Origin of the sequence: Paraburkholderia sp. DHOC27 (assembly GCF_003429005.1) — a bacterium.
Classification (GTDB): Bacteria; Pseudomonadota; Gammaproteobacteria; order Burkholderiales; family Burkholderiaceae; genus Paraburkholderia.
Window position 1 is genome coordinate 514687 of the sequence record NZ_QVQV01000003.1, and the last position, 57671, is coordinate 572357.

At 59.5% G+C, this 57671-nt stretch carries 52 protein-coding genes and 2 tRNA genes (2 of these 54 only partly in view); 27 read left to right on the forward strand and 27 right to left on the reverse strand.

Annotated features, from left to right (window positions below):
- The 4 genes from htpX to def all read right to left on the reverse strand — a co-directional run.
- Positions 1-723, reverse strand: the 5' portion of a protein-coding gene (htpX, locus tag D0B32_RS14345) for a zinc metalloprotease HtpX (RefSeq protein WP_117334621.1). Its footprint begins 135 nt before the window's first position; 723 of the gene's 858 nt are visible here — the first part of the coding sequence; its start codon is at positions 721-723; its stop codon lies off the left edge, out of view.
- 135 nt (positions 724-858) lie between these two features.
- Entirely contained in the window at positions 859-1500 is a 642-nt protein-coding gene (locus D0B32_RS14350) for a LysE family translocator (protein ID WP_117334622.1), read from the reverse strand.
- Positions 1501-1602: 102 nt separating this feature from the next.
- Positions 1603-2586 carry a methionyl-tRNA formyltransferase gene (gene fmt, locus D0B32_RS14355; protein ID WP_117334623.1) on the reverse strand — a complete coding sequence of 328 codons (984 nt, stop codon included), beginning with the start codon at positions 2584-2586 and terminating at the stop codon, positions 1603-1605.
- 31 nt (positions 2587-2617) lie between these two features.
- Positions 2618-3121, reverse strand: coding sequence for a peptide deformylase (gene def, locus D0B32_RS14360; RefSeq protein ID WP_117334624.1), 504 nt, complete (start codon positions 3119-3121; stop codon positions 2618-2620).
- 246 nt (positions 3122-3367) lie between these two features.
- Here def and dprA point away from each other — a divergent pair, with 246 nt between their 5' ends.
- From dprA to D0B32_RS14375, 3 genes are all read left to right on the forward strand, one after another.
- A complete protein-coding gene (dprA, locus tag D0B32_RS14365; RefSeq protein WP_117334868.1) occupies positions 3368-4618 on the forward strand; it encodes a DNA-processing protein DprA in 1251 nt (416 codons plus the stop codon).
- 78 nt (positions 4619-4696) lie between these two features.
- Positions 4697-5074: a thioredoxin family protein gene (locus D0B32_RS14370; RefSeq protein ID WP_117334625.1), complete on the forward strand. Its 378-nt coding sequence runs from the start codon at positions 4697-4699 to the stop codon at positions 5072-5074.
- A 229-nt stretch (positions 5075-5303) separates the two neighbouring features.
- Positions 5304-7982: a DNA topoisomerase III gene (locus D0B32_RS14375; protein WP_117334626.1), complete on the forward strand. Its 2679-nt coding sequence runs from the start codon at positions 5304-5306 to the stop codon at positions 7980-7982.
- Positions 7983-8320: 338 nt separating this feature from the next.
- Here D0B32_RS14375 and D0B32_RS14380 read toward each other — a convergent pair whose 3' ends face one another.
- Positions 8321-9406, reverse strand: a complete 1086-nt coding sequence (locus D0B32_RS14380; protein WP_117334627.1) for a LysR family transcriptional regulator — start codon at positions 9404-9406, stop codon at positions 8321-8323.
- Positions 9407-9759: 353 nt separating this feature from the next.
- Positions 9760-11616, reverse strand: a complete 1857-nt coding sequence (locus tag D0B32_RS14385; protein WP_117334628.1) for a phosphoenolpyruvate carboxykinase (GTP) — start codon at positions 11614-11616, stop codon at positions 9760-9762.
- A 405-nt stretch (positions 11617-12021) separates the two neighbouring features.
- Between D0B32_RS14385 and D0B32_RS14390 the strand changes: the two genes are divergently transcribed.
- Positions 12022-13035 (forward strand): D-2-hydroxyacid dehydrogenase family protein, encoded by a 1014-nt coding sequence (locus D0B32_RS14390; RefSeq protein WP_117334869.1) that lies wholly within the window; start codon positions 12022-12024, stop codon positions 13033-13035.
- 115 nt (positions 13036-13150) lie between these two features.
- Here the strand turns inward: D0B32_RS14390 and D0B32_RS14395 are convergent, their stop codons facing one another.
- Positions 13151-14017 carry a patatin-like phospholipase family protein gene (locus tag D0B32_RS14395; protein ID WP_117334629.1) on the reverse strand — a complete coding sequence of 289 codons (867 nt, stop codon included), beginning with the start codon at positions 14015-14017 and terminating at the stop codon, positions 13151-13153.
- 99 nt (positions 14018-14116) lie between these two features.
- Complete coding sequence (locus D0B32_RS14400) at positions 14117-14521, reverse strand: PaaI family thioesterase (RefSeq protein WP_117334630.1); 405 nt, start codon at positions 14519-14521, stop codon at positions 14117-14119.
- Positions 14522-14755: 234 nt separating this feature from the next.
- Between D0B32_RS14400 and D0B32_RS14405 the strand changes: the two genes are divergently transcribed.
- The 3 genes from D0B32_RS14405 (at position 14756) to D0B32_RS14415 (ending at position 16999) form a co-directional block, all read left to right on the forward strand.
- Positions 14756-14831, forward strand: a tRNA-Lys gene (locus tag D0B32_RS14405).
- Between the two features lie 316 nt (positions 14832-15147).
- A complete protein-coding gene (locus tag D0B32_RS14410; protein ID WP_147329525.1) occupies positions 15148-15498 on the forward strand; it encodes a hypothetical protein in 351 nt (116 codons plus the stop codon).
- 133 nt (positions 15499-15631) lie between these two features.
- A complete protein-coding gene (locus D0B32_RS14415) occupies positions 15632-16999 on the forward strand; it encodes a hypothetical protein (protein ID WP_117334632.1) in 1368 nt (455 codons plus the stop codon).
- Positions 17000-17151: 152 nt separating this feature from the next.
- Here the strand turns inward: D0B32_RS14415 and D0B32_RS14420 are convergent, their stop codons facing one another.
- From D0B32_RS14420 to D0B32_RS14465, 10 genes are all read right to left on the reverse strand, one after another.
- Positions 17152-18090, reverse strand: a complete 939-nt coding sequence (locus D0B32_RS14420; protein ID WP_117334633.1) for a hypothetical protein — start codon at positions 18088-18090, stop codon at positions 17152-17154.
- Between the two features lie 564 nt (positions 18091-18654).
- On the reverse strand, positions 18655-19332 hold the full coding sequence (locus tag D0B32_RS14425) for a DUF799 domain-containing protein (RefSeq protein WP_117334634.1): 678 nt from the start codon (positions 19330-19332) through the stop codon (positions 18655-18657).
- A gap of 10 nt (positions 19333-19342) precedes the next feature.
- Positions 19343-19699: a DUF4810 domain-containing protein gene (locus D0B32_RS14430; RefSeq protein WP_117334871.1), complete on the reverse strand. Its 357-nt coding sequence runs from the start codon at positions 19697-19699 to the stop codon at positions 19343-19345.
- A 57-nt stretch (positions 19700-19756) separates the two neighbouring features.
- Positions 19757-20563, reverse strand: a complete 807-nt coding sequence (locus D0B32_RS14435; protein WP_259294999.1) for a CsgG/HfaB family protein — start codon at positions 20561-20563, stop codon at positions 19757-19759.
- A gap of 269 nt (positions 20564-20832) precedes the next feature.
- Positions 20833-21627: an ABC transporter substrate-binding protein gene (locus tag D0B32_RS14440; protein WP_117334635.1), complete on the reverse strand. Its 795-nt coding sequence runs from the start codon at positions 21625-21627 to the stop codon at positions 20833-20835.
- A 115-nt stretch (positions 21628-21742) separates the two neighbouring features.
- Positions 21743-22597: a carbon-nitrogen hydrolase family protein gene (locus tag D0B32_RS14445; protein WP_117334636.1), complete on the reverse strand. Its 855-nt coding sequence runs from the start codon at positions 22595-22597 to the stop codon at positions 21743-21745.
- A gap of 10 nt (positions 22598-22607) precedes the next feature.
- Positions 22608-23762, reverse strand: a complete 1155-nt coding sequence (locus D0B32_RS14450; RefSeq protein WP_117334637.1) for a pyridoxal phosphate-dependent aminotransferase — start codon at positions 23760-23762, stop codon at positions 22608-22610.
- A 163-nt stretch (positions 23763-23925) separates the two neighbouring features.
- Positions 23926-25347, reverse strand: coding sequence for an ATP-dependent RNA helicase DbpA (gene dbpA, locus D0B32_RS14455; protein ID WP_117334638.1), 1422 nt, complete (start codon positions 25345-25347; stop codon positions 23926-23928).
- A 20-nt stretch (positions 25348-25367) separates the two neighbouring features.
- Entirely contained in the window at positions 25368-25553 is a 186-nt protein-coding gene (locus tag D0B32_RS14460) for a hypothetical protein (RefSeq protein ID WP_117334639.1), read from the reverse strand.
- A 106-nt stretch (positions 25554-25659) separates the two neighbouring features.
- The gene (locus D0B32_RS14465) at positions 25660-26091 is read right to left on the reverse strand and encodes a Cd(II)/Pb(II)-responsive transcriptional regulator (protein WP_117334640.1); all 432 of its coding nucleotides are present in this window, start codon (positions 26089-26091) and stop codon (positions 25660-25662) included.
- Positions 26092-26472: 381 nt separating this feature from the next.
- Between D0B32_RS14465 and adh the strand changes: the two genes are divergently transcribed.
- A complete protein-coding gene (adh, locus tag D0B32_RS14470; RefSeq protein WP_117334641.1) occupies positions 26473-27993 on the forward strand; it encodes an aldehyde dehydrogenase in 1521 nt (506 codons plus the stop codon).
- A gap of 63 nt (positions 27994-28056) precedes the next feature.
- Positions 28057-28449: a DUF779 domain-containing protein gene (locus tag D0B32_RS14475; protein WP_117334642.1), complete on the forward strand. Its 393-nt coding sequence runs from the start codon at positions 28057-28059 to the stop codon at positions 28447-28449.
- Positions 28450-28486: 37 nt separating this feature from the next.
- Here the strand turns inward: D0B32_RS14475 and eutC are convergent, their stop codons facing one another.
- The gene (eutC, locus tag D0B32_RS14480; RefSeq protein WP_117334643.1) at positions 28487-29290 is read right to left on the reverse strand and encodes an ethanolamine ammonia-lyase subunit EutC; all 804 of its coding nucleotides are present in this window, start codon (positions 29288-29290) and stop codon (positions 28487-28489) included.
- Positions 29287-30681 (reverse strand): ethanolamine ammonia-lyase subunit EutB, encoded by a 1395-nt coding sequence (locus tag D0B32_RS14485; protein ID WP_117334644.1) that lies wholly within the window; start codon positions 30679-30681, stop codon positions 29287-29289. The genes eutC and D0B32_RS14485 overlap by 4 nt, the downstream gene beginning before the upstream one ends.
- Before the next feature lie 373 nt (positions 30682-31054).
- On the opposite strand from D0B32_RS14485, the gene D0B32_RS14490 reads away from it, so the two are divergent.
- Positions 31055-31525, forward strand: a complete 471-nt coding sequence (locus D0B32_RS14490; protein ID WP_117334645.1) for a GyrI-like domain-containing protein — start codon at positions 31055-31057, stop codon at positions 31523-31525.
- A gap of 341 nt (positions 31526-31866) precedes the next feature.
- Here D0B32_RS14490 and D0B32_RS14495 read toward each other — a convergent pair whose 3' ends face one another.
- The gene (locus D0B32_RS14495) at positions 31867-32793 is read right to left on the reverse strand and encodes a LysR family transcriptional regulator (RefSeq protein ID WP_117334646.1); all 927 of its coding nucleotides are present in this window, start codon (positions 32791-32793) and stop codon (positions 31867-31869) included.
- A gap of 99 nt (positions 32794-32892) precedes the next feature.
- Between D0B32_RS14495 and D0B32_RS14500 the strand changes: the two genes are divergently transcribed.
- The 13 genes from D0B32_RS14500 to D0B32_RS14560 all read left to right on the forward strand — a co-directional run bounded on the left by D0B32_RS14500 (position 32893) and on the right by D0B32_RS14560 (position 48318).
- Positions 32893-34197 carry a CitMHS family transporter gene (locus D0B32_RS14500; RefSeq protein WP_117334872.1) on the forward strand — a complete coding sequence of 435 codons (1305 nt, stop codon included), beginning with the start codon at positions 32893-32895 and terminating at the stop codon, positions 34195-34197.
- A 38-nt stretch (positions 34198-34235) separates the two neighbouring features.
- Positions 34236-35594, forward strand: a complete 1359-nt coding sequence (locus tag D0B32_RS14505) for an acyclic terpene utilization AtuA family protein (protein WP_117334647.1) — start codon at positions 34236-34238, stop codon at positions 35592-35594.
- 1 nt (position 35595) lies between these two features.
- A complete protein-coding gene (locus D0B32_RS14510) occupies positions 35596-35913 on the forward strand; it encodes a hypothetical protein (protein WP_117334648.1) in 318 nt (105 codons plus the stop codon).
- A 199-nt stretch (positions 35914-36112) separates the two neighbouring features.
- Complete coding sequence (locus tag D0B32_RS14515) at positions 36113-37549, forward strand: reverse transcriptase domain-containing protein (RefSeq protein ID WP_310591193.1); 1437 nt, start codon at positions 36113-36115, stop codon at positions 37547-37549.
- 172 nt (positions 37550-37721) lie between these two features.
- Complete coding sequence (locus tag D0B32_RS14520) at positions 37722-38078, forward strand: nucleotide pyrophosphohydrolase (RefSeq protein ID WP_117334649.1); 357 nt, start codon at positions 37722-37724, stop codon at positions 38076-38078.
- Between the two features lie 260 nt (positions 38079-38338).
- Positions 38339-38414, forward strand: a tRNA-Ala gene (locus D0B32_RS14525).
- A 175-nt stretch (positions 38415-38589) separates the two neighbouring features.
- On the forward strand, positions 38590-39807 hold the full coding sequence (locus tag D0B32_RS14530) for a phage integrase central domain-containing protein (RefSeq protein ID WP_117334650.1): 1218 nt from the start codon (positions 38590-38592) through the stop codon (positions 39805-39807).
- Between the two features lie 24 nt (positions 39808-39831).
- Positions 39832-40980, forward strand: a complete 1149-nt coding sequence (locus tag D0B32_RS32920; RefSeq protein WP_259295000.1) for an AlpA family transcriptional regulator — start codon at positions 39832-39834, stop codon at positions 40978-40980.
- 6 nt (positions 40981-40986) lie between these two features.
- On the forward strand, positions 40987-41766 hold the full coding sequence (locus D0B32_RS14540) for a hypothetical protein (protein WP_259295001.1): 780 nt from the start codon (positions 40987-40989) through the stop codon (positions 41764-41766).
- 309 nt (positions 41767-42075) lie between these two features.
- On the forward strand, positions 42076-42957 hold the full coding sequence (locus D0B32_RS14545) for a hypothetical protein (protein WP_117334652.1): 882 nt from the start codon (positions 42076-42078) through the stop codon (positions 42955-42957).
- A gap of 254 nt (positions 42958-43211) precedes the next feature.
- Entirely contained in the window at positions 43212-44345 is a 1134-nt protein-coding gene (locus D0B32_RS14550) for a hypothetical protein (protein ID WP_117334653.1), read from the forward strand.
- Positions 44332-46023, forward strand: a complete 1692-nt coding sequence (locus D0B32_RS14555; RefSeq protein ID WP_181969805.1) for a DUF3987 domain-containing protein — start codon at positions 44332-44334, stop codon at positions 46021-46023. Before D0B32_RS14550 ends, D0B32_RS14555 begins: the two co-directional genes overlap by 14 nt.
- 1128 nt (positions 46024-47151) lie before the next feature.
- Positions 47152-48318: a hypothetical protein gene (locus D0B32_RS14560; RefSeq protein WP_117334655.1), complete on the forward strand. Its 1167-nt coding sequence runs from the start codon at positions 47152-47154 to the stop codon at positions 48316-48318.
- A 431-nt stretch (positions 48319-48749) separates the two neighbouring features.
- Here the strand turns inward: D0B32_RS14560 and D0B32_RS14565 are convergent, their stop codons facing one another.
- From D0B32_RS14565 to D0B32_RS14575, 3 genes are all read right to left on the reverse strand, one after another.
- Entirely contained in the window at positions 48750-49667 is a 918-nt protein-coding gene (locus tag D0B32_RS14565) for a hypothetical protein (RefSeq protein ID WP_117334656.1), read from the reverse strand.
- A gap of 251 nt (positions 49668-49918) precedes the next feature.
- Positions 49919-50752 carry an ImmA/IrrE family metallo-endopeptidase gene (locus D0B32_RS14570; protein WP_259295002.1) on the reverse strand — a complete coding sequence of 278 codons (834 nt, stop codon included), beginning with the start codon at positions 50750-50752 and terminating at the stop codon, positions 49919-49921.
- Between the two features lie 28 nt (positions 50753-50780).
- Positions 50781-51104: a helix-turn-helix domain-containing protein gene (locus tag D0B32_RS14575; protein ID WP_117334875.1), complete on the reverse strand. Its 324-nt coding sequence runs from the start codon at positions 51102-51104 to the stop codon at positions 50781-50783.
- A 167-nt stretch (positions 51105-51271) separates the two neighbouring features.
- Between D0B32_RS14575 and D0B32_RS32545 the strand changes: the two genes are divergently transcribed.
- The 3 genes from D0B32_RS32545 to D0B32_RS14590 all read left to right on the forward strand — a co-directional run bounded on the left by D0B32_RS32545 (position 51272) and on the right by D0B32_RS14590 (position 54077).
- Positions 51272-51436: a hypothetical protein gene (locus tag D0B32_RS32545; protein ID WP_181969806.1), complete on the forward strand. Its 165-nt coding sequence runs from the start codon at positions 51272-51274 to the stop codon at positions 51434-51436.
- 23 nt (positions 51437-51459) lie between these two features.
- On the forward strand, positions 51460-52773 hold the full coding sequence (locus D0B32_RS14580; protein ID WP_259295003.1) for a nucleotidyltransferase: 1314 nt from the start codon (positions 51460-51462) through the stop codon (positions 52771-52773).
- A 539-nt stretch (positions 52774-53312) separates the two neighbouring features.
- The gene (locus tag D0B32_RS14590) at positions 53313-54077 is read left to right on the forward strand and encodes a hypothetical protein (RefSeq protein ID WP_117334877.1); all 765 of its coding nucleotides are present in this window, start codon (positions 53313-53315) and stop codon (positions 54075-54077) included.
- A gap of 124 nt (positions 54078-54201) precedes the next feature.
- Here the strand turns inward: D0B32_RS14590 and D0B32_RS32275 are convergent, their stop codons facing one another.
- From D0B32_RS32275 to D0B32_RS14605, 3 genes are all read right to left on the reverse strand, one after another.
- Positions 54202-54633: a hypothetical protein gene (locus D0B32_RS32275; protein ID WP_147329526.1), complete on the reverse strand. Its 432-nt coding sequence runs from the start codon at positions 54631-54633 to the stop codon at positions 54202-54204.
- Between the two features lie 79 nt (positions 54634-54712).
- Positions 54713-56554, reverse strand: a complete 1842-nt coding sequence (locus D0B32_RS14600) for a cell wall anchor protein (protein WP_259295004.1) — start codon at positions 56552-56554, stop codon at positions 54713-54715.
- 216 nt (positions 56555-56770) lie between these two features.
- Complete coding sequence (locus D0B32_RS14605; RefSeq protein WP_147329527.1) at positions 56771-57436, reverse strand: hypothetical protein; 666 nt, start codon at positions 57434-57436, stop codon at positions 56771-56773.
- A 100-nt stretch (positions 57437-57536) separates the two neighbouring features.
- Here D0B32_RS14605 and D0B32_RS14610 point away from each other — a divergent pair, with 100 nt between their 5' ends.
- Positions 57537-57671, forward strand: partial view of a helix-turn-helix domain-containing protein gene (locus tag D0B32_RS14610; protein WP_117334662.1) — the start only. It continues 213 nt past the right edge of the window; 135 of the gene's 348 nt are visible here — the first part of the coding sequence; it begins with the start codon at positions 57537-57539; its stop codon lies off the right edge, out of view.

Here is a 57671-nt window from a genome sequence, read left to right on the forward strand (position 1 = left end):
ATGCGCCTCAGCCGTGGGAAACGGAATACCGCTCGCGTAACGGTGAATCTTGTCGAGCGCCGAGGCAAGCGCTTGCGGGTCGCCGGAGATTTGCGCGCCGCCGCGGTCTGCCTCGAATTCGCGCGCACGTGAAATCGCCATCTGGATCAACGCACCGGCAATCGGTGCGAGCATCGCCACCGCAATTGCCGCGATCGGATTCGAGCGTCGGCCGTCCTCATCACGCCCGCCAAAGAACATCGCGAAGTTCGCCAGAGCGGAGATCGCCCCGGCCATCGTGGCGGAGATGGTCGAGATCAGGATGTCGCGGTGCTTCACGTGCGCGAGTTCGTGCGCCATCACTCCGCGCATCTCACGCTCGGAAAGCACGCGCAGAATGCCGGTCGTGGCCGCCACCGCCGCATGCTCAGGGTTACGGCCCGTCGCGAACGCATTCGGGGCGTCTTCATTGATGAGATAGACGCGCGGCATGGGCAGCCCAGCGCGCGTGGCGAGGTCGCGCACCATGCGGTAGAACTGCGGCGCGCTGGTTTCGTCGACTTCCTGCGCGTTGTACATGCGCAGGACCATCTTGTCCGAGAACCAGTACGAGAAGAAATTCATGCCGAGGGCGATGACGAGCGCGATCATCATGCCGCGCGACCCACCAATCACCCCGCCGATCACGATGAACAGGGCCGTGATGGCGGCCATCAACATCGCGGTTTTGACCCAGTTGAACATGCTGATTGCTCCTTGCCCCGCTGACGGGTTCATATCCAGTGCCGCTACCTGCACGCGTGTGCAGCCGCTTGCAGCCAGTTTGCGGCGGTCGACTGTAAACGTTTTGTTAGATATGGGTGCGCAGAGAAAATTCAATCATCGCGATGCTGTGGCGAGCTTGATACCGAGTCCGACAAACGCGCTGCCGACTCCGCGATCCAGCCAGCGCTTCACAGCCGGTTTGCCCGAGAAGCGCTGCGTGACGCTGCCCGCAATCCACGCCACAAAGCCGTTCCAGACCGTGCTCATCAACACGAACACCACGCCGAGCGACAGGAATGCCAGTGCCTTGTGATCGCTGCCGGTGGTCACGAACTGCGGAAAGAAGGACACGAAAAACAGCACGACTTTCGGGTTCAGCACGTTAGTCCAGAAGCCCTGCAAAAACAGTTGCCGTAGCGATTTGGGGGCACCGGCCGAACGCGCGGGGCTCGCCGCCTCATTTTCGGCCGGTCGCGTGAAAATCAGACGCACGCCGAGATAGATCAGATAAAGGGCGCCGACGAATTTGATCACGGTGAACGCCGTGGCCGAGGCCGCAAGCAGCGCAGTCAAGCCGAACGCGCAAGCGAGCGAATGCACGCAGCAGCCCGCGGAGATGCCCAGCGCCGACATCAGCCCCGCGCCGCGCCCCTGTGCAACGCTGCGCCCAACGATGTACGCCGTGTCTGGTCCAGGCGTCACGTTCAGCAGAAAAACGGCGACGACGAAAAAACCAAAATGGGTGATGCCAAACATGAAGACCTCAGAGCCGCACAAGTTGCAAAGCCAATTCTAACGCGCCGCAGGCACGCGAAGGGAGTCGGCCAAACGGCCAATGGTGAGGACGCCGAGCGCCTGTTAGTCTGCTTCCGGCAACTGGAACTGCTGCCCGGCAGCCAGCGTCGCGCCGGCGAGAAATTCGCGTACCGGCAGGCGCTTGCCACCCGGCTTCTGCAACTGCGTGAGGATCAGCGCGCCTTCACCGCACGCCACCACGACGCCTTCCGGCGAAACCTCGACGATCGTGCCCGGCGCAGCGTTGCCACGTGTCTCACCCGGCACAGCGCCCCAGATCTTGATGGCCGTGCCATCGAGTGTCGCCACGCCGCCGGGGAACGGGTCGAACGCGCGCACCTGGCGCGCCAGCACGGCAGCGGGGCGGCGCCAGTCGAGTGCGGCTTCGTGCTTGCCGATCTTGTCCGCGTAGGTGAAGCCTTCCGCTGGCTGCGGCGTCAACGCGAGCTTGCCGCTGCGCTCCAGTTCCGCCAGCGCGTCTACGATCAGATGCGCGCCGGCGTGCGCGAGCCGGTCGTGCAGCGTTGCCGTCGTGTCCGTGTCGTGAATGGGTGTGCGCGCTTCGGAGATCATCGCGCCGGTATCCAGACCCACGTCCATCTGCATCAGCGTGATGCCAGTTTCCGTGTCGCCGGCCTCGATCGCGCGGTGGATCGGCGCGGCGCCGCGCCAGCGCGGCAACAACGAAGCGTGAATGTTGATGCAGCCGTGCGGCGGAATATCGAGCACTTCCTGCGGCAGCAACAGCCCATAAGCGGCCACCACCATCACGTCGTGCGGAGTGGCGCGTAGCTGGTCTAGCGCCGCGGCGGCCTCTGTGGGGTACTTACCCGTGCGCCGCAATGACGGCGGCTGGGCGACGCTGAGCCCGTGCTCCTCGGCATATCGTTTCACCGGGCTCGCCTGCAACTTCATGCCCCGTCCAGCAGGACGGTCAGGCTGAGTCAACACGAGCGGTACGGGAAACCCGGCCTCGTGGATGGCGGCAAGCGCCGCCGCCGCAAACTCCGGCGTACCGGCAAACACAACGCGCAGCGAATGGCTCATGAACGGGGGCAGTAGGCGAAATGGTCGGGCATTACATTGCGTGAGCGAGTTTCTTCATCTTGCTCTTGATGCGGGTCTGCTTGAGCGACGACAGATATTCCACGAACACGCGGCCCATCAGATGATCCATTTCGTGCTGAATGCACACCGCGAGCAGGCCTTCGCAATCCAGTTCGAAGGTCTCACCCTTTTCGTTGAGCGCGCGCACGCGAACGCGCTCGGCGCGCTCCACGTTGTCGTAGACGCCCGGCACCGATAGACAGCCTTCCTCGTTGATCTTCTTTTCGTCACTCGACCAGATGATCTCCGGGTTGATGAACGCGTGCAGTTCGTCGTGCGTGTCCGACACGTCGATCACGATGACGCGCTCGTGCACGTCCACCTGAGTCGCCGCAAGCCCCACGCCAGGAGCCGCATACATGGTCTCGGCCATATCCGCGACCAGCTTGCGGATGCGGTCGTTGACCTGTTCGACCGGCTTGGCAATCTTGTGCAGCCGTTTGTCCGGGTAATTGAGAATGTTCAGTAAAGCCATGATTTTGAGAGTGATTTGAGCGCCGCTCAGGGGCGCAAGGTCGCGCCGTTAGCCATCTGGCCAGCTTGTGGGACCGTCGCGATACGCAGAGGATAGGTGGTGTCGAACCGGTTCGATTCAACACGCCACCGGTGCGCAAACGACGAGCCCGCGCGGGTGGGCGCGGCGCTTTTCATTATTTCGGATGATGAAAATTTTAGCATGGCGCCCGCCTGCCCGCTGGCCATGCAGAAGGACGGACACGCAATGCACACGCTTCCCACGACTGAACACGAACTCGCCGCCTGGCTGCGGCTCTCCACGGCACCCGGACTGCGCCCCGGCGCGCTGCGCGCGTTGCTCAACGCTTTCGGGCTGCCGCACGCCATCCTCGAGCAGCCGTTTGCGCTGCTCGCCGCGGCAACCGACGAAGCCTCCGCTCGCGCCGCGCTGACCGTACCGGGCGCCGATTTCGCACCCTATCTCGACGCCGTGCTGGCCTGGCGAGAGCTGGAAGGCAACCATATCGTCACGCTGGACGACCCGGTTTATCCGCCCGCCTTGCTGACCATGCCCGACCCGCCGGCACTGCTATATGTAAAGGGCCGGCTGGACCTGCTGCATGCCAAGGGTGTCGCCGTCGTGGGCAGCCGCAGCGCGACGCCGCAAGGTGTGGAGGACGCCGAGCGCTTCTCGCGGGCGTTATCGCGGGCTGGGCTGGTGGTGGTGTCCGGGCTCGCCTTGGGTATCGACGGCGCCGCGCATCGCGGCGCGTTAAGCGAGCGCGGCAGCACGATCGCAGTGATCGGCACCGGGGCGGATCTCGTGTACCCCGCCGCGCACCAGCCGCTTGCCCGGCAGATCGCGGCGGCGGGAGCGATCATCTCGGAGTGGCCGCTTGGCACGCCCGCGCGCGCCGCCAACTTTCCCCAACGCAACCGCCTGATCGCCGGCCTCGTGGGCGGCGTGCTGGTGGTCGAGGCGGCGATGCGCTCCGGTTCGTTGATTACCGCCCGGCTCGCCAATGAAATGGGGCGCGACGTATTTGCACTGCCCGGTTCGATCCACGCGCCGCTTTCGCGAGGCTGCCACCGCATGCTCAAGCAGGGCGCCAAGCTGGTTGAGACACCGGACGAAATTCTCGAGGAACTGGGTTTTGCCGCACCGCCCAAGGGAGCCGGCACCGCTGCGATGCTGTGGAACGGTATTCCGCCGGCGCCTTTCTCCGTGCATGGCGAGGCTACGCCTGCTGGTGCGTCCGGCGCGTCGCTGGGCACTTCAGCCGCTTTAGCCCAGCCGAAGGCTGCAACCGCAGCCACACAGAGCGAATCTGCGCTCGGCCCAGACGCAGAGGCGTTGCTGGCCGCGCTCGGCCATGCCCCGGCGACGCTTGAAATTCTTGCCGCCCGCACCGACATGGGCGACTCGACCTTACAAAGCACGCTATTGCAGCTGGAACTGGCCGGCCATCTCACCGTTTTACCGGGCGGACGCTTTGCCCGGGCAAGCCACGCGTGAGCGCAATCGACCACGACGGAATCCGCGCCATGCTACATTCGCGCCAAAGCACCTGAATAAGTACGCAAGGAATCTGTCATGCCCGCGCTGAATCTCGACACCGACCAAGACCGGATCGCCGAGCGCGTCAACGACCGCGAGACGCTGTTCGTTGCGTGCCTGTGCGCGCAATGGTGCGGAACGTGTCGTGACTACCAGGCGGCGTTCGACCGGTTGGCCGACAAGCACCCGGATATCTGTTTCGCATGGATCGACATTGAAACCCACGCGGATCGTTTCGACGACCTGGACGTAGAAAATTTTCCTACGATTCTCATTGAGGACAGTGTGACCACCCGCTTTTTCGGGACCGTGCTGCCGCAAATGGCAATCGTCGACCGGATGCTGGCCGATCTCACCACCTTGCCGGGCGTGACCGGCGCACCCAAGCTGCGGCCGGCTCTCGCGGTCGCCTGAAACACGCAGTATTTGACCGCCCGGCTCGCGGGACGGGCGTTGCAAGCATGCTGCAACGCGGCTGCCGTCCCTTGCCCGACGTGCAGGCACGCAATTATGATGGGCCGCTTTCTAATCGCATGCGACACGCCCTTTCAGCCGCGTGTGCTATAAAGCGGTCGTTAATGGGTCGCAAACCTGGGGCGTCAACCCGAGGCCCACACCCGGATCCACCAACTCATATCCAGTCATGTCCAAAGCACTGATCATCGCCGAAAAGCCTTCCGTCGCGAACGACATCGCGCGGGCTTTGGGCGGTTTTACCAAGCATGACGAATACTATGAAAGCGACGATTACGTCCTTTCGTCGGCGGTCGGCCACCTGCTGGAAATCGCCGCGCCGGAAGAATACGAGGTCAAGCGCGGCAAGTGGAGTTTCGCCAATCTCCCCGTCATCCCCCCGCATTTCGACCTCAATCCGATCGCAAAAAGCGAGTCGCGGCTGAAGGTGCTGAACAAGCTGCTCAAGCGCAAGGACGTCGACCGTCTGATCAACGCATGTGACGCGGGGCGCGAGGGCGAGCTGATTTTCCGCCTGATCGCGCAGCACGCCAAAGCGAAACAGCCGGTGCAACGGCTGTGGCTGCAGTCCATGACGCCCGCCGCGATCCGCGACGGCTTTGCCCGTCTGCGGAGCGACGAGGAAATGCAACCGCTCGCCGACGCTGCACGCTGCCGCTCGGAAGCCGACTGGCTGGTCGGCATCAACGGCACGCGCGCCATGACGGCCTTCAACAGCAAGGGTGGCGGCTTCTTTCTGACCACCGTTGGGCGCGTGCAAACGCCAACCCTTTCGATCGTCGTGGAGCGCGAAGAGAAGATTCGCCGTTTCGTGCCGCGCGACTACTGGGAAGTGAAGGCGGAGTTCGTCTGCGCAGCGGGCTTCTACGAAGGCCGCTGGTTCGACCCGAAGTTCAAGCGTGACGAGTTCGATCCGGAAAAGCGCGACTCGCGCTTGTGGGCACTGCCCGCCGCCGAAACGATCGTGGCGGCTTGCCGTGGCCAGATCGGCACGGTTACGGAAGAATCGAAGCCCACCACGCAGCTCTCGCCGGCGCTGTTCGATCTGACGAGCTTGCAGCGTGAGGCCAACGGCCGCTTCGGCTTCTCGGCGAAGAACACGCTGGGCCTCGCCCAGGCGCTGTACGAGAAACACAAAGTCCTGACCTATCCCCGTACCGACGCGCGCGCGCTGCCGGAAGACTATATGGATACGGTCAAGGAAACCTTGGGCATGCTCAAGGAGAGCAACAACTATCTGCCGTTCGCCAAGCAGGTGCTCGACAAGGGCTGGGTGAAACCGAACAAGCGCATCTTCGACAACTCGAAGATCAGCGACCACTTCGCCATTATCCCCACGCTGCAAGCGCCGAAGAATCTGTCGGAGCCGGAACAGAAGCTCTACGATCTCGTCGTGAAGCGCTTCCTGTCGGTGTTCTTCCCGGCGGCCGAATACCGGGTGACCACGCGGATCACGGAAGTGGTCGGTCATCACTTCAAGACCGAAGGCAAGGTGCTGGTCGAGCCGGGCTGGCTGCAGATCTACGGCCGCGAGATCAGTGGCGAAGATGCCAACCTCGTGCCGGTGCAGAAGGACGAGAAGGTCAAGACCGACAAGATCGCTGCGCAGCAACTGGTCACCAAGCCGCCTGCACGCTACAACGAAGCGACCTTGCTGTCCGCAATGGAAGGCGCGGGCAAGCTGGTTGAAGACGACGAACTGCGCGAAGCGATGGCGGCCAAGGGTCTCGGCACGCCGGCCACGCGCGCGGCAATTATCGAAGGTCTGCTTGGTGAGAAGTATTTGATCCGCGAGGGCCGCGATCTGATCCCGACCGCCAAGGCGTTCCAGCTCATGACGCTGTTGCGCGGCCTCGGCGTCAAGGAACTGACTGCGCCTGAACTGACCGGCGAGTGGGAGTACAAGCTCTCGCAGATGGAGCGCGGCAACCTCCCGCGTGATGCGTTCATGCAGGAAATTGCCCGCATGACGCAGACCATCGTCAAGCGCGCGAAGGAATACGACTCGGACACCATCCCCGGCGACTATGCAACGCTGGAAACGCCGTGTCCGAATTGCGGTGGTCAGGTGAAGGAAAACTACCGTCGCTTCGCATGTTCGAAGTGCGAGTTCTCCATCTCGAAGATTCCGGGTGGACGGCAGTTCGAGATCGAGGAAGTCGAAGAACTGCTGAAGAACAAGACCATTGGTCCGCTGTCGGGCTTCCGCAGCAAGATGGGGCGACCGTTCTCGGCGATCCTGAAGCTGTCTCTGGACGACGAGATCAAGAACTACAAGCTCGAGTTCGATTTCGGCCAGGATTCGGGCGGCGAGGACGGCGAGGCGCCAGATTTCTCCGAACAACAACCGGTGGGCGCATGTCCGAAGTGCAAGGCTCGGGTGTACGAGCACGGCATGAGTTACGTGTGCGAAAACTCGGTGGCCAACCCGAAGACCTGCGACTTCCGTTCAGGCAAGGTGATCCTGCAGCAGGAGATCACGCGTGAACAGATGGCCAAGCTGCTGGAAGAGGGCCGCACGGACCTGCTGACGAACTTCAAGTCGTCGCGCACGGGTCGTAACTTCAAGGCGTTCCTCGTCAAGCAGAGCGACGGCAAGATCGGTTTCGAGTTCGAGAAGAAGGAGCCGTCGGCCAAAACCGCCGCAAAGACGGCAGCCAAGACAGCGGCTGCCGCCAAAACTGCGGCAACTGCCGGTGCTGGCGCCGATTCGGACGACGAAGAGGTAACGACCGAGAAGGCCGCGCCGGCTCGCAAGGTTGCCGCGAAGAAAGCTCCGGCAACCAAGACGGCTGCGGCCAAGAAAGCGCCTGCGAAGAAGACGGCAGCGCGCAAGACGGGTTCGTAGTTTTACGGGGGGGCGAAAGCCTCAGGGGCGGCTGCCGCGGTTAATGCGGCAGTTATCTCTGGCGGCAGATAACTCTGCCAGCCACTTTAAACGCAGCACGGCCCAGACGAAAAAAGGCGCGACCACATTGATGTGCTCGCGCCTTTTGTTTTTCGTCTCAATCTCACCATTGCCGCAGCTTCAGCGAACCGCTGCACTCGCTTCGCGGCCTGTTCACGCACCGTTAAAAAGGCGCGACCACCTCAAATGGCCGCGCCTTTCGTTTCCATCTCAAGCTTGCCGTCACGGCTAACGCTAGCGATCCGCTGCATTCACCGAGTCGCGCAGCCCGCCATCAATCAGATCGGTGTCAACGCAGCGGGCCGGCCACGCGATGCGGGTTTCGCAGGCAGCTTGGGCGCAATTTCGCTATCCAATAATCGCGACAGGGGCTCGGCGCCATCGAAAGCTTCCGGCGGCATGATGGCCGACGACGGCGCATTTGCCGGACGGCCTTCGCCATCCTTGATCCATTGCTCGCCGAGCAGGCTGTTCGGGGTCTGGCTGAAATGCTCGACCAGGTGGTCGATGAACGTCCGGACCTTGGCCGGCAAGTGACGCCGGCTCGGGTACGCGATGTTGATCTCGACCTGCGGCAAGCGATAGTCGCCCAGCAGACGCACCAGCTTGCCGCGCGTCATGTCACGCCCAATCAGATAGCTCGGCAAAATGGCGATGCCCATGCCCAGCAGCGCAAACTGCCGCAGCATCTCGGTATTGTTGGCGACGATCACATTGGTGGGACGCACGCGAACTTCGCCGTCCGGGCCCGTGAACACACGCTCGTCGCCCCAATATTCCGCGGGCAGCGACAGGCAAGGATGCTCCAGCAGATGCTCGGGACGCGTAGGCATGCCCTGCCGTTCCAGGTAGGCCGGCGTCGCGCACACGGTCATGCAGCCGGTGGTCAGACGCCGCGTGACGATGCTCGCGCTGCGCATCTGCCGCGCAATCACCACGCCAACGTCGAAACCTTCTTCGACCAGATCCACCTGGCGGTCAACCAGCGTGACGTCGGGAATCACTTTGGGATAGCGCTCGGCGTAGGTCTGCAGGACCGGCGCGAGGTTGTGCAGACCGAACACCACCGGCGCCACGATGCGCAGACTGCCAACGGGCTCATGGTTGCGCGCCACCACCATCTGCTCGACGTCTTCGAGCTCATCGAGGATCTGGCGGGCACGTTCCAGATAGACCTGGCCGGATTCGGTGAGCGACAGGCTCCGGGTGGTACGGTTGAGCAGACGGGTGCCGAGACGGCCTTCGAGATCGGCAACGTGACGTGTGGCCACTGCGTTGGAAATATCCATCGCGCTGGCCGCGCGGGCGAAACTGCCGAGATCCGCCACCTTGACGAAAACTCGCATCGACTGCAAATGATCCATAAGACAACTCCTGCCTGTTACAGCTTCCCGACAAAACAGTTTTAGCCAGCGAAGCGAACTTGGAATTCTCCTACGACTCGCGAATCCGTGCAGAAGTTGCCCAAATACGTGGAATTTCGTTAGTTTTCTCATCAACGTGCCGCATAGTAGGCCCTAGCGCGTGCGATTGTTCCTATCTCGGAAACAATATGCTGCATTGCACCCTGCACTATCTTTGCTGCTCGAACAGCGACGCGTGCAACTTTTGCACGAATGCAATCGCGGAAAACCCTTCCACAAAACGCATAAATGAGAAGACCGCCCGAAGGCGGTCTGCTGAAGCTCAAAAAATCTCGAAGTGAACACTCACAAAGTCAGGTGCCAAGTCGTCCCTCGAAGGCTGCCCTTGTTTCGGACAACGCCGGCGGCAAATTCTGACGCAGCGTGTCGAATAGCTCCGCATGTAGCTTGAGTTCGGTGCGCCAGGCTGCATCGTCGACGGAAATGACCTGGTCGAATTGCGCCTCGCTAAACTCGAGACCGCGCCAATCGATGTCCTTGTAGTGCGGCGAGACTCCGAAGGCGTGCTCCTCGCCCTGAGCGCCGCCTTCGATCCGCCCCACCATCCAGCCCAGCACCCGCATGTTTTCGCCGAAACCCGGCCACACAAACTTGCCGTCCGCGCGCTTGCGGAACCAGTTCACGCAAAAGATTTTGGGCAGCGTGGCGCCGAGTTGCGCCAGCCGCTCGCCGGTCTTGAGCCAGTGACCGAAGTAATCGCTCATGTTGTAGCCGCAAAACGGCAGCATCGCGAACGGATCACGCCGCACCACGCCCTGCTGACCCGCAGCAGCGGCCGTCGTCTCGGAGCCCATCGTGGCGGCCATGTAGACGCCTTCAACCCAGTTGCGCGCCTCGGTGACGAGCGGCACCGTAGTGGAGCGACGGCCGCCAAAAATGAAGGCGTCAATGGGCACGCCGGCCGGGTTTTCCCAGTCCGCGTCAATGGATGGACACTGCGCAGCCGGCGCCGTGAAGCGCGCGTTGGGGTGCGCCGCCTTGCGTCCGGTCTCTTTCGCGATGGCGGGCGTCCAGTCCTTGCCCTGCCAGTCGATGAGATGCGCGGGCGGCTCGTCAGTCATGCCTTCCCACCAGACGTCGCCATCATCGGTCAGCGCAACATTCGTGAAGATGACGTTCCGCTTCAACGTGGCCATGGCGTTGAAGTTGGTTTTCTCGCTCGTGCCCGGCGCCACGCCGAAGTAGCCCGCTTCGGGATTGATCGCACGCAGGCGGCCGTCCGGCCCCGGTTTGATCCACGCAATATCGTCGCCGATGGTCGAGATGGTCCAGCCGTCGAATCCTTCCGGCGGAATCAGCATGGCAAAGTTGGTCTTGCCGCAGGCCGATGGAAAAGCCGCCGCGACGTGATGCTTGCGCCCTTCCGGCGAGGTGACACCGAGAATCAGCATGTGCTCGGCGAGCCAGCCCTCGTCGCGGCCCATCGTGGAGGCGATGCGCAAGGCGAAGCATTTTTTGCCCAGCAAAGCGTTACCGCCGTAACCCGAGCCGTAGCTCCAGATTTCGCGCTGCTCGGGAAAATGGACGATGTACTTGGTGTCGTTGCAGGGCCACGGCACATCCTGCTCACCCGCGGCGAGCGGCGCGCCCACCGAGTGCACGCACGGCACGAAATCGCCATCGGCGCCCAGCACGTCGTACACCTTGCGCCCCATGCGCGTCATGATGCGCATGTTCGTTACCACGTAGGGGCTGTCGCTCAGTTCGACGCCGATATGCGCGATCGGCGAGCCGAGCGGCCCCATCGAGAATGGCACGACATACAGGGTGCGGCCACGCATGGCGCCGTCGAACAGGCCGTCGAGCGTGGCGCGCATTTCGGACGGCTCGATCCAGTTGTTCGTGGGACCCGCGTCTTCGCGGCGTTGCGAGCAGATGAAGGTGCGATCCTCGACGCGCGCGACGTCCGATGGATCCGACCAGGCAAGATAGGAATTGGGCCGTTTGGCCGGATTGAGTTTCCTCAGGGTGCCGGCCTCGACCATCTCGGCGCAAAGCCGGTCGTATTCCTCTTCGGAGCCGTCGCACCAGACGATCTGATCGGGCTTGGTGAGGGCCGCGACGCGCCCCACCCAGTCAATCAGCTTTTTGTGTTTGACCCACGGCGGGGCCTGAATGGCAGAGAGTCCTGCAAAAGCGGGATGATTCATCGAGCTGTCTCCGTTTCGTTCGTAAGCAAAAAGAAAAACGGTTCGAGCCCAGCCACGCTGCTTGCTTGCGAGAGGCGTCAATCCAGCTGCGCCAGCCTGCGGGCGCGCGATTGTGCAGGTCGTGATGGGCCATCAGCCTGTTGCCATGCCGTCCGCTCACCGCGCGGCCGAATGCTCTTTGCAACGCGCTCTGCAACCGTCTGTAAAGCGGCTTGCGTCGACACGCAACAAACTGTTAAAAACGATGTCAATCTTTGCCCTTGCGTCTGATGCCGTCTGTGCGGCGCTGTTTCACGATAAGGCATCCATCCAAGCCAGCGTGTGGGTTACATCACATGTTGGGACACTCCACTCATTACTCCGTTCCGCACCCAGATGGTGCGCCCGCAAAAAAACACCCAGACTATGAAGATTGCCATCCTCGACGATTACCAGGACGCCGTCCGCAAGCTCGACTGCTTTCAGTTGCTCGCTGATCACGACGTCAAGGTGTTCAACAACACCGTCCGTGGCCTCGGGCAATTGGCAAGCCGGCTGTCGGAAGTCGACGCGCTGGTATTGATCCGCGAACGTACCCGCATCAACTCGCAACTTCTGGATAAACTCCCGCATCTGCGCATGATCAGTCAGACCGGCAAGGTGTCGAGCCATATCGACCTGCCAGCCTGTACGGAGCGCGGCATTGCCGTGCTGGAAGGCAGCGGCTCGCCCATCGCGCCGGCAGAGCTGACCTGGGCTCTCATCATGGCTGCGCAGCGGCGCATTCCACAATACGTAGCAAACCTTAAGCAAGGAGCCTGGCAGCAGTCAGGGCTGAAGACGTCGGCGCTGCCGCCTAACTTTGGCTTGGGCCAGGTGCTGCGCGGTCAGACGCTCGGTATCTGGGGTTACGGCAAGATTGGGCGGATCGTCGCGGGTTACGGCAAGGCGTTTGGCATGAACGTGCTGGTCTGGGGACGCGGCAGCACCCTCGAATCCGCGCGCGCGGATGGCTACGGCGTGGCCGAGAGTCGCGAGGCGCTGTTCGAGCAGAGCGACATCCTGTCGTTGCATCTGCGCCTGCACGACGACACGCGTGGCATCGTCAAGCAGGAGGACCTGTTGCGGATGAAGCCGACTTCGCTGCTCGTGAACACGAGCCGTGCCGAGTTGCTGGAAGAAAACGCGCTGGTGAATGCGCTCGCGCGCAACCGGCCGGGGATGGTGGCCGTGGACGTCTACGAAAGCGAGCCGATCCTGCAGGGTTACAGCCTGCTGCGGATGGAGAACGTGATCTGCACGCCGCACATTGGTTATGTGGAACGGGAAAGCTACGAGCAGTACTTCACCGCGGCGTTCCAGAACATTCTGGCTTTCGATCAGGGAGACACGTCGAGTGTGGCGAATCCCGAAGCGTTGCAAGGCGGGCGGCGACGCTGAGTGTGAGGCTGGCGGCTACGGTCCCGTAGGGCTCGCGCCGCCAGGTTACGCCGGGGGCGCGTTTCGAGCCGCCGGGCATCTGACATTTGCTATCAGACACCTGCGGGTCAGCGCGTCAGCCGTGTGCTGTCGCGCTGACCAACTGCGGCATGTGCTGAAGGAAACTCTCACCGTCCGTACGGCCGAGGTTGTACGCGTGTTCCATCTGTCCAGGGCTCGTGTAGTCCCAGCTCGAGATGGGCACCTTGCGCGACGGTTGCACATAGAGGCGCTGCTGCGCGCCGTGCGGCACCACGAACATCTGCGGACGCGGATAGAGCCGCGTCACCATCACCAGCACATTGCCGGGCGTTTCATCGAGAGCGCCGACCGGCACGTTGTCGACCATTCCACCATCGAGCACCGGCCGGCCATTGCGCCGCATCACTGGCGTGAAGGGTGGCGTGCACGATGACTGCAGGATCAGGTCAGCGAGATCCTCGACGGTGGCGCAGTCTTGCGCACGCACGAACTCCGGGTGAAAGCCGAGTGTCTGCCCCAGCGTGGGATGCAGCGTTTTGCGAACATACTTCTCGATGTTGTACGCAATCAGCCCTGCAGCGACGGCACTGCGCGCACCGAGCCAGCGTGGCAGATGCGACACGCCAATGCGGATTTCGGGTGCTTTCGCCAGCGTGGCGAAACGCTCGCCGTAGATGTCGAGCAGCGCCTTGCGATAGATGCGGTAGTGCGGAAACACCGACTCGCCCTTGAGCAGGTTGCCCCAGTAGGCATTCCGCGTGTTGTGGCGCAATGCCTCCTGGTAGTAGCGCATGACCCAGTCGGAATCGCGCGTGTAGAGCATGCACGCGGTGGCCGCGCCCGCGGAAATACCCGCGATCACGCGCGGACGGATATCCAACTCCGGTTGCACGACATCCCAGAATCCCGCTTGCCACCAGCAGCGATTGCCGCCGCCCGCGAATACAACCTGATCGAACATCGTTCGTTGTTCCTTTTTCCCTGCCATGCGATACGCCGCGCCGCGTGCCGCTCGCGATGAGCGGGGACGCTTTTTTTTGCTGCGACGACGCTGCTGAAGTTACGAAAGCAAAGCGTAGGTGGTCGTGGCGTGGACGGCCATCTTGCCGTCCTCGTCGAACAGTTCGACCTCGCCGAAAACCAGATTGCGGCCCATCCGCAACACGCGGGCGGTGATGAGCACATCGCCCTTGCGAACCGCGCGCATGAAGTTGATGTTGAGCGACACCGTGGTCATGGGCCGGAAGCCGTCGAGGGCCGCCGAGATGGCGACGATCATCGCCGTGTCGGCGGCGGCCATGAACACCTGCCCGGAGATCGCACCGCCCGAATGACGCCACTCTCCCGAGAAGGGCAGCCGCATGGTGGCGCTCTCCTCGTCGACCTTGACGGGTGTCAGCGCAAGGGTGCGCACCCACGGCGCGAGCACGCGGTCCAGCAACTCACTTATCGCCTTGTTGTCCATGTCGTGCCCCGGTGTGTCCCGACTGTGTTCCGTCTGTGTCCCCGTATAAATCACGCGCCATCCTTCACGCGACGTGAGTTGCGACATGATACCGGGCCGCCGCCCTTTGCGCGTTTTTGCGATCCAGGCGCCTAAGGACCGGGGCTAACGGCGGCCGTCACAAATTTTTTTAAGAAATCTGCTAAAGGGGACTAGGCAACTCAAAAAAACTCCTGCATAATTCGCAGTCTGTTGGGGGCGTTAGCTCAGTTGGTAGAGCAGCGGACTCTTAATCCGTAGGTCGAGTGTTCGAGTCACTCACGCCCCACCAAAGAAAATCAGTGAAAAGCCCAGTCCTTGTGACTGGGCTTTTTGCTTTCTAGATTCCGTGTAGGCATTTTGAGGCCGCCTCAATCCATGTCGATCCATCCGCCAGTCGGGATCGTGGGCGCTCAAATTACGTCGCACGCGTTGCTCGCCAGCGCCGCAAAGTCAGGCGTCTGACACCGCTCCACGCGACGTAACACAATCTCACCTTAGCGACGCAATCGGGCGCCTGTGACGAGCTGCCTCGCGTGCTCAAAGTTTGGCAGGCAGCGCCCGGCATATTACTTGACGAGCTGCCGTTGAGTTACGACTCCACTACGATGACGACGATCAAGCAAATCGACGTCCTTTGGCTCCCGAAGCGCTCCATAGTACGCGCGTTCGAAGTCGAACATACGACCTCTGTCTACTCCGGACTGTTGCGGATGGCAGACCTCGTCGCACTGCAGCCGAACATCCATATCAGACTTCACATCGTCGCGCCGGCCGAAAAGCGAGAAAAGGTGCTTCAAGAGATCCGTCGCCCCGTGTTTTCGCTGCTCGAAGGACGAGCGCTAAGCGAGATGTGTACATACCTCTCGTACGATAACGCGAAGGATATCGGCGAGCTTAGACACCTTGCGCGCATGTCTGACGAAGTCATTGAAGATTACGAGGAAGCCGCCGAATAACGCGTTGGATTCTGGCAAACGCGACGATATTATTTACACTGTCTGACTGTCGCCGTTTCACCCTTGATCTCTGTTAACGCTGACTGCACGATGCTTTCGTACATTCACGAGCGAAGACCACGCGAACTCCTGTATGGACTTTTCCGCTTTGCGAGATTTCTTGCGCCCGCTCATCGGCAACATGAAAGATAGCTGCACTCACGGCGAGTTACCGGCATTCTGTGCAGCCTACGGTATGCCGGTTCCTGACGACGAAGGCTCGAAGCGTGACCGGCTGTATGCAAGTTTCGACGCTATGGCGGACGCCGATATCGCAAGGACAGCAGCGCTCCTGATTGAGCGAGGCAAGGTGAGCCTTACAGTCCGAAACCGCCTGCAGGACCTTCTATGGATGGACGATCCCTGCCCCGTGATCCCGTTGCGCTTTCGCCGGGAACTCGCCGGCTCGCTTCAGCAAGTTTCTCTTTATGGCGATGCAAGGCGGTTCAACGACCTCTTAAAGACTCTCTGGATTATTGAACACGACCCGTGGGCGGATCTTGTCGGCCGGCAAGATAACAGCCTTGCCGCCGAGATAGATAGGCATGTGTTCCGAAATCCCGGCGACTGGACGGTTGACTATCTGTTTGATCAAGTGGGCGCCTATGATGCTTCAGACCAGCGGTTTGTCAGATTCATCGAAGGAATGGCAACCGGAGACGTCCAACCCGACGTTACCGACCAGCGGGAATTTGTCGAAAGCGCGAATCGAGTGTTGACGCGCTGCGGCGCGCACCTGAGAGAGACTGGCGTCAAAAACGGTTATCCGGAATATTCTCTGGTGTCGTTATACAGCGCCTCGGGCAACCGGCCCAAGAACATCATCTTCGCATCGTCAAGCAAACCCGATCTGCGCTTTCGCGATGCGATCAACAACGACATCGAGATCGTCACAGACGCGGACAAGGTACTAGTTTATGACCGGCCAATCAGCAATGAAGGCGTTCGCTGGCAGGACCTGCAAGCGTGGTGGAGTGAGTTGCAAGGAATCGAAAATGATGATCAGGCTAAAGCTTCCCTATACAAAAGGCTGAGAAGCTGTCTTCCGAATAACTCACCACCGCAACGTCTATTGTTCGCTTCATTTTTCAAGGCGTTCGGTCAAGCAGTACCTGGCCTTCCCGCGCTGCTTCCCGAAGTGTGGTTGCACTGGGACCCAAAAACAGTGCGCGAGCGGGGCGCGGATGCGCTGCTGCGCTTTCGCATGGATTTCCTGCTTCTACTCCCACACGGCATCCGCGTCGTTATCGAGGTCGATGGCATGCACCACTATGGCAACCCCGATACCCGCAAGGCAGATGCCCACCGGTATGCGCAAATGGCAGCAGGAGATCGGGATCTAAAGCTGGCGGGATACGAGGTCTATCGGTACGGTGCTTCCGAGTTGCTTGCCGATAATGCTCAAGCCAATGTCGTCGCGTTTTTTCACAAGCTCTTTCGCCGATACAACCTGACATTGTAAAGAGCCAGCGTAGCTTATCCGCTGAGGGTCCACTTCGTCAGCGTTAACCTTACGGATGCTCCCGGCCTTAGAGCCGTCAAACGCCGGTTGGCAATGACGATTGATGCGAATGTTGGTTGTCAACGTATTCACCCTATTACCGGTCTTTGGGCTCAGCGGCTTGTCGGTACACTTGCAATCTGTGCTTTCAGCGACAGCGTAAGATTGAGCTTGTATGTTGTCATTTCTGAAAATCGGAACTTCCCGGGCTCTTTCGACGGCCAGCGCTTGCCCGCCTTCGCGCCCCACATGCCAAGCACGACCACCTCCGAGTCCTTTTTGATGTCGTCAAACCAATCCGGGTCCTCAGCCCATACGCTCGCCTCGACGCTGATCCCGTGCGAGGTATCGTCAGCGTCCTCGATGTATTTCGGGATGAGCAGATTGACTACATTCGTCGACCTGCCGTCAATGACGAGGCTCCGCTTCGACTTGACCACGCCGTGAAGCGCTACAGGGTGTTTGACGGTCTGAAGCGACAACGCTCGATACGCCTCCATATAGCGTTGCGTTTCATAGTAGAACGATGCCCAAGGCACAACAGTATTTCCTTCAAAGACCAGCTCGAGGTGTTGCGCAATGTTGTCGTCGTCGCAAGCCGCACGCAGCAAAAGGACCTTCTTCGCCGAGTTGACATACGCCGGTAGGCTACCCGATGTGCGTTGGTATTCCGTCCCGCCATCTTTGCGAAGACTCTTTGTATTTGGGCTCGAAGCTCGCTCCTGCATTGCCTTGAGCGCGTCGGCGACCATCATCAGTCGCAGGCGATACTTACCGTCGTGCAAGGCTTCGATCAGTCCCTCGGAAGGTGCGACGAGCTTCTTGATGTAAGCCTCGACTGCGTGCGGGCAACCGTCCGCGTGGTCACCGTCTTTCAATAACCTGAAATAGGCAGTCACCTTGATACTCTTGCCGTGCCGCTCGCAGGTATAGGCGCTCTGGTGCGTCACCGCGGTCGGGCAATGTGGGCACCGCAATGGCTCGACGCCCTTTCCCTTCGAATAGTGTTCGGCCGCCCATTCTTCGCCTCGCGCGTCAAGCGCAGTAGTCATTTTGATTCCCACCGCATCTCCTTGTCGATCCAACAGAATGTTCAATGTGTCGACGCATCGCCCAGCATGCAGCCAGGCTCCCGTAGCTCGTCTTAGAACGATGTGACGATGCCAAGTTCAAAAGGTACGGACTGCCAGCTTCCTGCAGAAGCGAGCCTATGTGAGACACGTGGAAATCTAGGCAACAAAATTATCGAAGAATACGAAGAGGTAAGACTCGCGGCAACTACCCTTCTACGCGATTTGGTCATCTTCGCTTGCCCCACGCACTACTTTGCTCAACGCCCCTTCGTCAGTGTCTGCACTTCGGGCGTCGGCTTCATTCGAACCGCCCGCCCGTCTCCTTTGGTGAAATAGCCAACGATGTAGCCAGCCCAGTCCTCGTGACTGGCCTTTTGCTTTCAACGATTGCACTACGTGCATGACGTGCACGCATTTCGTTAGCTGTGAGCTGTCTTTCGATCCAGCCCCCGCCAAGAAAGCTCTACTAGACGAAACAACGTGCGAGGCCCCGTCAACTTCCACGACGTTCGCACTGCATCTCTGAACAAGCTCCCGTCTGGTTTAATCCGTACCGTATTTCGGCGAGTACGGGCCGTATAGCAGACCATTGGGTGGTCCAGCGGACAGCATCCGTCGGCTGGTCAGTCCCGCGACGGCCACGCTATCGTCCGACAGACTATGGGCCACCTGCTTGACCGCCGCCTGCACCAACGCGCCAACTAGACCAAAGGCATTCACGTCGACGTTGCCGCCCACTTCATTGCCATTCGCGCTGCCGACGCCGTGCCACAGGACGTCACCCGTTCTCAAGTCCACAAGTTTCGCCGAGGCGGAAACAATCGTGGTGCTGTCGACAACCTGGTAGACCGAACCGTATTTCGTCACCGTCGTGTAGAGTGCCGCGTCTGCTCCAAATATCTGCCGCAGTTTGGCGGGCGCGATGTCCTGCATGTTCGACGCCGTCGTCAGACCGTTTTGCTTAAAGGTTTCGTCCATCAATCCGACGGGAATGACGTAGTAACCCGACTCGGCAAGCGGCTTGGTCATCTGCGAAAGCATGCCGTAACTCGCTTTCACGTCAGGCGTTTCGTTAACGGGCGGCAGCACGAGAATCGAGCGGGGCTGACTCTTCTTGAACGCCGTGTAATCGGTGAGTTGTTGAGCGGGACCGGCGCAGGCCGCTAACATACCTAGCAGGGCGGCGGCCGACAAAAGCCTTAGTGAAGCACGTTTAAACATGGCCTAGCCCTCATTGTTGTCCGGACTTTTTCGTCAGAAAGTCCATATAGGTTGACGACTCGGGGAATGCCTGCTTTTCCGCCTCAAATTCCTGCAGTGCCTGCTGCTCTTTGCCTACACTTGCATAGAGCATCCCGAGCTGGGCATGGAAGCCAGGCGGCAAGCGGCTACCCCTCGCGCGAATCTCCTGAAGCGATTTTTCGAGCGCATCGATTTGTTGCTGAGGCGTAGTTTGTGCCTTGAAGTATTCGTACACCTGCGGTTGATAACCATCCCACTGATAAAGCGGCGGCGCGGACTTATTCGCTGCACAGCCACTCAGCAACGCAGCAGTGGCGGCGAGTGGCAGCCACACGCAGCGGTTCAAACTCTTTGTATCCATGAGGTCTCTGAGAGGAAACGAATGAGGTCGCTCGAGCGCGGATTATTTTGACGCGTTGAGGGCGCCGGAATCAATCTGTTCCGCAAGATGATTCACGGCGTCTTGAATGGCCAGATCGAGAACCTTGCCATTGAGCGTCGAGTCGTAACTGGCCGTCCCACCGAAACCGATCACCTCGCGATTCGACAAGCTATATTCACCCGCCCCCTGGCTCGAAAGCACGACTTCGGACGTGGTCGTGTCAACGACATTGAGGTTCACCTTTGCGTAGGCAATCTGACTTTTGCCGCGGCCGAGGATGCCAAAGAGCTGCTGATCGCCTACCTCCTTACGGCCGAACTCGGTAACATCTCCCGTCACCACAAAATTCGCTCCTCTGACTGCCTGCGCCTTCTTCATGAAATTGGCTTCTTGCCGAATCTCCGAAAGGTTGTCGCGATCGAGAACGTTAAACCGTCGACTCTGTTGCAAACGGGTAATGAGGATTGTTTTCGCCTGACTGCCAAGGCGATCGACACCATCGGAGAAAATTCCGCGCATATAAGACGATTGATTATCGAACTTGCCAATCGCTATCTCGACCGGTTTGCCTGAATAGGGTTGCTGCGCGCTGCTGACAACTGGAACCGGTAGCGTTCGAGACGATTCGGTCGCGCATCCGGCGAAAAGTGCGCTAACTGTCAGTGCGATTGCAATGGTGCCTGTAGCTGAAAATTTCAGATTTGTTGTATTTTTATCATTCATTTTGTGGAAGATTCCCTTGTCTTTAAATTGACTAATCATCGTATCAACAATTAGTATCTCTAAATACAAGGATGAGTTCGCGCGGAGCAGATCCTTACCTAACACCTGCTCGTTATCGTAGATCGTTTAGATTGATCCAGGCCGCTCCTTATCGCGCAAGAGATAGATCAGGAGATAAGGCAGTATGAGCCCAGCGAGGCCGGGCGCGGGGCGCGCGTCAGCGTACCGCTCGACGACGAGGGATGTTGGCTCTGAACGACGCGCAAGCACCGCTGGGTGGTAACGCAACGCATATATGTTCAACACTGCATGTTCAACGCCGCAGCGACCGCTGCAGCGTCAATCGGGTAGCGCAGAATGATAAAGTGCGACGCTCACCTCACCGATACATCAATCCCCCCCAAATACTTCTGCGCCAACGCCTTCACCGTGCCGTCGGCCTGCAACTTGGCAATAGCCGCATTCAACTGATTGCGCAACGCCGTATCGCCCTTGCGCAGCCCGAACGCTATACCGCTGCCGAGGATTTTGTCGTCGCGCACCGGCTGACCAACAAAGGCGAAGTCCTTGCCATCCGGGCGTGACAGAAAACCTGTCTGCCCCGCCGGCGCCAGCACCAGAGTTGCGTCCAATCTCCCCGAGACCAGATCTGCGTAAATCTGGTTCTGATCCTGGTACGACACGATACTGACACCCGCATTTTCCCAATGCGCCTTCGCGAAGGTTTCCTGAATCGACGCCTGCAGCACGCCCACACGCTTGCCCTTCAGCGACTCCGGTGTCGGCAGAAGTCCGCTGCTGGTCTTAGCGATCAACTGGGTCGGCACGCGGTAGATCACGTTGGTGAAATCAATCGCCTCGCGACGCTTCTCGGTAGCATTCATCGCCGAGTTAATGGCGTCGAACTTGCGGCCCTGAAGCGCAGGGATCAAACCGTCGAACGACGTCTCGACCCACTTGCACGTCAGACGCGCGGTTGCGCAAACGGCATTGCCGACATCGACATCGAGCCCCTGCAATTGACCGTTCGATCCTTTAGATTCGAACGGCGGATATTGTGCTTCTAGACCAAAGCGCAGCGTCCCTGCATCGGCCGCAGAACCGCAAACGGAAAGCGTAGCCGCGCTCATCACACACGCGAGCGTCAGCAGCGTCTTAAGCCATTTCATTTTTTCTCCCCCTAACCACAATTAAAATTTGCTCCAGCACCGCGCATTTCGTCGCCTCAAAAAATGGCGCCATAAAGCGGCCGGGTATTCGCGAATGCTAAGTTATCCAAAACACTTAGGAAAGAGCAACATCCGGCGGCGTATTCAACCTCCGATGCGCCAGTACCGGCAATCGCCCGCGCACTTCATCCAGCACGCTGCGCTCGAGTTCGGCAACCGCGATGCCGGGTCCGTCCGCACGATGCGTTAGCACCTCGCCCCACGGTCCAATAATCATGCTATGTCCGTAAGTGCGCCAGCCGTTCGGATGCGTACCGCACTGCCCCGACGCAAGCACGTACGCCTGATTCTCCACAGCCCGCGCTCGCAGCAGCAGTTCCCAATGAGCGAGGCCGGTAGTGTGCGTGAACGCCGCGGGCACTGCGATCACATCGGCTGCCGGTCCCACTCGATACAGCTCGGGAAAACGCAGGTCGTAGCACACCGTAAGCCGCATCGTTCCGAACGGACCTTGCGCGGTGCCGACACGTTCGCCACCCAGCATCGTGTCGCCTTCCGCATGCTGTTCCGTGCCCTGATTGAAGCTGAACAGATGGATCTTGTCGTAGCGCGCACTGCATCGTCCCGTGGGATCGAACAGCATCGCCGTGTTGTAGGCGTGCGTGCCGATTCGCGGACCGCTCGCCGGACGAATCGGCACAGTGCCGCCGATCAGCCATACGTTAGTATCGCGCGCAAGCTGTGCGAGCGCGTGCTGGATCGGCCCATCACCGAATGCTTCAGCGAGCTTCACGCGCTCGTTTTCATCGCTGCCAATCCAGCAGAAGTATTCCGGCAGACACACCAGCGTCGCGCCGGCCCGTGCAGCCGCTTCAACCCAGCGGCGCGCCTGCGCGAGATTCTCCGCCACGTTGTCGGTGCTGCTCATCTGTACGACTGCTGCGACGAGCGCCTCCTGCATTTCACTCATACCGGGCCTCTCACACTGAACATAGCCGGCGCGCCCCTTCCATCAGTGTGGCGTCGTCCTTCGAGAAACTCAGCCGGACCACGCCGCCGTCGGTGCCGTCGGTATAAAAGGCCGAGAGCGGAATCGTCGCCACCCGCACATCGCGGATCAGACGCAGCACGAAGTCGCTATCGCTTTCATCGGAAAAGCCGCGGAAGCGCGCCAGCATGAAGAAACTACCTTGGCTAGGCAGCAGTTCAAAACGCGATTCGCGCAGCGCGTGCACCAGCAAATCGCGTTTCTGCTGATAGAACGCCGACAAGCCGAGATAGCTTTCCGGTTTCGCCAACGCTTCCACGAACGCGTATTGCATCGGCGTATCCGCGGAAAACACCATGAATTGATGCACCTTGCGGATCTCGTCCATCAACTCGGCGGGTGCGAGGCAATAGCCTACGCGCCAGCCTGTTACATGAAACGACTTGCCGAACGACGACACGATCACACTGCGTTGCGCGAGTTCGGTGTGTCGCGCCATGCTCTGATGTTCGGCGCCATCGAAGATCACGTGTTCGTACACCTCGTCGGAAAGGATCACGATATCGGTGTTCTGTGTGATGGCTTTGAGCCGCGCAATGTCGGCGTCGTCGAACACGGTCGCGGTGGGATTGTGCGGCGTGTTGATGATGATCATGCGGGTCTTCGGCGTGATCGCGGCACTTACCTCGTCCCAGTTCACGCGAAAATCCTGCAGCGAGAGCTTGATCGGCACGGGCGTTGCGCCCTGCAATCGCACGATGGGTGCGTAACTGTCGAACGACGGCTCGAAGTAAATCACCTCGTCACCGGGATGCACGAGCGCGCTGATCGTCGAATAGAGACCTTCGCTCGCGCTCGCGATGACGGTAACTTCGGTGGCGGGATCGTAACGCGCGCCGTACAGCGTTTCGACCTTGCTGGCGAGCGCGTCGCGCAGCGCGCCGATGCCGGCCATCGGCGCGTACTGGTTATGTCCTGCGCGCATGGCCTGCGCGACGCCGTCGACCAGTTTCGGATCCGGTGCGAAATTCGGCGCACCTTGCGAAAGATTCAGCGCTTCGTGCTGAGCGGCCAGTTGACCGATCACGGTAAAGATCGTCGTGCCTACATCGGGCAGCTTCGAGCGGGCGTGCAAGGCGCTCTGCATAACGGTTTCTCCATCTGACAGCGAGGCTGCGGAAGGTCCAGAAGCAGGACGCTCCAGCCGGTTTGATGATTAGGCATCAGCCGGCGCGCGGTCACAATCGATACTTTGTCATGCGCGGCATGCGTTTCCCTCATGGCAGCGAGAGGGAAACGGCGCCTCGCGACTACTCGTCCATCAGGCGCACCTTCACCTTCTTACCTTTCACTTTGCCCGCGCTGAGCTTGCGCAAAGCATCGCGCGCCACGCTGCGTTCGACCGCGACATAGGTCGAAAACTCGGTCACGTTGATCTTGCCGATCTGCGAACCCGCGAAGCCCGCTTCGCCAGTCAGGGCGCCAAGCACATCGCCCGGGCGGATTTTTTCCTTGCGGCCGCCGAGAATCTGCAACGTCTCCATGGGCGGCAACAGCCGTTCGTTGCTGGTCGAGGTGAGCTCGGACAGCGGATGCCATTCCACTTCGCGCCCCTGCGCCTGTTCGAGACTGCCCACGCGACCCATCTCGTTCATGCTCGCGAGACTGAGCGCCCAGCCTTCCTGATCGGCCCGCCCCGTGCGGCCAATGCGGTGCACGTGCACTTCCGGGTCAGGCGTCACGTCGACGTTGATCACCGCTTCGAGTTGCGCGATATCCAGGCCACGCGCCGCGACGTCCGTCGCCACCAGTACCGAGCAGCTGCGATTCGCAAACTGGATCAGCACCTGATCGCGTTCGCGCTGATCCAGTTCGCCATGCAGCGCCAACGCGTGAAACCCTTGCGCGCGAAGCACGTCGAGCAAATCGCGGCACTGTTGCTTGGTGTTGCAGAACGCCAGTGTGCTGACGGGCCGGTAGTGATTCAACAACAGGCCAACGGCGTGCAAGCGGCTGTCTTCGGTTACTTCGTAAAAGCGTTGGCGAATCTTGCTGTCGTCGTGGCGCTCTTCGAGTTTAACTTCCTTCGGATTACGAAGAAATTGTTGACTCAGCTTGATGATACCGTCGGGGTACGTTGCGGAAAACAGCAGCGTTTGCCGCTCCTTCGGACACTGACGCACGACCGTCGCAATATCGTCGAAAAAGCCCATGTCGAGCATGCGATCCGCCTCGTCCAGCACCAGCGTGTTGAGCGCGCCCAGCGCGAGGCTGCCGCGTTCGAGGTGATCCATGATGCGGCCCGGTGTGCCGACCACGATATGCGCGCCCTGCTCGAGGCTCGCCGTTTGCGGACGCATGGGCGTACCGCCGCACAGCGTCAGCACCTTGATGTTCTGCTCCGCGCGCGCGAGGCGGCGAATCTCCTGCGTCACCTGATCGGCGAGTTCACGGGTCGGGCACAGCACCATCGCTTGCACAGCGAAATTGCGAGCATCGAGTCGGGCCAGCAGCGCGAGCGAAAACGCGGCGGTCTTGCCGCTGCCGGTTTTTGCCTGCGCGATCAGATCGTGGCCGGCCAGTGCGATGGGCAGGCTCGCGGCCTGGATCGGCGTCATGTCGACGTAGCCGAGCTGATCGAGATTCGCCAACATGGCGGGCGCCAGCGGCAGCAGGCTAAACGGCTTGCCTGGGGGCGCAGCAGCGGTCGTGGTGGTCGTGGGACTGTTCATGTGTGAGTGGCTCAGGTGGCTTACAGGAAGGGACGGCCTTCGATCTGCTCGTAGACCACCGAGCCATCGTCCGCGTCGAAGCGCTCGACGTAATTACGCGCGCCGCACATCGGGCAGCGGAACAACAGCCCCTGGCCCTCGTTCTTGATCACGACGTCCGACTCTTCCCACTGCGCTTCGCAGGACTGATTTCTACACTTGAACACGTTTGATTCTCCAGCTTCGATTCGTTTGTTGATGAGTTGGTCCGGCGCGGTTCGAATGATGGAACCGCCGGAGCCACAGGCCCTGCACCGACTGACCGACGCCGCTTCAACCCAGACGCGTATGTCGCGAATGAGGCGCGCTGACTTCCATCTCGGCCAATTCGCAGGCAGTGCCACCGTCCTCGACCACCTGCGCGGCCTGCCCTTGCTCGCGCAGTGTCGTCAATTGCGCCTTCAATTGCTCGAGTTCGCCGATGCGCGCGTCCACATGAGCGATGTGCGTGTCGACGAGTGCATGGATCGCGTCACCGCCTCCGTCCGCCGTATCGGACAGACATAGCAGCGTGCGAATCTGGTCATGCGTCATGTCGAGCGCGCGACAGTTGCGAATGAAGCACAGGCGCTCGACGTGCCGCGCGGCATAACGACGGTAGTTGGCTTCGGTGCGATCCGCTGCGGGCAACAGGCCCTCTTTTTCGTAGAAGCGGATGGTTTCGGTGGTGCAGTGGGCAATCTTCGCGAGTTCGCCGATTTTCATGAACCCTCCAGCTTGCGCCGCAGACCTGCAGACCTTGTAGTGGCTACAAGGTGTTTACTAGACCACAAATCCCGACCATAAGCCACCCTGGGACGCGTTTGGCAGTCAGCGCCAGAAGGCGGAAGGTGAGCGAAAAGCCCGTGTGAATGAACAGTGGCAACGGTGATCAATTTCTGAACACCGGGCGGACATGTTGTTCACAATCGGTACGTGCCGACATTCGCACGCCGGCGCGTCGGTCTGCACAGCGCCACGCCTGCGCCCGTGCAGCGTACGGCACTCCGCAGTTTCCCGCATTGGCACGCTTCTGGCGTAAGCGACGGACGGTTTGCGGATCACCGCACCGGGCACAGACCATTCGACCATGTGAGGAGCACACAGATGAACCATGCAGAGATGCAGTTTCTGACCACCGAATTCCCGTACAAGAAGCAATATGACAACTTCATTGGCGGCCAGTGGGTGAAGCCTGTCGGCGGCGAATACTTCGACAATATCTCTCCCATTACGGGCGAACCGTTCACCTCAATTCCGCGTTCGCGTGAAGCGGACGTCGAACTCGCGCTCGATGCTGCGCACAAGGCCAAGACCGCATGGGGCAAGACCTCGGTGGCGGACCGCGCCAACATCCTCAACCGCATCGCTGACCGCATGGAAGCGAATCTTCAGCGCATCGCGGTGGCTGAGACGATCGACAACGGCAAACCGCTGCGCGAGACGATGGCCGCGGATATCCCGCTTGCTATCGACCATTTCCGCTATTTCGCCGGCGCGGTGCGCGCGCAGGAAGGCTCGATCTCGCAGGTGGACGAGGACACGGTGGCGTATCACTTCCACGAACCGCTTGGCGTGGTCGGCCAGATCATTCCGTGGAATTTCCCGATCCTGATGGCCGTGTGGAAGCTTGCGCCCGCTTTGGCCGCTGGCAATTGCGTGGTGCTGAAACCGGCCGAGCAAACGCCTGCCTCGATTCTCGTGCTGCTCGAAATCATTCAGGACCTGCTACCGCCGGGCGTGATCAACGTGGTCAACGGCTTTGGTCTGGAAGCAGGCAAGCCGCTCGCGTCGAACAAGCGCATCTCCAAGATCGCCTTTACTGGCGAAACGACCACGGGCCGTCTGATCATGCAGTACGCGAGCCAGAATCTGATTCCGGTGACGCTGGAACTGGGCGGCAAGAGCCCGAACATTTTCTTCGCCGACGTGCTGGACCATGACGACAGCTTCTTCGACAAGGCGCTGGAAGGCTTCACGATGTTCGCGCTGAATCAGGGTGAAGTGTGTACCTGCCCGTCGCGCGTGCTGATCGAAGAGAAGATCTACGACAAGTTCATGGAACGCGCACTCAAGCGCGTGGAAGCGATCGTTCAGGGCCACCCGCTCGACACGAAAACCATGATCGGCGCGCAGGCCTCGCAGGAACAGCTTGAAAAGATCCTGTCGTATCTGGACCTCGGCAAGAAGGAAGGCGCGGAATGCCTGACGGGCGGTGAACGCAATCCGCTCAACGGCGAACTGCAGAACGGCTATTACATCAAGCCGACCGTGTTCCGTGGTCACAACAAGATGCGCATCTTTCAGGAAGAAATCTTCGGCCCGGTGGTTTCGGTGACGACGTTCAAGAACGAAGACGAAGCGCTGGAAATCGCCAACGACACGCTTTACGGTCTCGGCGCCGGTGTCTGGACGCGCGACGGCACGCGTGCGTATCGCTTTGGCCGCGCCATTCAAGCCGGCCGCGTGTGGACCAACTGCTATCACGCCTATCCGGCGCACGCAGCGTTTGGTGGCTACAAGCAGTCGGGCATTGGCCGCGAGAATCACAAGATGATGCTCGATCACTACCAGCAAACCAAGAATCTCCTCGTCAGCTACAGCGATAAGCCGCTCGGCTTTTTCTGAGTCTGACTTCCTGACGGGCGGGCCGCTTCGTGCGGCTCGCTCTCTTTTTCAAAAGGAGACGTCATGGCTGAAAAGGAAGTGGAACGGGTCATCGTGACGCCGGAAGCTGCGGAGTTGATCGGCAAGTTGCGGGCCGAACATGGTCACCTGATCTTTCATCAATCCGGTGGATGCTGCGACGGCAGTGCGCCGATGTGCTTTCCGGCCAAAGAGTTCATCGTGGGTTCGTCGGATGTGAAGCTTGGCACGATCGCGGAAGTGCCGTTCTACATGAGCGAATCGCAGTTCGAGTACTGGCGCAGCACGCAGTTGATCATCGATGTCGTGCCAGGAACCGGCGGCATGTTTTCGCTGGAAGGGTCGACGGGCAAGCGCTTTTTAACTCGCTCACGGCTTTTCGAAGACGACGAAAATGCGTGGCTGGATACGCATCCTGTCGAACGCGTTGCGGCCTGATTCTATGTGATGGCCTGATTCTATGTGATGGCCTGATTCATTGTTTTGCCTCACGCGGCGCCGGAATGGGCGCCGCGTTTTCGTTGGGCGCGTCATTCAGCAACGCGTCGCTGTCGTCCTTTAGACCGACACCCGTAAGTCCCAGACGACGCGCATGCGTCAACAGATAGTGCAGCTTGTGTGCCGCTGCCGCGTAGTTCAAACCTTCTGGCCGCACGTTCGAAATGCAATTGCGTTGCGCGTCTGTGCAGCCCACTTTCGGCGCATACGTCAGATAAATACCGAGGCTATCCGGCGAGCTTAGTCCTGGGCGTTCGCCGATCAACATCACCACCATTTTGCTTTTCAGCAGTTCGCCAATCTCATCACCGAGCGCCACGCGTGCCTGTCTTGCAACCACCATCGGGCCAATCTTCCAGTCAGCGAGTCGCGCTACAACCGCCTGCATGAGCGGGATGGATTGCTTCGACGCGGCGAAAGCCGAGAGGCCGTCCGCGATCACGAACACCACTTCTGGCGGTTCAACGCTGCTCTGCGCGAGCAGCGCCCTGCTCTCATCGGACAAACGCCGTCCCAGATCGGGACGCCGCAGATAATGCTCGCGGTCAGGCGCCGCGCTGTGTACGTCGAGCGTCGTGAATCCATGCGCGCGCAACTGCTCGTGCAATGCGTCTGCATCAAGAGGATGATGCACAGCGTCGCGCGCCTGCGCGTGCGAAAGATTGAACGCGAGCAACGCTTCGGTTGGCATGCCACTGCCTGCGCGGCCCAATGCGATGCGCGCGTTGGTGAACTGGCGCAACGCGCTCCAAGGGTTCTTTTCGATGAAGTCGCGGCTCATGCGATGCCCATCCAGTCACGTGCGCCTTCCAGCAGCGGTTGCTGCGTCGCGCCGTTGAGGAGGATGCCGCGCGTATCGGTGATCTGCATGGCTTCCAACCACGCTTCGAATTCCGGCGCGCGCCGCAGTCCCAATACGTCACGCACATAAAGGGCATCGTGAAACGACGTGCTCTGATAGTTGAGCATCACATCGTCCGCACCCGGCACGCCCATGATGAAATTGATGCCCGCTACGCCGAGCAGCGTCAACAGATTATCCATATCATCCTGGTCCGCTTCTGCGTGATTCGTATAGCAGATGTCGCAGCCCATCGGCACGCCGAGCAGCTTGCCGCAGAAGTGATCTTCGAGTCCGGCGCGCGTGATCTGCTTGCCGTCATAGAGATATTCCGGTCCGATGAAACCCACCACCGTGTTCACGAGGAACGGATTGAACTTGCGCGCCACGGCATACGCGCGTACTTCGCAGGTTTGTTGATCGACACCGTGATGCGCATTCGCGGACAACGCGCTACCCTGCCCGGTTTCGAAGTACATCAGATTGTTGCCCACGGTGCCGCGCTCGAGCGACAGACCCGCTTCGTACGCTTCCTGCAGCAGCGCAAGCGAAATGCCAAAGCCGGCGTTGGCCTGTTCCGTGCCGGCAATGGACTGAAACACCAGATCGACGGGCGCGCCTTTTTCGATGGCGGCAATCGTGCTCGTGACGTGAGTCAGCACGCACGATTGGGTCGGCACCTGATAGCGCTGCCGGAACTCATCCATCATGCGCAATAGCGTGGTGATGGTGGCGAGATTATCCGAAGCGGGGTTAATGCCGATCAGCGCGTCGCCGCTGCCGTACATCAGACCGTCGAGCATCGAAGCGGCGATACCTTTGACGTCGTCGGTGGGATGGTTGGGTTGCAAACGCACGGACAGGTGTCCCGGCAAACCCACCGTGTTGCGAAAGCGCGTAATCACCGGGCGCTTACGTGCCACTGCGATGAGATCCTGATTGCGCATCAACTTGGAGACCGCTGCCACCATTTCAGGCGTCAAGCCGGCGGTGATGCGCGTGAGTGCGGCGGTATCCGTGGTGTCGCTCAACAGCCAGTTGCGAAAGTCGCCCACCGTGAGATGGGAAATCTCGGCGAACGATTCCGCGTCGTGGTCGTCCATAACGAGACGTGTGACCTCGTCGCTTTCATAGGGAATCACGGCTTCGCTGAGAAACGTGCGCAGCGGTACTTGCGCGAGTGCCATCTTCGCCGCGACGCGCTCTTCTTCACTGGCCGCGACGATGCCCGCGAGCTGATCGCCCGAGCGCAGCGGACTCGCCTTCGCCAGCAGCGTTCTCAGATCGGCAAATCGGTACGTGCGACTGCCGATGTTCTCCGTATATCTCATGTATGCGACTCCATTGCCGCTGCCAGTGCAACGGCCTGATCCGTCATCTGTCGAGCAATCCCATCCACCACGAGATGCTGCAACGATAGCGCTATTCCAGCGTAGGGTCACTCGCGGCCCAGTTCCTATGGTAACGAGCCATTAATCGAGGTGTCAGGGAAGAACGGCGAAGCTCCGCTGTTCCAGTGCTGCGGCCAGCCCCGGGGCCCGATGGCGTCTTGCTGCGTTGCATCGAAAGCACCCCCAAACTCAGCAGGATTTGTTAAATCGAGGCGTGCTACCGTTATCTTCATGCAACCCATGCGGCGCCGCGAAGTATCGCAAGCTTGGGATGCATACCCGGTTTCGGCCGACTCGATCAGGAGGCAATCAAATGATGATGCAAGACGTAGTGATTCAGGACCTGCCGCCAATGGAAGCGTTGACGATCGATCACGTAGGTCCGTACATGCAGATCAGCAAGGCGTTCGAGGCGCTCGGCGGCTGGTTAGCCGCGCGCAATCTGATTTCTTCCGACATGCGCATGATCGGCATTTTCTATGACGACCCGTGCGTCGTGCCCGAAGCGCAACTGCGTTCGAAGGCGGGTATGGTGCTGTCGCGCCAGGTCGACGTTTCTGCGCCCGTTTCCGTGACGCAGGTGCCCGGGGGTCCGTACGCGGTCATCGTGCACAAGGGACCGTACGCCGAGCTGGATGCGGTCTATCAATCGCTGTATGGAGAATGGCTGCCGAAGTCAGGACGGGAAGCCGCGGACGCGCCGGCGTTCGAAGAGTATCTGAACACGCCTGAGAACACGGCGCCTGCAGAACTGCTCACGCGCATCTGTCTGCCGTTGGTCTGAGCGGTACGAATGACGCATGCTGTTTCTGTGGGCGTGTTTGCAGCATCGCGGCATCTGCTTTGCCTATGTCTTTTACTGTATACATATATATACGTAGTAATAGTTAACAAAGGCCATGCGTTTCTGTGGATAACCCCGATCTTCGTTGCGAGATCAAGGCGCTACGAATTCGATAACTCTTCGGGGCATGCGTGCATAGCGGGCGTAAGGCGAGGACAACTTTTGTAAAGCGCTGTCGAGGCGCCGCTTTATCAAGGTTCGGCCCACAAGAAATTAGCGGCGTTATCCAGTAGTTGTTCAGAGGAGGCTGGGGATAAAGTGGCTGCCTGCGCTTCATCGTTCTAAGCGGGGCGGCGCTTCGTTATCTTTCTGCTCTTCGTGTCTTGTAGCGTGGGAGTCAGCGCAGCCGCGAAGGCCTCTGTCACTGGTGGTAACGTTCTGCCGCGCTTCTTGATGAGCGCGATGGGCCGCACGAAACGCGCGTCGTCAATGGCGAGCGCCACGACGCTCGGCTCGGCGAGAATCTCGCGTGCGGAGCTGGGCAGGATGGTGAGACCCAGGCCCGCGCGAACCATGCCCACGGCGGTCATCATGTACATCGGCTCGCAGGTTGGCGCGAGCGTTACGCCCGCCTCCTCGAACGCCGAGGCCACCACCGCGCGCACGCTCGTGCCGCTTGCCGTGAGCACCAGTGGATAAGCCGTCAGGCTCTCCAGCGTGACGCGGCGCTTCTTCGTCAACGGATGATCGAGCGGGCAGACGATGCACAGCCGGTCCTCGCCCGCATGCAGCACTTCCAGCAAGGGATCATCCGGCTCGCCACCCGTCAGCCCCAGATCGACCTGTTCGCTGCGAACCAGCGCGTTCACGCCATTCGCGACTACATCGCGGATGTCGAACGCCGCGCCCGGCACCTGTTGTCTGAAATCCAGCACGAGATCCGGCAGCAGGCTCGCTGCGAACGACGGCAAACAGGCAATGCGTACTGTGCCCGTGGAACCATCGCTCAACGCACGCGCATCGAGCAGCACGTGCTCCATCTCGCGTAGCGATTTCTGCAGCACCGGCAGCAACTCGCGTCCTACTGGCGTGAGCGCCACGTTGCGGCTGTTTCGATCGAACAGACGCGCGCCGACCATCTCCTCCAGCCGCCGGATCTGCACCGTCAGCGCAGGCTGCGACAGATGCAGCCGCAGCGCGGCACGCGTAAAGCTGCCCGCCTCGGCCACGGCGATGAATGCGCGAATTTCCCGGAGATTGAGATCCATTATGAAACGTGATTGCTGCAATCAAATCATTTCAATTGCTCTATTCATCCACGGAACCTACGCTTGTCGACATCAAAAGACAAGATCGGAGACAAACACGTGCTGCCACTATTGGGTCTGGCCACCATCGTCGTTCTGCTAGCGGCGATCCTTTCAAAACGTATGTCGCCGCTGGTCGCGCTGATCATCGTGCCGGTTGCGGCGTCGCTGATTGGCGGCTTCGGGTTGCAAACCAGCAAGTTCGTCATCGACGGCTTGAAGAGTCTCGCGCCGGTGGTCGGCATGTTCGTGTTCGCCATTCTTTACTTCGGCACGATCACCGACGCAGGCACGCTCGATCCGATCATCGACCGCATTCTGCGCACTGTCGGCACGCGGCCGACGCGCATCGTGATGGGCACCACCCTGCTCGCGCTCATGATTCACCTGGACGGTTCGGGCGCGGTGTGTTTTCTCGTGACGATTCCGGCCATGCTGCCGCTCTACGATCGCCTGAACATGGACCGGCGTGTGCTGGCCGCGGCGGCGTCGATGGCAGCGGGCATCAACTTTCTGCCGTGGACCGGGCCTATGATTCGCGCATCCGCTTCGCTGCATCTGCCAATTTCCGCGCTGTTCAATCCGCTGATACCGGTGCAGATCATCGGCCTGGTGTTTGTCTTTGGCATGGCATTCTGGCTGGGACGTCGCGAAGAAAAGCGCCTCGGTCTGACCGCTGCGGCAGGCAGCATCCCCATGCCGCAACGTCAACTCAGCGACGAACAAGCGGCATTGCGGCGGCCACGCAATTTCTGGTTCAACATCGTGCTGACCATCATCGTGTTGGGATCGATGGTCGTGATGGGCGAGAAAGTGCCGCCCGCGCTCGTGTTCATGGTTGGGCTATGCATCGCGTTGCTGGTGAACTACCCGAACGTGGAAATGCAGCGCCAGCGTATCGACGCACATGCCCGCGCGGCTTTGATGATGGCCGGCATTCTGCTCGCGGCAGGTGTTTTCACCGGCGTGATGCAAGGCAGCGGCATGCTGAAGGCCATGGCGCAAACGGCTGTGGGTTTCGTGCCGCAGACCATGGCCTCGCATATCCCCGTTGTGCTCGGCCTGGTGTCGATGCCGCTGAGTTTGCTGTTCGATCCCGACTCGTTCTATTTCGGCGTGCTGCCGGTGATTGCCGAAGTTGCCGGTCAACTTGGCGTGCCCGCCGTGAAGATTGGACAGGCCGCGTTGCTCGGTCAGATGACCACGGGTTTTCCGGTGAGTCCGTTGACGCCTGCGACTTTCCTCGTCTGTGGATTGACCGGCATCGATCTGGCCGATCATCAGAAGTTCACGTTCCCGCTGCTGTTTGGAGCGTCGATCGTGATGACGATAGCGTGCGTCGTGCTCGGCATTTTCCCGCTTTGATGTTGGCTTAACGTATTCAGACAGTCATCAGGACAGCAATGAACACAACGAATCCATCACGCGTGGTGCGCATTGGCGCCGGCGCGGGCTATTCGGGCGACCGTATCGAGCCAGCTGTCGAACTCGCGACACACGGCAAGCTCGACTACCTTGTGTTCGAATGCCTGGCAGAACGCACCATTGCGTTGGCGCAGCAGGCGCGACGCCATGATCCCGAGAGCGGCTACGATCCGTTGCTGGAAGCGCGCATGCAGGCCGTGTTGCCGGTGGCGACGCGCAATGGCGTGCGCATCGTGTCCAACATGGGCGCGGCCAATCCGTTAGCCGCGGCACGCAAAACAGCGGAGATTGCCCGTTCGCTCGGCTTGCATAGCCTGAAGATCGCAGCGGTGACGGGCGATGATGTGCTCGACGTCGTGCGCAGCGCTAACTACCACTTCGAAGAATCTGGCGACGCTGTATCCGCGTTCGACGCGCGAATCGTGTCAGCGAATGCGTACCTCGGCGCGGCGCCCATCGTGGCGGCGCTGGAGGCCGGTGCCGATATCGTCTTGACGGGACGCGCCGCCGATCCCTCCTTGTTCACTGCGCCGCTCATTCATGAGTTCCGCTGGGCCTTCGATGACTGGGACCGTCTTGGACAGGCCACCGTGGTCGGGCATTTGCTGGAATGTGCAGGGCAAATCACGGGTGGCTATTTCTCGGATCCCGGTTTCAAGGACGTGGCCAATCTTGCGCGACTGGGCTTTCCGATTGGCGAGGTAGCGGAGGATGGTTCGGTGGTCATCACGAAGGTTGCGCATGCCGGTGGGCAGGTGACCACCGCGACCTGCAAGGAACAACTGATCTATGAAATCCACGATCCACAGCGTTATCTGCAACCGGACGTGGTGGCGGATTTTACGCAGGTGCGGATTGCGGAAGAAGGGAAGGATCGGGTGCGCGTGACGGGAGGCAAAGGGACGCCTCGCACGCCGACGCTGAAAGTTTCCGTGGCGTATGTGGATGGCTATATCGGCGAAGGTCAGATTTCTTATGGAGGACCTGGCGCCGTCGCGCGTGGCAAGCTCGCGCTCGAGATTGTGCGCGAGCGGTTGACGCTGTGCGGCGTGGACGTCAGCGAATTGCGCTTTGATCTGATCGGCGTGGATTCGTTGTACGGTTCGTCACTGAGCGATGGCCATGGTGAACCGTACGAGGTGCGGGCGCGTGTGACCGGCAGGAGCGCGTCAAAGGCTGAGGCGATTCGCGTGGGCAACGAGGTGGAGACGCTCTATACGAATGGTCCTGCGGGCGGCGGCGGCGTGACGAAAAGCACGCGTGAAGTGATTGCGGTGCAGTCGGTCTTGCTGCCACGCGAGCTGGTGCAGCCGTCCTTTACGATCGTGGAGGTTTGAGATGAAACTGCGAGAACTCGCGCATTCCCGCACCGGCGATAAAGGCAATACGCTGAATGTTTCGGTGATCTGCTATGACGAGCGTGACTATGCGCATTTGCTGCGAGAGGTCACGCCGGAGCGGGTGAAAGCGCATCTGCGGGATGTGGTGCGCGGTGAGGTGACACGCTATGAATTGCCGCTGATCGGTGCGATGAACTTTGTGATGAAGGATGCGCTGGGTGGCGGGGTGACACGGTCGTTGGCGATGGATGCGCATGGGAAGTCGGTTAGTTCGGCGTTGATGGATCTTGAAGTGCCGGGCGTTGACGAGGTTTGACAGAAAGCGTTCTTGACGTACGAGAATGGCAAGGTGCTTTTGCGAAATGTTAAGAACGACTGAGCGTTGACACGACAGAGCAGCTCGATTATCTTCAGCGCGCGGGACGGCGGGTCAAGCTTGCCGGGGTACGGGAAGGATACGTTCCAGGCACTACGGGGTTACCCCGTGGATCAGCATGATCTCCGCAGTTCGTCGCATGAGCCTTCTCCACGCCTTGCGTAGCTGGGCTCACGCAGCACCAGTCGCGTTGACTCGTCGGCCCGCCTTTTTCTTCGCCATGCGCTTATCCTCGCTGCAACACGTCACCTTTGCCATCGCCGATGCCATGCTCGCCGGGCCTCCTGAGCCCGATGCGCTAGTCGCGCGTATGACGGCTGCGTTGGGTGTCCGCGCGGATTGGATGACGGGGATTGCGCGCACGACCTCCAGGCGCTTTGCCGCGAGGTGGGAACACGTGAAGCGCGACGAGTTGCTCAGAATGATCGCGGCAACGGAGAGCTTCCAACTGGCGTGGCATAACGAACATCAACGCCCTGTCGTGGTCCGCGTGCTGAAGCGCGCACCGCAGCAGGTCGCGCCGCCGCCTCGCCTTGCGCACGTCGCATTGCCGCAGCTTCCGACGCTGGGTGATCTGGCCGCGTGGCTTGAAGTGGACGATGCGGACCTTGGGTGGTTCGCTGATCAGTGGCGTGTCATGCCACAAGCGTCTAGTACACCCCTTCATCACTATTCCTACAAGGCGATCGAGAAACGCGACGGACGATGTCGGTTGATCGAGATGCCTAAATCTCGCCTGCGAGATCTGCAGCGCAAAATCCTCAAAGGTTTGCTCGAACATGTGCCGCCGCATGAGTGCGCGCACGGCTTTCGCAAAGGGCGCAATACCGCGAGCTATGCGACGCCGCACCTTGGAAAGGACGTGGTGGTGCGATTCGATCTCGCGGACTTTTTTGCCTCGGTGCACGCGGGGCGTGTTCACGCGTTGATGCGCACGCTGGGCTATCCGCTGGAAGTGGCGCGGGCGTTGACCGCGATCTGCACGAATCGGGTTCCGAGTGCGCGCTTGCTCGCAGATGACGTACGGGAGCGATTCGACTGGCAGGAGAAGCAGCGCTATCGCACGAGGCATTTGCCCCAAGGCGCGCCGACGTCGCCGGCGTTGGCGAACCTGTGTGCTTATCGGCTCGATTTGAGGCTAGCGGGGTTGGCTCGGACGATGTGCACGTCCTATACGCGGTATGCGGATGATCTGGCTTTCTCTGGCGGTCGAGAATTGGCGCGAGGTGTTGAGAGACTGGCCGTGCGTGTGGCGGCGATCGCGATGGAAGAGGGGTTTTCGATTCAGTTGCGGAAGACTCGGGTGATGCGGCGCGCGGCGCGGCAGCGTTTGGCTGGGGTGGTCGTGAATCAACGACCCAATCTAGCGAGGGATGAGTTTGATGCGCTCAAGGCCACGCTGACAAATTGCGTCAGGTATGGGGTGGAAGGACAGAACCGTGACGGGCATCGTGACTTTCGCGCGCATCTGGAGGGGAAGGTCGCGCAGGTTTGTTTTTTGAATCCGGGGCGGGGGGAGAAGTTGAGGGGGATTTTGAGGCAAATACAGTGGGACGTCTCGGGCGCGCACGAATAGGCTGTCGTCCTACTCTGTCATATTGCGGCGTTGCTGGTGTAATTTGCGGCCGGGAACGACAGTGGCCTCAATTGGCAAAGTTAGGTAGCTGACGGCCCCGCCCCTTCCGCGAGACTGGGTGGTCACGCTGAGTTAGCCTTGCGGGAAAGTCACCACTTCAAGAGACTCTACGATGCAAAGCGATCTAAGCAGCCTGCGTGACCTCCTTCGACACTTTGCCGACGAGCGCGATTGGAACAAGTTTCATACGCCGAAGAATTTGGCAACGGCGCTGAGCGTTGAGGCGAGCGAGCTACTTGAACCATTTCAGTGGCTGAACACGGGTGACCAGAGCGAGTTGGATGAGGCCAGATACACCGCGGTTCGTCACGAAATGGCGGATGTGTTGCTGTACCTGGTTCGTCTGGCGGACAAGTTGGACGTGGATCTCTATCAAGCGTGTCTGGAGAAGATGGAGATCAACCGCGCGAAGTATCCGGCTGAAAAGGTTCGGGGCGATTCGCGGAAGTATTCGGAGTATCCCGATTAGGGGGATGATTCGTTGATTCTGCAGCGAACGGGTTCGTTGGGTCGGTGATTTGGAACTTGGTTCAGCGGGGTTTTTACGGGTGGACGCGTTCACTCAGGAAATCTTTCGGTCGCGGGGATCGCCGGTCTTCACGCCGTCGAGGATTCGAGCTGTTCTTTCACACTATTTTGGCGATCGTTCGCAAATTTGTTGCTCGGCAACGAGTTGCTTCCGCATCGCAGATTTCGAAAAAACCTTGTGCTAGAATAATTTCCACTCGTGGGGGGGTAGCTCAGCTGGGAGAGCGTCGCGTTCGCAATGCGAAGGTCGGGAGTTCGATCCTCCTCCTCTCCACCAACAGAACGTCCGAGTAGGTCCAAAGCGGTTCTGGAAAAGTCCAAAACCCCGCGTAGCATAAGGCTCGCGGGGTTTTTTATTTCCGGCGATCTACGATGTGGTCCATTGACATCCAGGGGCAACTGGGGGCAACGTATAGGGGCAAGTACAAGACTAAAGAAGGAGTTGCCCCAAAATGCCCCTTACCGACATAGCCGTCCGCAACGCGAAGCCGGCCGATAAGCCAACCCGGCTTTTCGATGCCGGTGGCCTTTATCTGGAAGTTGCCCCGAGCGGGGGCAAGTGGTGGCGTTTTAAATACCGGTTCGCCGGAAAGGAAAAGCGCCTCTCCCTAGGTGTCTATCCCGAAATCACCCTGAAGGATGCCCGCGATCGAAGGGATAGCGCGCGGAAGCTTCTTGCGAACGGTGTCGATCCGGGACTCGATCGCAAGGTACAAAAAGCTGCGGCGGTCCAGCGAGCTGGTAACAGTTTTGAGACCATCGCTCGGGAGTGGTTTGCTGGGCAGCTTCCTGGCTGGGCGAAGAGTCACGGCGACAAAATTATCGCTCGGTTGGAAAACGACGTCTTTCCGTGGTTGGGGGGGCGGCCCATCGCGGATATCCGCGCAACGGAAGTGCTGGACGTCTTGCGTAGGGTCGAGAAGCGCGGTGCACGCGATACAGCGCATCGCGTACACCAGAATTGCGGTCAGGTGTTTCGTTACGCCGTGGCGACCGGGAGGGTAGAAAGAGACGTCAGTGCAGACTTGCGCGGAGCACTGCCGCCTGCTCGCCATGAGAATTTCGCCTCGATGACGGAACCGAAGGAGGTCGCTGGGCTCTTGCGTGCGTTGGACGGCTTTAAGGGAACATTCGTCGTCCAGTGTGCACTGCGTCTCGCACCACTGCTGTTCGTGCGTCCCGGTGAGCTGCGTACAGCCGAATGGTCACACTTCGACCTTGACAAGGCCGAGTGGCGCTACACGGTCTCCAAGACCAAGAGAGACCACCTGGTGCCGCTTGCGCGACAGGCCGTCGCCATTCTTCGAGAGCTGCAAGGCCTGACCGGTCACCGCCAGCACGTGTTTCCCGGGCGAGACGTCAAAAAACCGATGAGCGGCGCTGCGATCAATGCGGCCTTGCGGCGACTGGGATTTGACACGAAGACCGAAATTACTGGGCACGGGTTTCGCGCAATGGCTCGTACCATCTTGCACGAACAGTTGCGATTCCCAGGTGAGGTGATAGAGCACCAGCTGGCACATAAAGTACCGGACGCGTTGGGGACCGCTTATAACCGGACCAAGTTTATCGATGATCGGGTGTTAATGATGCAACGGTGGGCCGACTATCTTGACGAGTTGAAGTCCGAAACTGGCGACGTTCTCAAAATTCGCGCTGTAGCCGCCTGATGTCGATCTGATCACGGGAGGAATATGACCGTTTCTGTTGTTGATTTGCCGCTCGACGAACTGATCCATTGCGGAGAGTTTGCACGCGCCATAGCGAGAGCGATCCACCCAGTGCTGGAAGAAGGGGCAACTGGTATTTATTGCGTGACGGGAAAGTTGGTGGCCCCCGATCTCAGGAAAGCGTCGCAGGAAACAGGACTGTTAGGCGCCGTTCGGGCGGATATTCCGGGGGCCTTCCCGTTGCCAGCACTTATTGAACGCGACGAACAGCTCGAGTTCGAGCTCCGTGGCGAAGTGATGGAAAATGAACGCGGCGCAACCGAGCGACAGATTTGGAAGTTGACGTCTAACCTACAGTTCCCGCACAAGCTGACGGATACGGACCGGGAGAGTCTGGAAAGGATATTGCCAGATTTGCCGCCCTTGCGGTACCCGTTGTCAGACCGAAGCAGGGAAGTATTCATGCAGGCATTCCGAGAGAAGGCTCGCGACTGGCTGTGGGAGCCGATACTTGTGACGGATGCCTATGTTGGCCTGCAGCACCAACGGCAAGAGCAAACGGTCAAGTATCACGTCGCGACATTGGCAGATGAATGCTCCTCGGGCGCAATAGTAATTCTCGACCGAGGGCATACTCGGCTGAGCCGGCTTGCTCCTGTTTCAGACGCCTACCTTTCCCGCAAAGCCGCTATCGATTATCTGTATCGACACGGCTTTGGGTATCGGAAGGCAAAGGCAAGCGCGCGGAAACCGATAGATGGCCGACGAGACCCGGGTACTCTTCCAGCGCCCACGCGCGGCGTCTCCATCAGTCAAGCGAGTGCAGAGGTAGTACGTTCGGGCAGCGATGAGTCGTGTGGTAGCGGCGCGAATGAACCGCATCGTGCAGCCCCGCCGCATGGTTCAGTCTCGCAGGCCGTCGCTGCTGCCAGCGAATCAGACGACTCTACAAGAGCTCCTGTCGCCTTGCGTGGCACCGTTCTGCGCATTAGCGAAGTGAGTAAGCTGACGGGAATCTCAGTGTCGATGCTCTACGAAAAGATGAATCGCAAGTCGCGATACTACGATCCTACGTTCCCGAAGAAAGTGTCGTTTGGCGCGCGCACTGTCGGCTATCTGCAGGCCGATGTCGATGCATGGATTCAGCAGCGGGTTTCAGCGGGGAAAGATTAATATTTTGTGGCTCAAGAATCGAAAGTTCACGTCGAGGCTATGACGAGCGAGCAATCACCGCGAGAACGCATTGCTGCCGCAAGGCAGCTTTATGCCGCGTTGCAGGCGTACATAGACCGGCCGACCTGGACGCCGATGGAAGGAGCGTTGATCGTATCGGGGATTCACCCGCCGTCTGACTGCTGTGATATTCCCAATAGGGGTGTCGGCCTTGATGGCCGAATCTTCTCCAGCGGAGACAATGTACGCTTTTCGGTTGCTCACCGTATCTGGCGGAAGTGGCTTTCGCGGTGCGAAGACGATCAGGAAAGTGGTGAGGTCACGCCGACCGAATTTCGGCCGGACACGTTTCTGATCTGGTGCGACGACATGCATATCGAGACCGATTGTCTTCGGCTTTGTCGGTCTCTCACCGGCTACACGGCGGATGCTGGTCGCCTCGACGTAATTCCGCTGGCGATCGTCGAATACGCGGAGCAAAAGGCCAATGAGGTCGACGTGCTTACTGCCAAGCTTGTTGCTGCTGGCGAGCCGGGCGTCGACAGCAAGGCGAAGTACAAGAATTCGTCGTCGCGCTCGCCTATGCCGTTGCCGCAGAATCGGGAGCACCTTTCGACAGAAGAGTTTGCGGCGGTGTTAGCTGTTGAACCGCAGTCGGTACGCAAGCGTTACTCTGAAACGGGTAGTTACCACGGCGTTAGACCGACAAAGCTTCCGAATCGTCGGCTGCTCTGGCCGGTCGAGACGGCCAAGCGATTGCTGAATGGTGGCAAGGTTGGCGAGTGATGTGGCCCATCCGAGTTGTCAATCGGTGGTTGAACCCTGCCGCGAGATTCTTAATCGCCATCGCGACTGTTTTCTGGAGACTCGATGGCCAACTCACCGAAGAACACTGCTGATTGATCTGATCTGAGGAAGTTGGATGGCCGTATGTTGCTCGTTGCGCAAATCGACGGTGCGGAAGGCTGTCCGTCGTCTTGCAACTTTCCTGAAGCGCAGTAGCGTGCTTTCGACGCTTCCCGCTCGTGACTTTTTCTTTAGCACGGCTCTGCCGATGTCGTGCCTCTTCGCCCATAAATTTCGCAGGCGACCCACATGAACAGTGAAGAAGACTTTGAATATCGCTATACCGTTGAATTCCCGAGGGGACAGCGCTACAGCGTCTCGACGGTCTTGGACTTCATTCCCAAGGTTCTGCATCCGTGCATCCATCATCTTCGGACGGACCAAATTTCTTACCCCGCGGTCTATAGGCTGGTCGATTCATTGAACTACGGCGGCCCTACGAAAGAGCAATCGACGGAGAGAAGACCGTGTGAGCATTGCACGCGCCTGCAGCAAGAGGTACGTGTGCGGCTTGTCGAGCAAATTCGGATGGCAGCCCGTAGCGGGCACCTCGATCTCTGGAGCTGGCGACTGGGTACAGTGACCGAACCGCCAGTCGACGGCGACGCATTCTGGTGGGCGCAGACGGCAGATATTTTTCGAGACGATCTGGTCAAGTTCTGCAAGAGTCAACGCCTGCGCGTTCAGTTTTCAGAGACGGAGACATATGAGCGAGAGGACTCCACAGGTCAACGGCCAAAATCGGATCACGACAGCGCACCCTGTGAGGCGAAATCGCCAAGTGACAGTCATGAACAAGCACTTTCGGAATTGCCCCCCATTCCGTGTGTTCCCGCTGGGGCAATTGCCATTACCAAATTGGCGCTTCAGGCCGCCTGGGAGATTGAGCTGGCGGTCGGACAGTTCGCCGGCCCGGATACCATTTTTCGACGTTTGGGCACTTGGGTGAATACGCCCAAGGATGGAGACGGGGTGTTGATACAAGTGACTGGGAAAGCGGTTTTTTGGGCGAAGACGAAGGGCGGCGAGAAGGAATACGATCTGGAGGCTTGCAGTAAGACTCTTGCGTCCTGGCATAAGCGCCGTTGCAAGAACGGATGCGGTGGGCTACGGGGAGCAAGACCCGGGTAGTCGATCTTCCGGTGGCCAGAATGTACTCGCACCGATATCCAGTCTTCTCGCGGATATCCGGAGACGAGGCAGAGACTGGGGAGAGCAGGGAAACCGGGGAACGCAGGACGATTGCTGCATATTCAATAGTACTCCCGCCGTATAGACGGCAATTCAGAGGAGTTGATATGCAGCACTTGTTATCAGATTCCGTTCGTGCCCAAGCGGCACGGATGCCTTTACACGACTACCCAAGGCCAAATGTACTTAGCGTTATGGCCTTGGTTCTCGCAGCTACGGCCACGGCGACGTCACTGGTCATTGCTGCCGAATCGGGCTGGGCGCGCGGCGGTCTGCCGGCCGAGCGCGCAATTCAGGTCGCGCTCGGCGCGGTTGCTGTCCTCTACGTGCATCTGTTGCCTGCTCGCTGGCGCACGCTCGGTATTCTCGCGCGTATCCTTGCTACTGCGTTGTGGGGCATCGGCATCGCGGTCGTAATGTACGGCCAGGCTAGCTTCTTCATGCTTTCGCAACAACACGCCGGCAACCGGCGCGCTGAGACCGTTCCGGCAACGACTATGCTGGCCGGTATCGGCGTGCCGCCCGGCCGCACGCTTACGGAGATCATGCGAGATGTTGCGAATGTCAGCTCGGAGCTGGCCCATGCTCAAGTACGCCGCTGCACAGGTGATTGTCCGTCGCTCAAGGCCCATACGGCGATCTTGGTCGCACAATTGGCGGCACTGAACGCTGAAGCTGGCGAGGCACGACGCCGCGAAGCCGAAGAGGACCGGCGGAGCCAGCAGGTTGATCGCATCGAGGCGCTGCGTGCGACTTTGCGCGCCGATCCGGTCGCGTGGACAGTCGCTTCCTGGTTTGACACGACCCAAGACCGTCTCGAACTGATGATGGGTGTCGCGTGTGCGGTCGTACTCGAAGGTGCGTCTGTCGTGAGTTGGTTGCTGGCGTTGGGCGTGTCAGGCCACGCAGCCGGTCGCGGCGCAGTCGTGTCCGACCGGAGCGCAGTCGAATTCGATCGTGAGGCGGTATCGCCAGAAAGCGCTGCGGTCGCGCAGAGCCAGCAGGCGGTCGTACCGGTGCACCCCATCACGAAAGAGGGTCGCGTGAACGCGACCGACGACTACGCAATGGTCGCGCCGGGGTGCGCGGTTACTGCTGGGAAAAGTGCCGATGGTCCCGTCACGTTCGGCGAAGACTTGCTGATCAAAAGAATTCATGAGGCTGTCGTGACTGGGCATCTCAAGCCGACGCAGGATGGGATCCGCAAGTTTCTCCGTTGCGGTCAGCCGAAGGCCGGCAGCTTGAACCGGCTGTATGGCGCGCGCTACGGTACCCAGGGAATGCAGGCAGCAACACAAGCAGCACGGGGGCAATATGCCAATCGTTGACTTTGAGCGCGCCCCCGACATGTATCACTTTCCCACGGTGCAGGGGTGTTACCCGAGCCCGGCGCTGCCGGATCTCATCCGCAACGCGGTATTTGAAGTCAGCGCGAACCTGCGCGCGCCGGTCGAGCTCGCCGCACATGCAGCTCTCGCCGCCGTGTCGCTCGCCTGCCAAAATTTCGTCGACGTCCAGTGCCCGAGCTTTCCGCCGGCACCGTGTTCGCTCTTTCTGCTGACTGTGAGCAACAGCAGCGGCGGCAAATCGCTAATGGAGCAACGCTTTCTGCGAGCGATCAAGGCGTTCGAGCGCAAATGTGAAGAAGACGCTTCCGCCCGTATGCCGGACTATCGGGCAGAGCTGAAGATCTGGAGCGACGACCAGCGTCGGCTGTCGAAGGAATACCGCGACGTGAGCCCGGGAACAGAAGAGTCGCAGCTCGTCCGGGAGCAACGTCTCGCGCATGAAAAGACGCAACCAGTGAAGCCCTCGGCGCGTGAGCTGCGTTTCGCCGAGATTTCGCCGCAGGGGTTGCGTGAAGCACTGATCGCCAACGGCGCTGTCGCGATCCTGTCGCCGGAAGGTGCGCCCGCGCTTACCGGAATGACATTCAGCCAGCCGGCGATGCTCAGCGGCTACTGGAGCGGAGAAGACCGGCCGGTCGGGCTCGTCAGTGGCAGTCGCCGTGCCACGAACCCGCGCCTGAGCGTCTCAGTCATGCTGCAGGAGGACCAGTTCCGGGGCTACATGAAGAATCGCGGTGACGACGCCTTCAGCACGGGCTTGCTTGCGCGAATGCTGCCCGCTTTTCCGAAAAGCTTCGTCTGGGTTGGCCAGGAGGCCATCACCGAAGAAGTGCCCGAACCGGCGCTCGATCTGTTCAACGAGCGCATTGCCGCAATACTTGCGCAGGCCGTGCCTGCGCCCGACGCACGTCCGGTTCAGCAGCTGTCGGAAGGCGCCAAGTACTACTGGAGGCTCTTCAAAGAGACCGTGCATAACGAGCTGATCTGCGGCCAGTCCTCTGAAAATATCAAGTCGTTCTTCCGCAAGCTCGGGGAGCAGGCGGCGCGCGTGGCCGGACTGTTCCACTATTTCTCCGGCCAGACCGGCGACGTATCGCCCGAGGCCATGAAATCGGCGATCGAGTTGTGCGAGTGGTATGCGCATGAATTCGCGCGCGTATTTTCAACCTTTGCACCGTCGGAGCTGCAAATGCAAAGCGAATCGGCGGAAAAGCTCTTCGCTTGGTTGCAACAGGCGTCTGCCAATCCAGTGAAGTATTCCAAGATAAAGATGGGGCAATATTCGGAACGCGATTTGAACAACTATTCGAGCATCCGCAATAACCCGGAGAAGCTGGCGATGGCAATCAACGTGCTTGAACAGCAGGGGCGAATTGCAACAACTTATGGAAAGAAGGGCGGCCGGATCGTTTTTTATCCACCGTGGATGATGCAACAATTCGTGCAGGCTAGTTTTTTCTCGCCGCAAATGAATCAGTTCATGGTGAATCCGCAGAGCCCTGCTCCAGCGCAACCCGTCGTTAATCAAGATGTCGCTGAACTTAATGCGACTAATAGCCTTCATCATCAGCCTGCGCAAACACGAGGCGTGTGCTTGGATAGCACATTGGCAAGCGGCAAATTGCTTGCTTCGAAGGCTCGTGTATTTCTGGAATAAATCCAGGGGAAGCATTTAATGTGAATCTTGGAAAAATGAGAATGGCGGTGAGCTAATCGTCATGGTTGCTTCGCAGGGTAAATCTTGATTCGGGCGCGTCCGTATTTTCCGGCGCGCTTTTTTTCGCGCTCGCTGAGCTTGCGGGCCTGGTAGTCGGCAACGCTCGCGCATCACTATCTGATCGCTGCCCCCGTTCCATCCGTCTCGAGTATGGTAACTATTGCTAGATTTCACTGCTACATACGCTACCGTAGCAGATGTAGCGGTGTAGCTAGGACCCTCTGGACCAACACGAGAGCTCAATCTCGCCGATCAGATGACCTGGAGAATGAGGATCGCCGGTTCTCTGTGGCTGGCGATCAACTCCGGGAGGTCGATGTTGATCGGCGAGCTGTGACGAAAAACGGGTGGATTGCTTGTAATACTGTCGATTTTCGAATTCCTGGCTAACAAAAAAGCGATCTTCCGGTGAGTGAATCTCGCGAATATTTTTGCATCTCGAAGGCGTTGTTTGTAATGAGCAAAAATCTCCGTTACCTTCTTGGTGTGTTATCAAGTTGCGTAGTAGAGATTCGGGATGTTTCGGTAAGGGGAGATGGATTGGAAATGCGGTTGATATTTGGCTTAATTTATTGCAATTTTCCTATGAAATGCAGGAAGTGTGCGGTTATTTATCATGATTATCTACGGGGTGCGTGATCGCTCTCCTATATTAAGATAGTCTTTGGTATTAAAGAAGAGGTTGGTAATATTGTCGACTAAATAAAGAAAGGAATTTCATTGTCTATTGCTTAATAAAAATAAATGACAAGATGAAGCCTATGTTGCAGGCTAGAGAGTCATGTAGACGAGGGTCATGCTAATGACCTCTTACGTGAGAGAGGGGGATGATCAATGATCCAGAGGTAAGAGAGGTATCGCACTGACAAGGTGATGAGAGTAACGTCTCTCGTTATTAAGATAATCAGGATATACGCTCACATGCGAAGACATGTGAGCTATGAATCGAGCGGCTTCATAGCACTTGTTATCTGGCATGGAAAACATGAAGCATTAGACCGCTGAAGGCGATAGCCAGGCAAAAGTTACTAGGGCCATCCATTGAATGTCCAACAACGGAGATTCAGGATGAACCAGTGGAAACAATGGCATGGCGAATACAGCCTTGTATCGGGGTTGGCAGCAACGACATCGACGCCGACGGGCGTAACGAGGTATTGGGAAGCCGGTGAGCACAATGAGCTCATGCAGCAATTGAAGAGCTTTCTCGATACCGTGCTGGAGACGAACCAGATTCCGTTCGACATCCGGCATCAATACGGGCGAGAACAGGCGGTGCGTAATCCGATTGGCGTGTCGGGTTACAGGAGCCTGTCGGGTTTCTTGTCTTTATGCGGACAGTGGATGGATCTGTACTGGCCATGCTACGCGTATAGCGCGGATATGCAGTTGTTTTTCGACTGTTTTATGCAGCATCCCTTTGCTCAGGTTTTCGGCTATGGCGCACAGGGTGGCGTCGTTGATCATGCCGTGGCGGCGAATCTCTATAACGACTTCGTCGCCTGCTTGCGCACGGAAGCGGTGCGTCGGGGCATAAGGAAGACGCTGGCGGATGCGCGAGCGAACCTGCGCGATCAGGCGGATTCTGTCGGCCGCTATCTCACTGAGCTCACGAGTCAACACAAGGGCCTCACGCCTGTACGTGTTGATCTTAACTATCAGCAGGACGCGTTTGACGCCAGTGATGCAATGGTGCGCGGTAGCTGGGCGGCGTCGAACGAGGGGATCTGGATGCAGGTGCCGTCGTGCCTGCCAATGAACCTTGGGCGGCCGGAGACGCGTGCTCGCATCGATACGGCTGTTGCGATGGCGCATCGAGATAGCTTTTTCGGAAATCGTCGCGGAGCTGACAGGCATCTGTTCGAGCGCATGGTCGGACACGTCTGCAAGCTGGAGCAGGGCGGCCGCAGTGGCGCCAATCATTTTCATTGTGTCTTCCTCATCGACCCGCGAGGGCTCACCGATGCGCACGTACAGGCGCTTAAGTTCGGCTTGGGAGATCGTTGGCGTCGTGTGACGGGTGGACAGGGGATGATGTTCGACTGTCACGACGAGGGCTACCGCCGCAGCATCGAGTCGCATGTGCCGTGGGTGCTTGACCGGCTCGATGGTGCAAACGCTGCGCACGTGGCAGCGTTTATCGGTTACGTCGTCGGCTACTTCACCAAGGACGACGGGCAGGCGGTGCGAGTCAAGCCCACGCTTAAAGCGCAGACGCTGACGAAGGGGCGGTAGGTCTTTGTCGTGGGAGCAGGGGCAAAGGAGAGAATCCCCAGAAGCAGATAAAAAGGGATTCAACGCCTTTTGAAGGGTGGGGCGGCTGGTGGTTGGGCGAAGGGCTCGCAGGACCGTCAGTGGGCTGTAATCGGCTCCTTGTGGGCCATTTCACATCGATGCGAGTCGCGCGGAATAGCCGGAGAGTCGCGTTGCACAGATCCGGCGACTTCATTGGTCGCGCATTGGCTCGGCACGACCGAGCGCGACTGGGCCTGCTGCTGGATTTCGTGTGCGTAGTCGCTCTCTCTCGAAATCGGAAACCGCGTCGCTCGGCACCGTTCTGGCAACTAAGGCGGCCTTGGTTCGGCCGCGCGGGTATTGGACGCAACGCTGCCAGTCGTGTTGAGCAAGCTGTTGGTTACACCGCGACTATTGCTAGCGTGAGCTGGTCATTTGCTTAGCGTCGGGTATGTGATTTCGTCGACAAGGCAACAGATCAGCCGGTGATCGGTAACACGAAACAGCGTCGCGTCGTCGGTGTCTTGTTCACCAACAAAGAAAAGGTACCCCTTCTCCTTGGAGCCTTTGTCTTTTGCCGCAATCGCTTCTTTGCGGGCGGCTTCGATCTCATTGCGCACGTATGTGCGCTTCGCCTTACTCCAGTCGGCCCATTCGACACGAACGCGGTGACCGCGCGCAAGCCGCTTTTCCTGATCGCGCTCGCCTGCGTCAACTGTGGCTTCGAGAAATTCGTCAGTCTCCAGGGGCTTGCTCCACCGAATCGCGGCATAGAAGATCCGGGCGTCCGGATAGCGAGCCAGTTCGTCCCTTTTCAGCTTTTTGAATACGGATAGATATTTCGTGGCGTCGATGCCGGGCACTTCCAATTCGAGATCCCGATCGTACGGGAAATTGACGAAGGTTCGGCAGATCGGGCGAATCGTGTTTGCGACGCGTCGACGGTTCGGCGTTGATGTGCCGCTGTCGCCGTCGCCCGTCCGTCTGGTGCCTCCGCCTCCCGTCGCGTCATTGTCGCCGCCGCTTGGTTCGCCCGTGATTGCCCGGAGATCGCGCAGGACCAGCTTCGACGGATACGGCGCAGGAAACCCTTCCTTCGGCGTGGTCAGGCGTTTCTTCTTGCCCTTGGTGACGAGCTTTTTCTCTCCGTCCACATCGCACGCCGGCTTGTGATCGCCGTCTCGCGCAGCGAAGTATGGCCGGACCACATTCTCCGGTCGATAAGCGGCGGGCGTGAGCTTGATTCCACATCCGCGGCACACGTACCGGTCCTTGTCGACCTCGGGGATGAGCCAGAGTTGTTCGGCTTCGACGATTTCGCCGGTGATCTTGTCCTGCGCTGAATCCATTTACACCTCTTTGAGTTCTTCTTCTGCAGAGTGAAATAAGCGGCGTGACTGCGTTGTCTGCCTTAGGTATGAAGATTTGGGCGATTCAGCGGTAATCAAGGGACGAGAGGAGCCGAGCGGTGGTCAGTCCGTACGGTAAGAAGAGCGCGATGGTGGGAGGCGACGGTCAGTATGCGGCAACCAGGCCGATATGACGAGATGGTCGCGGGGGCCGGTCACCATGGCATTGCTGACGGCAATGAAGGCACCGCTTAGAAGCAGGGTGTTCCCGTGAGTGGGGCCAGCAGCTCATCGTCGCCTGCATCCCACGTCGGGCCATCGAGCATCAGCAGGGAAATGCTCATGTCGTAACGATCTGAAACCACCACCATCTCGCGAGTTCTCGTGTCGGGAAACCAGATTCCGCGTTCATGCTCGATTCCGTCGCGGGAGTCGACGTCGAAACTCCCTGAGCGAGGTTGCAACACCACCGATTGCTTCGGTAGTTCCATGCCTTCGTGAAGATGGCTGAAGCCAGATCTCTTCGCGCTCGTGCTGCCCTTCCACCAGTGAAGCATGCCTTCGCGTGCGAAAACCATGATCGCGGAGTGCTCGGTGAAGTCGATCCATTTCAGGATCGCTGCCGTCAGAGAAACCCCGTAACGGGCGGCGCATTCTCCGAGGACGTCAAGGGTGATGTGCTTTCCCTTTACCTGTTCTCGAAAATCATCAATCGGCATGAGCAGATACGAGGCGAACAGATCTGCCTCGCGTTCGATGGCCTTTGCCGCCAGTCCAAGCGTCGCGCTCTGGGAGCATCGGAACGCATCCTCGCGCGTGCGATGCAGCACGTAATGGCCGAACTCGTGGCCGATCGTGAAGTTCGCCCGCCCGGGGGCGTCTTCATTGGGGGCGTGCAGGATCACCCATTCTTTCCTTTTGGGGAGCCAGAACAGTCCGCCCTCGAAGCCATCGAGATCCTGGGCTAGAACTTCGCCGATAGGGCGAGCCGGCGACACCTGCCGTGACCATTCAATGGCCAGTTCGCCAGCCCGGATCGGAAAGGCTGCGCCATGTACAGCTCGCCAGAGCTGCACCAGCTTCATTGCTTCGCGTTGCGGTGACAGAGGCTGATCAGTCACGTTTTCGGTCGAGAACTTCGAGGATGTCCTGGAGCTGCTTTTTAACGGGCTCGTCCAGCTGTTCATACTTTCGGAAAAACGCCTCGTCGGCAACCTTCTTGGATGGCTCGGTTTGCGTGTCGTCCAGCAGATACGCGGAGGTGACGCCGAGCGCTCGTGCGATCGCATCGATCCTGTCGGCCGAAGGGCGCGCCTTCTCCTTATTCTCCAGCTCCCAGATCGATGACTTGGACGCGCTAACCTGAAGGGCCAGCTGATCGAGCGTGAGCCCTTGCCGTTTCCGCAGCGTGCGGATCTTTTCGCCTAGAGTTGGCATGATGTTCGGAATTTCGATAAAAAAAATGCTTGACTTCAATCATTCTGAAGTCCAGTATTTTCATTGTCGGACTTCCGAACCGAAAAGGCAAGAAGACCGAACGCCTTTTCGCGTGCGGGTCCGGTGGTCGGATTCGGCGCGGAGCTCTTGAGCGGAAGGAGAGCATCATGCCGAAAGCACTGAAACCGGGGACGCCGGCACCGTCCTCCGGGCTGTACCGCAATAACGTGACTCGCACCGAGGTGACGGGTGTGAAAGGCCGTCCGCTGCCGCCTACGCCCGGGCGTCATCAGACCTACACCCTGGCCGATCCCGCGAAACATAAGCGCTAATTCGAGAGCGGGGGGAATGCGCAATGAGTACACCAGCACCGACTATTAGCCCCTTGGACGGCGAAAGGGAGGGTGGTCGTGGGGCGACGTCGCAGGTGCCGCAACGGCGGCCTGCCTTTTCGCACCGTGCCGCGACGCAGTTTTTTCACCTTGCCGATACCATCGCGCGCTCGCACGAACCCACGTCGACGCAACTTCTGGCGCTCGAGTCCTCCTACATCAGCACCGCGGAGTATCTTGCCGAAAGTGAGGAGTTCGCCGGTCTGACGACGAACATTCACTGCCATGGCTCAAGGGCACTGGGAACGTTGTTGAGGCCGTCGGACGAATCGCGTGATGGCTTCGACATCGATCTCGTCGCCCGGCTCGATCAGCGTGCCATGTCGAGATACGGTGGAGACGGCGGTCCCGGATTGCTGATCAACCACCTGCATGCGGTCCTGTCGCGATATGCGAACGCACACAGTCTGAAGATCAAGCGCTGGGAACGGTGCGTCACGCTTGAATATGCGAGCGGCATGTTCGCCGACATCACGCCGGTTGTCGACGATCCGCTATCCTGGGCTCCGCATGGCGACACGCATGGCCGTGTCCCAGATCGCCAGTTGCGAACGTACGAACCCACGAATCCGCGCGGGTTGACCCGCAGCTTTGCGCGTGCAGCAGCGATTGCGCCGGTCTTCACTGCCGTCGAGCATCTGACATTCGCGGCCGATTCCGTTCGCAAGTCCATTTCGCCCCTTCCGAAGGCCGATGAGGTTTTCGAGCGATTGCTGAGCCGCCTCGTACTGCTGCTCAAACTACATCGGAACGTAGCGTTCGGGAGGGCGAGCGGTCACGAGGATTTCGCTCCCTCGTCTGTGTTCATCACCACCCTCGCAGCGGTGGCGTACGTTGACCTGGCTCCGAAAGCACATTCCACGCCGCTGGATCTTCTGCTTGATATCGTCGAGGCGATGCCGCGGTATTTCACGCGGGAGCGCGATTTCGGCGGCAGGGAAGTCTGGTATCTCCAGAACCCGTCGTCGCCTTACGACAACCTCGCAAGCAGCATGAACACACGTGAGCGCCAGGGGGCATTTGACGAGTGGCATGCCCGAGTCTGTCGGGACCTGCGCGAGCTCCTTGACGCGATCGAAGCAAGCGCGGGCCTGGATGCCGTCGTTCGTATCGTGCGCGCTGTTTTCGGGGATCGGGCGGAGGCGGAGATTCTCAAGGACGATCGGGCGCGTCGGGAAGCGGGCCGGAAAGCGGGGCGCGTGGCTATCATCGGCGCTGGCGCGGCCCCATCTTCCGTCATCGCCAGGTCGAAGCCGCACACGTTCTACGGTGATTGAATGCGCCGCGTCACACCACCACCGAGTCTTGCTGCACGGGCGCTGGATCTTGAGTCGTTGCGATTGCCTGACAGTTCATTTACCTTGTGTTCCGGCAAGGAGCTGCGCTTTGTGTTCGTGGTCTCCCCCGGACCGTATGCGCGCAGATACCGATGCCTTCTTCGGTTGACGGCCGGACGCAAGGTGCCCGAACTCTTGGTACTGGAACCCGACCTGAGTGTTCTCGCAAACGGCAAGCGCCCGCCGCATACCTACTTGCACGACGGTCCGGGCACAAAACTCTGCCTGTGGTGGCCGAAGGCGCGTGAATGGTCTACGGGTATGAGATTGTCTGAGACGTACATTCCGTGGGCCGTCGAGTGGCTGGGGTATTTTGAGGAATGGCTGGCGACGGGAAAATGGACGGGCGGCGGTGAGCATCCACCGTCGGCTCCCCGTCGACGCTATGGCATCGGACGAACGGCCGCTTGAGGATCTTCCGGTCGGGCATCGCCGGACATGATTTGCTGGTGTTATTGAACGCTTTCTCTGAAACAAAAATGTCCAACGTAGATCCGATACGAAAACGCTACTTCGATGACGTCGAGCTTGCCGATACCGCGACAGACTGGCTGTTTTACGTCGGCGCGGTCTTGTCGGTTCTGTCGCTGCTGCTCGACAAGAGCGTGTACCCGAGAATCTACGATTGGGTTCAGGTCGGGTTTTTGATTGATGCCATCGTCCTGTTTGTTCTGGGTCAGGTTTCCCGGTTGTATCTGACGCCCCGGGCTGAAGATAAACGTCGTCAGGACTTTTTCGGGCGCGCGTTCGATGTCAGTCTTAGTCACGAAGTGACCGATGGCTACTACAACAACGATGCCCGTGATCCGAACAGGAAGCTCGCCGCACAGTTGCTCGAAAATAGCCTCTTCAGCAAAACCATCGCTCTGTCTATGGCACGAGTCGAGCGCATCAAGCTTCTCGTATATGCAGTGCTTTGGCTCACCTGTGTAATTAATCGCCAGTCCGACCTCGGCGTGATTCTGGCAGCGTCGCAGGTGGTCATCAGCGAGCAGCTGGTATCACGCTGGTTGCGACTCGAGTGGTTGAGGATGCGATTCGAGAAGACATACGACGACGTGTACCGATTGTTTCAATCGCGTCCCGCTGCCTCGACGTTTGCTGCGATGGCTCTCGATTCATTGACGTCGTATGAAGCGGCGAAATCCACGGCTGGGATCACGCTTTCGTCAGGGACGTTCGATAAATTGAACCCGTCGATTTCGAAGGAGTGGACGTCGATCAAGGCGCTGCTTAAGCTTTGACGGCTCGGTCAGGAGAGCGAGTCGCGCCTGCTGAGCACTCGTATTGTGATGATCGATGCGGGCGCAACGAGAGTGCGACACTCTCACGCGAGCATATAGGTCGGACTCTCGCCCGCGGGACAGCTCAGACTCGGAATAGTCTCCTGATTTCGGTCTCTGCCTTCACCTGCATGTCACTTCTCTCAAATTGTCTGACGTTGGAGATGATCTTCTTTGCACGGCTGATTTCGTCATTCACTCGTTGCGGCTGCGACCAGCTGGTTCTCAGGCCGTCGATAACGGCGAAGAAGTAATCCTTCTGGCTGGACTGCCCCCAAAAATTCAGACCACACACCCATTTCTCCATTGCGAAGGACTCGAAAGGGGAGAGGTCACTGCGAAGACGGTCGCCGCTCAGTACAGAGGCGCCCGCAGCACTGTCAGCAGCTCGGGATCGGGCGCGGCTGCGAACGCGGCCGGCGCGAGCACGCGGGTACGGTTTCGTGAAGTGGCTGTACTCACGAAGCATGCGATTTGAAGTACTCGCGGGGCGCACTTCGTCGATCTCTATTTTCAATCCCTCAATAGAGCCGACGATGGCAAAAAAAGAAGAACCCGTGTTGCTGTGTGGGTTCCTCTGTGCCTACAGGCCAGTGTTACGGATTGCCGTACTGCCAGGTGTTGACGTAATACTCGCCGTCAGCCTGCCAGCCAAGCTGCACCTGTACCGCCTGCTCTGCCGTCGCGGTTGCAGTCGAGGTCAGCACGTCGGTGAACGACGTGCTGAACGTCAACGGCGACGGCGTGTTGCCCGTACTCGCCCCCCATACAGTCGCGTCGTAGGTCGTAGCCGGGATGCTGGCTTGAGCAACGCCAAGCGAATTGATCGACGCCCAGAAGTTCGGGTAGAACGAGCCAGCCGGAGTCGCCCAGTCGAGCGCGGTCGACGTACCTGGTGCACTTTGGGTACCGGAGCCACCCGGCGTCAGGTAGTTCGCGATCACGTCGTTGCCGAGCGTCTGCCACGTGACGGTGCTGCCTGCCGCCGCCGCATAGTTCCGGGCGATGTTCTGGATCTGCTCCGAACCGATCTCCGTGCCGGTCGTGTCGTACAGCGTGACTGTATAAATGCCGAAATTCGTGATCGCCGACACGTCTTGCGACGACGATGCGTATTCCGGCAGACCGCTCGGCGAGAACGACGTCGTGCCGCCCGATACCGGCGCCCAAGCCCACTTGTAGGTCGTGGACATGCCGCCGTTGACGCGATTGCCTGTGCTCGTGAGCGGCGCGGTGAGCGTGCCCGTCGGAATATCTAGATAACCAGCACCGGTGCCGTTGGCGGCAGACTGGAACCATAGGCCGTTGGTCGGCAGGCCCGGCCCTGTCACCACGGCAGAGCCGACGCTCGTAGCCGTACCGTTGACCTTGACCGAAGATGGAATCTGGACATCGAGACCCGACTCATAGTGCGCATTGCCGGCATCTGCCGAATCCGTGTACTGCACGCGACCGAGGAACGACGCGATGTAGGTGCCGTCCTGCAGCTGGTTGCCGATGACATCCCACTTGCCGTTGGGGAGCTGCTGCACGTAGTCCATGCCGAAGTCGGGTGTGCCGTCCGGATCGATCATCAGCAGATAAACGAGGGCAGCCGGATTGCTGATACCCGCAAGCGTGCCAGCCGGGACAAATGCAATCGTCTTGATACCCGTCAACACGGTGCCCTTGGTGAAGAGCGAGTGACGCTTGGCGAAGCCGGCAACGCCTGTACCGACGCCGTTATTCAGGTAATTTGCGTCGATCGCTGACATGCAATTGCTGTCCGACGTGTCCGTGGCGCCACCCTGAACATCCGACGCGCAGGCGGAGAGTGAAGCTTGGAGGCTGGCCAAGTAGTTCGCGGCCTGAGCGGGGGCTACAAGCGCGGTGGATACGCTCGTGCTGGAGTTGAGCTGGATTGCCGTATTGGGATTGGCAAGGCTCGTAATCTGGAATCCGGAACCCGAGGCCGAGGGCGTGACTGCAACGGAATCGATCACGGCATCCGCGCCCGTCTGGTTCGGGGTGAAGGTGGTACCGATGGGGTCGAACGAGGCAGGAACGCTGTTAGCCGACAGGATCGGCGCGATCGCAGAATCGAGGGTGGTTTCCGCCGCGGTAATCGCAGAAGACGTGATCGCCGATGCGTTACCCGCGAGATCCGCCGGATTACCTGACTGAGTCATGAGGGCGGCGACGGCTGTCGTCAAGGGGGTAGCGTTCGCGGTCACTGGTGCGCCGCTGGTCGTATTGGTACTGGCAACCACCGAATACAGCGTGCCCGACACACCGGATGGATCGGCGGCGGTAATCAAAAGCGGCGCGCTCAGTCCGGTCAGGGAAACGCTGTAGGCACCATTGGCACCCGACGCAGCCGAAACCGTCTTGCCGTTCGCATCAGTCACGGTGACCGTCGCACCAGTCAGCGCGGTACCGATAGCGACGGTGCCGGTCATCGACGTCGCGGCGGCAGTCACCGGCTGGTTCGACGTTGATGCGCTGGAGCCGCCTCCTCCGCCACATGCTGCAAGAGAAAATGCTAGTGAAGCGCTCAGCGAAAGCTGAGCAATCCCCGAGATTGATCCGATTTTCATTCTTCTACGGTCCTTATTGGTTGAGTCGTGCTGAGGAAGGGCCGCCTGATCATGGGCGGCCTTGAAATAGCGATGGCGTTAGCGATCCAATTGCCAGCCGTTGTCGGTTTTGACCATGCCCAGCGTGTAGTGGAACTGGAGCGTGTTTTTGCCGCTGAAGCCCGGACCATCGACCTTGGTAAACAGGTCTCGGGCGGCATCGCCAGGGAAATTAGGACAGGTTTGGTCGAACTCGGATCGGAACGTGCGAGGGCCGTAGCTGGTAATCAGCTCCTGATAGATCGCCGCCTGTTTCTGCTCATCGTCTTTTAGATCCGAATCGTCAGCCGCGCTTTTACCGCTGTCGGCGTCGTCCTTGCGGATCTGCATTTCCTGCTTGAGAAGATCCTGGCGCTCAGATGTTTTCTTTGCCCAGTCTTCCAGCTTGTCCTTCTGATCGCCGTCTGCTTCGAGCGTCAGGTTGTATTGCACTTCGATCTGGTAGTGGTGATCGTCACTCCCCTGAGTGCCGTTGACTCGATTGAAGTTGGACATCTCGACGTACTTGCAGTCGCCCAACTGGGCTTGAACGGCTTGCTTCGCATCGCTTTCGCCCGGTGCGCTGTTGCCGCATGCGGCAAGCAGGGCGGTCAGCGCAATGAGGGCGACGAGATGAGGGATGCGGGTGTGGCGGTGGTTCTTCATGCGGTGATTTCTCTTTCCGGTTTGTAAGGTTCTGGCGAAGAAGCTGATGGTGTCGTTCAAGCTGATAACGGCAATTCATCTTTAAAAGTTTAATATCAACCTGTAAAGTCCTTAACTTAAAAGGTCGTGTGCCCAACCATTCAGGTCGAGTGGAGAGCACATGGCGAACGTAGATCTGGATGAGCTTGCTGGCCTGATTGGCCGGGCGATTGCAAAGCACCGAGTGGGGAGCGGCCTGACTCAGGAGCAGGTTGCAGAATTGCTCGGGATCGGCAATGAGGCGGTTTCGCGGATG

Excerpts from the sequence above, each read along its gene's own strand:
- D0B32_RS14350 (WP_117334622.1), bottom strand. The coding sequence starts at position 1,500 with ATGTTTGGCATCACCCATTTTGGTTTTTTCGTCGTCGCCGTTTTTCTG.
- fmt (WP_117334623.1), bottom strand. The coding sequence starts at position 2,586 with ATGAGCCATTCGCTGCGCGTTGTGTTTGCCGGTACGCCGGAGTTTGCG.
- def (WP_117334624.1), bottom strand. The coding sequence starts at position 3,121 with ATGGCTTTACTGAACATTCTCAATTACCCGGACAAACGGCTGCACAAG.
- dprA (WP_117334868.1), top strand. The coding sequence starts at position 3,368 with ATGCACACGCTTCCCACGACTGAACACGAACTCGCCGCCTGGCTGCGG.
- D0B32_RS14370 (WP_117334625.1), top strand. The coding sequence starts at position 4,697 with ATGCCCGCGCTGAATCTCGACACCGACCAAGACCGGATCGCCGAGCGC.
- D0B32_RS14375 (WP_117334626.1), top strand. The coding sequence starts at position 5,304 with ATGTCCAAAGCACTGATCATCGCCGAAAAGCCTTCCGTCGCGAACGAC.
- D0B32_RS14380 (WP_117334627.1), bottom strand. The coding sequence starts at position 9,406 with ATGGATCATTTGCAGTCGATGCGAGTTTTCGTCAAGGTGGCGGATCTC.
- D0B32_RS14385 (WP_117334628.1), bottom strand. The coding sequence starts at position 11,616 with ATGAATCATCCCGCTTTTGCAGGACTCTCTGCCATTCAGGCCCCGCCG.
- D0B32_RS14390 (WP_117334869.1), top strand. The coding sequence starts at position 12,022 with ATGAAGATTGCCATCCTCGACGATTACCAGGACGCCGTCCGCAAGCTC.
- D0B32_RS14395 (WP_117334629.1), bottom strand. The coding sequence starts at position 14,017 with ATGTTCGATCAGGTTGTATTCGCGGGCGGCGGCAATCGCTGCTGGTGG.
- D0B32_RS14400 (WP_117334630.1), bottom strand. The coding sequence starts at position 14,521 with ATGGACAACAAGGCGATAAGTGAGTTGCTGGACCGCGTGCTCGCGCCG.
- D0B32_RS14410 (WP_147329525.1), top strand. The coding sequence starts at position 15,148 with ATGACGACGATCAAGCAAATCGACGTCCTTTGGCTCCCGAAGCGCTCC.
- D0B32_RS14415 (WP_117334632.1), top strand. The coding sequence starts at position 15,632 with ATGGACTTTTCCGCTTTGCGAGATTTCTTGCGCCCGCTCATCGGCAAC.
- D0B32_RS14420 (WP_117334633.1), bottom strand. The coding sequence starts at position 18,090 with ATGACTACTGCGCTTGACGCGCGAGGCGAAGAATGGGCGGCCGAACAC.
- D0B32_RS14425 (WP_117334634.1), bottom strand. The coding sequence starts at position 19,332 with ATGTTTAAACGTGCTTCACTAAGGCTTTTGTCGGCCGCCGCCCTGCTA.
- D0B32_RS14440 (WP_117334635.1), bottom strand. The coding sequence starts at position 21,627 with ATGAAATGGCTTAAGACGCTGCTGACGCTCGCGTGTGTGATGAGCGCG.
- D0B32_RS14445 (WP_117334636.1), bottom strand. The coding sequence starts at position 22,597 with ATGAGTGAAATGCAGGAGGCGCTCGTCGCAGCAGTCGTACAGATGAGC.
- D0B32_RS14450 (WP_117334637.1), bottom strand. The coding sequence starts at position 23,762 with ATGCAGAGCGCCTTGCACGCCCGCTCGAAGCTGCCCGATGTAGGCACG.
- dbpA (WP_117334638.1), bottom strand. The coding sequence starts at position 25,347 with ATGAACAGTCCCACGACCACCACGACCGCTGCTGCGCCCCCAGGCAAG.
- D0B32_RS14465 (WP_117334640.1), bottom strand. The coding sequence starts at position 26,091 with ATGAAAATCGGCGAACTCGCGAAGATTGCCCACTGCACCACCGAAACC.
- adh (WP_117334641.1), top strand. The coding sequence starts at position 26,473 with ATGAACCATGCAGAGATGCAGTTTCTGACCACCGAATTCCCGTACAAG.
- D0B32_RS14475 (WP_117334642.1), top strand. The coding sequence starts at position 28,057 with ATGGCTGAAAAGGAAGTGGAACGGGTCATCGTGACGCCGGAAGCTGCG.
- eutC (WP_117334643.1), bottom strand. The coding sequence starts at position 29,290 with ATGAGCCGCGACTTCATCGAAAAGAACCCTTGGAGCGCGTTGCGCCAG.
- D0B32_RS14485 (WP_117334644.1), bottom strand. The coding sequence starts at position 30,681 with ATGAGATATACGGAGAACATCGGCAGTCGCACGTACCGATTTGCCGAT.
- D0B32_RS14490 (WP_117334645.1), top strand. The coding sequence starts at position 31,055 with ATGATGATGCAAGACGTAGTGATTCAGGACCTGCCGCCAATGGAAGCG.
- D0B32_RS14495 (WP_117334646.1), bottom strand. The coding sequence starts at position 32,793 with ATGGATCTCAATCTCCGGGAAATTCGCGCATTCATCGCCGTGGCCGAG.
- D0B32_RS14505 (WP_117334647.1), top strand. The coding sequence starts at position 34,236 with ATGAACACAACGAATCCATCACGCGTGGTGCGCATTGGCGCCGGCGCG.
- D0B32_RS14510 (WP_117334648.1), top strand. The coding sequence starts at position 35,596 with ATGAAACTGCGAGAACTCGCGCATTCCCGCACCGGCGATAAAGGCAAT.
- D0B32_RS14515 (WP_310591193.1), top strand. The coding sequence starts at position 36,113 with ATGAGCCTTCTCCACGCCTTGCGTAGCTGGGCTCACGCAGCACCAGTC.
- D0B32_RS14520 (WP_117334649.1), top strand. The coding sequence starts at position 37,722 with ATGCAAAGCGATCTAAGCAGCCTGCGTGACCTCCTTCGACACTTTGCC.
- D0B32_RS14530 (WP_117334650.1), top strand. The coding sequence starts at position 38,590 with ATGCCCCTTACCGACATAGCCGTCCGCAACGCGAAGCCGGCCGATAAG.
- D0B32_RS32920 (WP_259295000.1), top strand. The coding sequence starts at position 39,832 with ATGACCGTTTCTGTTGTTGATTTGCCGCTCGACGAACTGATCCATTGC.
- D0B32_RS14545 (WP_117334652.1), top strand. The coding sequence starts at position 42,076 with ATGAACAGTGAAGAAGACTTTGAATATCGCTATACCGTTGAATTCCCG.
- D0B32_RS14550 (WP_117334653.1), top strand. The coding sequence starts at position 43,212 with ATGGCCTTGGTTCTCGCAGCTACGGCCACGGCGACGTCACTGGTCATT.
- D0B32_RS14555 (WP_181969805.1), top strand. The coding sequence starts at position 44,332 with ATGCCAATCGTTGACTTTGAGCGCGCCCCCGACATGTATCACTTTCCC.
- D0B32_RS14560 (WP_117334655.1), top strand. The coding sequence starts at position 47,152 with ATGAACCAGTGGAAACAATGGCATGGCGAATACAGCCTTGTATCGGGG.
- D0B32_RS14565 (WP_117334656.1), bottom strand. The coding sequence starts at position 49,667 with ATGGATTCAGCGCAGGACAAGATCACCGGCGAAATCGTCGAAGCCGAA.
- D0B32_RS14570 (WP_259295002.1), bottom strand. The coding sequence starts at position 50,752 with ATGAAGCTGGTGCAGCTCTGGCGAGCTGTACATGGCGCAGCCTTTCCG.
- D0B32_RS14575 (WP_117334875.1), bottom strand. The coding sequence starts at position 51,104 with ATGCCAACTCTAGGCGAAAAGATCCGCACGCTGCGGAAACGGCAAGGG.
- D0B32_RS32545 (WP_181969806.1), top strand. The coding sequence starts at position 51,272 with ATGCCGAAAGCACTGAAACCGGGGACGCCGGCACCGTCCTCCGGGCTG.
- D0B32_RS14580 (WP_259295003.1), top strand. The coding sequence starts at position 51,460 with ATGAGTACACCAGCACCGACTATTAGCCCCTTGGACGGCGAAAGGGAG.
- D0B32_RS14590 (WP_117334877.1), top strand. The coding sequence starts at position 53,313 with ATGTCCAACGTAGATCCGATACGAAAACGCTACTTCGATGACGTCGAG.
- D0B32_RS14600 (WP_259295004.1), bottom strand. The coding sequence starts at position 56,554 with ATGACCGGCACCGTCGCTATCGGTACCGCGCTGACTGGTGCGACGGTC.